The sequence below is a fragment of the Sphingomonas hankookensis genome, from assembly GCF_001619955.1.
Classification (GTDB): Bacteria; Pseudomonadota; Alphaproteobacteria; order Sphingomonadales; family Sphingomonadaceae; genus Sphingomonas; species Sphingomonas hankookensis_A.
This window is the reverse complement of the sequence record NZ_LQQO01000010.1, coordinates 1-57,671: the sequence shown is the minus strand read 5'-3', so window position 1 is coordinate 57,671 and position 57,671 is coordinate 1. Positions and strand designations below refer to the sequence as shown.

At 67.6% G+C, this 57,671-nt stretch carries 46 protein-coding genes (1 of these 46 running past the window's edge); 15 read left to right on the top strand and 31 right to left on the bottom strand.

Annotated elements, in window-relative coordinates; genetic code table 11:
• Positions 1-259: part of a tetratricopeptide repeat protein coding region (locus AVT10_RS07045; RefSeq protein WP_332307284.1), annotated on the bottom strand (this coding region is incomplete at its 3' end). 796 nt of the annotated region lie to the left of the window's left edge; the window shows 259 of its 1,055 annotated nt.
• Positions 256-1,110 carry a 2OG-Fe(II) oxygenase gene (locus AVT10_RS07040; protein ID WP_232307917.1) on the bottom strand — a complete coding sequence of 285 codons (855 nt, stop codon included), beginning with the start codon at positions 1,108-1,110 and terminating at the stop codon, positions 256-258. The genes AVT10_RS07045 and AVT10_RS07040, both read right to left, overlap by 4 nt.
• Here AVT10_RS07040 and AVT10_RS07035 point away from each other — a divergent pair.
• Positions 1,103-1,819, top strand: coding sequence for a 2OG-Fe(II) oxygenase (locus AVT10_RS07035; protein ID WP_066689589.1), 717 nt, complete (start codon positions 1,103-1,105; stop codon positions 1,817-1,819). The two genes, AVT10_RS07040 and AVT10_RS07035, sit on opposite strands and share 8 nt — an antisense overlap.
• 35 nt (positions 1,820-1,854) lie before the next feature.
• Here AVT10_RS07035 and AVT10_RS07030 read toward each other — a convergent pair whose 3' ends face one another.
• A complete protein-coding gene (locus AVT10_RS07030) occupies positions 1,855-4,050 on the bottom strand; it encodes a glycoside hydrolase family 3 N-terminal domain-containing protein (RefSeq protein WP_084401448.1) in 2,196 nt (731 codons plus the stop codon).
• A 200-nt stretch (positions 4,051-4,250) separates the two neighbouring features.
• Between AVT10_RS07030 and AVT10_RS07025 the strand changes: the two genes are divergently transcribed.
• A complete protein-coding gene (locus AVT10_RS07025; RefSeq protein ID WP_126013959.1) occupies positions 4,251-6,794 on the top strand; it encodes a TonB-dependent receptor domain-containing protein in 2,544 nt (847 codons plus the stop codon).
• Positions 6,795-6,966: 172 nt separating this feature from the next.
• Complete coding sequence (locus tag AVT10_RS07020; protein ID WP_066689587.1) at positions 6,967-9,030, top strand: hypothetical protein; 2,064 nt, start codon at positions 6,967-6,969, stop codon at positions 9,028-9,030.
• Here AVT10_RS07020 and AVT10_RS07015 read toward each other — a convergent pair.
• The 6 genes from AVT10_RS07015 to AVT10_RS06990 are packed head-to-tail and all read right to left on the bottom strand — an operon-like array spanning position 9,005 to position 14,369.
• A complete protein-coding gene (locus AVT10_RS07015) occupies positions 9,005-9,676 on the bottom strand; it encodes a DUF6445 family protein (protein WP_066689586.1) in 672 nt (223 codons plus the stop codon). The two genes, AVT10_RS07020 and AVT10_RS07015, sit on opposite strands and share 26 nt — an antisense overlap.
• A complete protein-coding gene (locus tag AVT10_RS07010; protein WP_066689585.1) occupies positions 9,673-11,175 on the bottom strand; it encodes a tryptophan halogenase family protein in 1,503 nt (500 codons plus the stop codon). Before AVT10_RS07010 ends, AVT10_RS07015 begins: the two co-directional genes overlap by 4 nt.
• Positions 11,176-11,233: 58 nt before the next feature.
• Entirely contained in the window at positions 11,234-12,220 is a 987-nt protein-coding gene (locus AVT10_RS07005) for a DUF2891 domain-containing protein (RefSeq protein WP_066689584.1), read from the bottom strand.
• Positions 12,217-13,182: a DUF979 domain-containing protein gene (locus tag AVT10_RS07000; RefSeq protein ID WP_066689583.1), complete on the bottom strand. Its 966-nt coding sequence runs from the start codon at positions 13,180-13,182 to the stop codon at positions 12,217-12,219. The genes AVT10_RS07005 and AVT10_RS07000 overlap by 4 nt, the downstream gene beginning before the upstream one ends.
• Positions 13,179-13,844 (bottom strand): DUF969 domain-containing protein, encoded by a 666-nt coding sequence (locus AVT10_RS06995; RefSeq protein WP_066689582.1) that lies wholly within the window; start codon positions 13,842-13,844, stop codon positions 13,179-13,181. Before AVT10_RS06995 ends, AVT10_RS07000 begins: the two co-directional genes overlap by 4 nt.
• A gap of 15 nt (positions 13,845-13,859) precedes the next feature.
• Positions 13,860-14,369, bottom strand: a complete 510-nt coding sequence (locus AVT10_RS06990) for a winged helix DNA-binding protein (RefSeq protein ID WP_066689581.1) — start codon at positions 14,367-14,369, stop codon at positions 13,860-13,862.
• Positions 14,370-14,470: 101 nt separating this feature from the next.
• On the opposite strand from AVT10_RS06990, the gene AVT10_RS06985 reads away from it, so the two are divergent.
• Positions 14,471-18,025, top strand: a complete 3,555-nt coding sequence (locus AVT10_RS06985; RefSeq protein ID WP_066689580.1) for a hydantoinase B/oxoprolinase family protein — start codon at positions 14,471-14,473, stop codon at positions 18,023-18,025.
• A gap of 23 nt (positions 18,026-18,048) precedes the next feature.
• Here the strand turns inward: AVT10_RS06985 and AVT10_RS06980 are convergent, their stop codons facing one another.
• From AVT10_RS06980 to AVT10_RS06950, 7 genes are all read right to left on the bottom strand, one after another.
• Positions 18,049-18,891 (bottom strand): hypothetical protein, encoded by an 843-nt coding sequence (locus tag AVT10_RS06980; RefSeq protein WP_066689579.1) that lies wholly within the window; start codon positions 18,889-18,891, stop codon positions 18,049-18,051.
• Positions 18,888-19,211, bottom strand: coding sequence for a thioredoxin family protein (locus AVT10_RS06975; protein ID WP_066689578.1), 324 nt, complete (start codon positions 19,209-19,211; stop codon positions 18,888-18,890). Before AVT10_RS06975 ends, AVT10_RS06980 begins: the two co-directional genes overlap by 4 nt.
• 47 nt (positions 19,212-19,258) lie before the next feature.
• Positions 19,259-21,061, bottom strand: a complete 1,803-nt coding sequence (locus AVT10_RS06970) for an ABC transporter ATP-binding protein/permease (protein ID WP_232307915.1) — start codon at positions 21,059-21,061, stop codon at positions 19,259-19,261.
• A gap of 19 nt (positions 21,062-21,080) precedes the next feature.
• Positions 21,081-21,845, bottom strand: coding sequence for a TonB-dependent receptor domain-containing protein (locus AVT10_RS06965; protein WP_066689577.1), 765 nt, complete (start codon positions 21,843-21,845; stop codon positions 21,081-21,083).
• Positions 21,799-22,635 carry a hypothetical protein gene (locus AVT10_RS06960; RefSeq protein ID WP_066689576.1) on the bottom strand — a complete coding sequence of 279 codons (837 nt, stop codon included), beginning with the start codon at positions 22,633-22,635 and terminating at the stop codon, positions 21,799-21,801. Before AVT10_RS06960 ends, AVT10_RS06965 begins: the two co-directional genes overlap by 47 nt.
• Positions 22,605-23,372 (bottom strand): Plug domain-containing protein, encoded by a 768-nt coding sequence (locus tag AVT10_RS06955; RefSeq protein ID WP_164523860.1) that lies wholly within the window; start codon positions 23,370-23,372, stop codon positions 22,605-22,607. The genes AVT10_RS06960 and AVT10_RS06955 overlap by 31 nt, the downstream gene beginning before the upstream one ends.
• Before the next feature lie 77 nt (positions 23,373-23,449).
• The gene (locus AVT10_RS06950) at positions 23,450-26,209 is read right to left on the bottom strand and encodes a M16 family metallopeptidase (protein ID WP_066689574.1); all 2,760 of its coding nucleotides are present in this window, start codon (positions 26,207-26,209) and stop codon (positions 23,450-23,452) included.
• Between the two features lie 53 nt (positions 26,210-26,262).
• On the opposite strand from AVT10_RS06950, the gene AVT10_RS06945 reads away from it, so the two are divergent.
• Positions 26,263-27,684, top strand: coding sequence for an aminotransferase-like domain-containing protein (locus tag AVT10_RS06945; protein WP_066689573.1), 1,422 nt, complete (start codon positions 26,263-26,265; stop codon positions 27,682-27,684).
• 87 nt (positions 27,685-27,771) lie between these two features.
• Positions 27,772-28,506 (top strand): alpha/beta fold hydrolase, encoded by a 735-nt coding sequence (locus AVT10_RS06940; protein ID WP_066689572.1) that lies wholly within the window; start codon positions 27,772-27,774, stop codon positions 28,504-28,506.
• On the opposite strand, the gene AVT10_RS06935 is transcribed toward AVT10_RS06940, so the two are convergent.
• Together AVT10_RS06935 and recA are read right to left on the bottom strand one after the other, a co-directional pair.
• The gene (locus AVT10_RS06935) at positions 28,497-29,141 is read right to left on the bottom strand and encodes a glutathione S-transferase family protein (protein WP_066689571.1); all 645 of its coding nucleotides are present in this window, start codon (positions 29,139-29,141) and stop codon (positions 28,497-28,499) included. The two genes, AVT10_RS06940 and AVT10_RS06935, sit on opposite strands and share 10 nt — an antisense overlap.
• 217 nt (positions 29,142-29,358) lie before the next feature.
• Positions 29,359-30,453: a recombinase RecA gene (gene recA, locus AVT10_RS06930; RefSeq protein ID WP_198158514.1), complete on the bottom strand. Its 1,095-nt coding sequence runs from the start codon at positions 30,451-30,453 to the stop codon at positions 29,359-29,361.
• A gap of 349 nt (positions 30,454-30,802) precedes the next feature.
• Here recA and AVT10_RS06925 point away from each other — a divergent pair, with 349 nt between their 5' ends.
• Positions 30,803-31,141: a hypothetical protein gene (locus tag AVT10_RS06925; RefSeq protein ID WP_066689570.1), complete on the top strand. Its 339-nt coding sequence runs from the start codon at positions 30,803-30,805 to the stop codon at positions 31,139-31,141.
• Positions 31,142-31,170: 29 nt separating this feature from the next.
• Here AVT10_RS06925 and AVT10_RS06920 read toward each other — a convergent pair whose 3' ends face one another.
• The 8 genes from AVT10_RS06920 to dapA form a co-directional block, all read right to left on the bottom strand.
• Entirely contained in the window at positions 31,171-32,358 is a 1,188-nt protein-coding gene (locus tag AVT10_RS06920; RefSeq protein ID WP_066689569.1) for a hypothetical protein, read from the bottom strand.
• 63 nt (positions 32,359-32,421) lie between these two features.
• Complete coding sequence (locus tag AVT10_RS06915; RefSeq protein WP_066689568.1) at positions 32,422-32,775, bottom strand: response regulator; 354 nt, start codon at positions 32,773-32,775, stop codon at positions 32,422-32,424.
• A gap of 57 nt (positions 32,776-32,832) precedes the next feature.
• On the bottom strand, positions 32,833-35,220 hold the full coding sequence (locus tag AVT10_RS06910; RefSeq protein ID WP_066689567.1) for an ATP-binding protein: 2,388 nt from the start codon (positions 35,218-35,220) through the stop codon (positions 32,833-32,835).
• 404 nt (positions 35,221-35,624) lie between these two features.
• The gene (locus AVT10_RS06905) at positions 35,625-37,688 is read right to left on the bottom strand and encodes a M13 family metallopeptidase (RefSeq protein WP_066689566.1); all 2,064 of its coding nucleotides are present in this window, start codon (positions 37,686-37,688) and stop codon (positions 35,625-35,627) included.
• A 227-nt stretch (positions 37,689-37,915) separates the two neighbouring features.
• On the bottom strand, positions 37,916-38,497 hold the full coding sequence (locus AVT10_RS06900; RefSeq protein WP_232307914.1) for a DUF2062 domain-containing protein: 582 nt from the start codon (positions 38,495-38,497) through the stop codon (positions 37,916-37,918).
• Positions 38,490-38,972 (bottom strand): SsrA-binding protein SmpB, encoded by a 483-nt coding sequence (gene smpB / locus AVT10_RS06895; RefSeq protein ID WP_066689565.1) that lies wholly within the window; start codon positions 38,970-38,972, stop codon positions 38,490-38,492. Before smpB ends, AVT10_RS06900 begins: the two co-directional genes overlap by 8 nt.
• A 188-nt stretch (positions 38,973-39,160) precedes the next feature.
• Positions 39,161-41,773 carry an ATP-binding protein gene (locus AVT10_RS06890; protein WP_084401443.1) on the bottom strand — a complete coding sequence of 871 codons (2,613 nt, stop codon included), beginning with the start codon at positions 41,771-41,773 and terminating at the stop codon, positions 39,161-39,163.
• Positions 41,774-41,844: 71 nt separating this feature from the next.
• Positions 41,845-42,729, bottom strand: coding sequence for a 4-hydroxy-tetrahydrodipicolinate synthase (gene dapA, locus AVT10_RS06885; RefSeq protein ID WP_066689563.1), 885 nt, complete (start codon positions 42,727-42,729; stop codon positions 41,845-41,847).
• 78 nt (positions 42,730-42,807) lie between these two features.
• On the opposite strand from dapA, the gene AVT10_RS06880 reads away from it, so the two are divergent.
• From AVT10_RS06880 to AVT10_RS06860, 5 genes are all read left to right on the top strand, one after another.
• Complete coding sequence (locus tag AVT10_RS06880; RefSeq protein WP_066689562.1) at positions 42,808-44,847, top strand: lytic transglycosylase domain-containing protein; 2,040 nt, start codon at positions 42,808-42,810, stop codon at positions 44,845-44,847.
• Positions 44,844-45,326: a transcription elongation factor GreB gene (greB, locus tag AVT10_RS06875; RefSeq protein WP_066689561.1), complete on the top strand. Its 483-nt coding sequence runs from the start codon at positions 44,844-44,846 to the stop codon at positions 45,324-45,326. Before AVT10_RS06880 ends, greB begins: the two co-directional genes overlap by 4 nt.
• Positions 45,327-45,350: 24 nt before the next feature.
• On the top strand, positions 45,351-45,692 hold the full coding sequence (locus tag AVT10_RS06870; protein ID WP_126013953.1) for a hypothetical protein: 342 nt from the start codon (positions 45,351-45,353) through the stop codon (positions 45,690-45,692).
• A 105-nt stretch (positions 45,693-45,797) separates the two neighbouring features.
• The gene (ybaL, locus tag AVT10_RS06865) at positions 45,798-47,444 is read left to right on the top strand and encodes a YbaL family putative K(+) efflux transporter (protein ID WP_066689559.1); all 1,647 of its coding nucleotides are present in this window, start codon (positions 45,798-45,800) and stop codon (positions 47,442-47,444) included.
• A 32-nt stretch (positions 47,445-47,476) separates the two neighbouring features.
• Complete coding sequence (locus tag AVT10_RS06860; protein WP_066689558.1) at positions 47,477-48,253, top strand: NYN domain-containing protein; 777 nt, start codon at positions 47,477-47,479, stop codon at positions 48,251-48,253.
• Between the two features lie 378 nt (positions 48,254-48,631).
• Here AVT10_RS06860 and AVT10_RS06855 read toward each other — a convergent pair whose 3' ends face one another.
• Together AVT10_RS06855 and ettA are read right to left on the bottom strand one after the other, a co-directional pair.
• On the bottom strand, positions 48,632-49,807 hold the full coding sequence (locus AVT10_RS06855; protein WP_232307912.1) for a sensor histidine kinase: 1,176 nt from the start codon (positions 49,805-49,807) through the stop codon (positions 48,632-48,634).
• An 11-nt stretch (positions 49,808-49,818) separates the two neighbouring features.
• Complete coding sequence (gene ettA / locus AVT10_RS06850) at positions 49,819-51,498, bottom strand: energy-dependent translational throttle protein EttA (RefSeq protein WP_066689556.1); 1,680 nt, start codon at positions 51,496-51,498, stop codon at positions 49,819-49,821.
• A gap of 336 nt (positions 51,499-51,834) precedes the next feature.
• On the opposite strand from ettA, the gene AVT10_RS06845 reads away from it, so the two are divergent.
• Positions 51,835-52,173, top strand: coding sequence for a hypothetical protein (locus AVT10_RS06845; RefSeq protein ID WP_232307911.1), 339 nt, complete (start codon positions 51,835-51,837; stop codon positions 52,171-52,173).
• 281 nt (positions 52,174-52,454) lie between these two features.
• A complete protein-coding gene (gene lldD, locus AVT10_RS06840; protein ID WP_066689555.1) occupies positions 52,455-53,591 on the top strand; it encodes an FMN-dependent L-lactate dehydrogenase LldD in 1,137 nt (378 codons plus the stop codon).
• Positions 53,592-53,602: 11 nt separating this feature from the next.
• Here the strand turns inward: lldD and AVT10_RS06835 are convergent, their stop codons facing one another.
• Positions 53,603-54,151: a GNAT family N-acetyltransferase gene (locus AVT10_RS06835; RefSeq protein ID WP_066689554.1), complete on the bottom strand. Its 549-nt coding sequence runs from the start codon at positions 54,149-54,151 to the stop codon at positions 53,603-53,605.
• Positions 54,148-55,065 carry a bifunctional helix-turn-helix transcriptional regulator/GNAT family N-acetyltransferase gene (locus tag AVT10_RS06830; protein ID WP_066689553.1) on the bottom strand — a complete coding sequence of 306 codons (918 nt, stop codon included), beginning with the start codon at positions 55,063-55,065 and terminating at the stop codon, positions 54,148-54,150. The genes AVT10_RS06835 and AVT10_RS06830 overlap by 4 nt, the downstream gene beginning before the upstream one ends.
• Positions 55,066-55,687: 622 nt before the next feature.
• On the opposite strand from AVT10_RS06830, the gene AVT10_RS06825 reads away from it, so the two are divergent.
• Complete coding sequence (locus tag AVT10_RS06825; RefSeq protein WP_066689552.1) at positions 55,688-56,779, top strand: hypothetical protein; 1,092 nt, start codon at positions 55,688-55,690, stop codon at positions 56,777-56,779.
• Positions 56,780-56,978: 199 nt separating this feature from the next.
• On the opposite strand, the gene AVT10_RS06820 is transcribed toward AVT10_RS06825, so the two are convergent.
• The coding region (locus AVT10_RS06820; RefSeq protein WP_157092708.1) for a DNA N-6-adenine-methyltransferase at positions 56,979-57,671 on the bottom strand (693 nt) is incomplete at its 5' end.

The following is a 57,671-nucleotide window of genomic DNA, read 5'->3' as shown; positions in this document are numbered from 1 at the left end:
CGCGGCCCAGCCGGGTCAGGACGATCGCGCGGTTGATCGCCGCCTCGCCAAGCGCCGGATCGATGCCGAGTGCGCGGTCGAACAGCGCCAGTGCTTCCGCCGCCCGCCCCGCCCCGGCATGGAAATTCCCGGCGCTGTTGAGCAGCGCGGCATCGCCCGGATAGGTCGCCACCGCCTGCGCAAAGCCCCTGGCCGCAGCAGCGTCGTCTCCCCGCGCCGCCGCCGCCAGCGCCGCCTGTCGAAGCGTGGCGGCGATCACCGGTCGCGGAACCAGCCGGTGATCGAATAGCGCCCCACCGGCGCGAATGGCGGCACATAGCTGACGGCATGCGGGCGCGGCACCGCAAACAGGCTCAGGGCATTGAAGCGCGGCCGATATCCCGCAACGATATCGCCATCGTCGTCGAAGAACTGCAGATAGCCGCCCCAGTCGGGCCGCCAGTCGACCGCGCAGAGCGACAGGACGTATGCGATGCGCCACCCCTCCCCGACATGGGAGTCGCTATGTTCCGCCAGGAATTGGCCCGGCGCGAACAAGGTCGCCTGCGCATCCGCCTTGCGCAGGTCGGGCATGCCGGTGACGCCGCGCACCAGGTCGAGGAACGGCGCGTCGTTGATATGTTCGAGCACGATGTCGTGCGGCCCGCCCGGCGCCCAGTGCTGGAGATAGGCATCGAGGATCGGGTAGCGCGCATAGGAAAAGCCATAGTCGCGCCCGCGCATCGCCTGCTCGATCGCCTCGCGGATGGCGGTGCGGCGTGCCGGGTCGAGCGCGGCGAACTCGGCGGCGGTCAGCCCGACCGGCTTGTCGGTGCCGACATCATAGGCGATGCCCCATGGCGTCTGTTCGGCGATGACGCGGTGGAGCGCGCGTGCCGAGACATCGGTCAGCACATCGCGGATCTGCACCCGTCCGTCCGCCGCGAATTGCGCGGCAAGTGCCGTCCGGTCGAGCGACGGGTTGAGCGCGAGCAGTTCGATCATGCGGAATACCGGGTGGTCATACGCGAAAGGTTTCGCCCAGCCGGCGCGATGGCGCAAGCCGTCGCCCGACACGGGGGCTTCATTCGCCGCGCGATCGGTGCCATGCCATCCGGCACCGATGTTCACGCTCGACCCGACCCTCGATCTCGCGATGCTCGCCGAACGCTATCGCCGCGACGGGCGCGTGGTGATCGACAATGCCCTGGCCGGCGATGCCGCGCTGCTGCTTTCGGCGCATCTGCGCCAGCGGACCGACTGGCGCAAGCTGGTGCTGAGCGGCGACCAGGTCGTCGAATTCGACCGCGCCGGATGGGGGGCGATCCCGCCGGAACGGGCCGAGGCGCTGAACCTCGCGGTCTATGCCGCCGCGCGCGCCGGCTTTCAGTTCCGCTTCGACAGCATCCGCGTGTCCGACGCCGTGCGGGACCGCGCGGGCGATACGACCCCGCTTGGCGGTTTCGCCCGCTGGATGTCGTCGCCGGCGATGCTGGACGCCTTGCGGGCGATTACCGGGGCGGGTGACGTACGGTTCGCCGATGCGCAGGCGACCGCCTATGCCCCCGGCGATTTCCTGACCGTCCATGACGATGCCGTCGCGGGCAAGCATCGCCGGGCCGCCTATGTCTTTGGCCTCACCCCGGGATGGCGGCCCGAATGGGGCGGGCTGCTGCTGTTCCACGGGCCGGACGGCGAACTGCGCGCGGTCGCGCCGGGGTTCAACCGGATGACCATCTTTGCCGTGCCGCAGGAACACAGCGTCAGCGAAGTGACCCGTGCCGCCCCGGCGCGGCGCTATTCGATCACGGGCTGGCTGCGCGCCGAACCGCAACCCTGATCCCGCCTCACCGGCGCGGCCTCCGAGCCCTCCGTTCACCGCACCTCGAACGCCCCCGCAATTTCGGCATCGTCCCCCGCATTGACCCAGCAGTCGAACGCGCCCGGTTCGATCCGCCACGTCCCGTCGCTCGCCACCAGCGCCAGCGCGTCGCCGGCGATCTCCAGCGCGACCCGCGTCTCGGCGCCCGGTGCCAGCGTCACCCGCGCGAACGCCTTCATCTGGCGCACCGGTCGGCTCCTGCTCGCCACCCGGTCGTGCAGGTCGACGCGGACCAGTGCCGTTCCGGTCCGCGCGCCGATGTTGCGCACCGCCACCGATACCGGCACCGCCGCCCCCGCCGCGACCATGGCCGGCAGGCGCAGCTCGGACAGCGCGAAGCGCGTATACCCCATGCCCGACCCGAACGGGTATAGCGCGCGGTCCGGCGCATCACGCCAATGGCTGCGGCCCGCCGCCATCGGATCGCTGTCGGGGGCCGGCCGCCCGGTGCTGCGCCGGTCATAGGACCAGGGCTGCTGTCCGCTTGCCATCGGAAAGCTGACCGGCAGCCGTCCGGTCGGCTCCACGACGCCGAACAGGATGTCGGCGATCGCCGGACCGGTCTGTTCCCCCAGGAACCACGTCGCGAGCAGCGCGGGCGCATCGCGCACCGCCCCGTCCAGCGCCAGCGCCCGGCCATGGCGCAACAGCACCACCACCGGCCGCCCGGTCGCCGCGACCACCTCCGCCAGCGCCTGCTGCACCGGCGGCACGACGATAGCGGTGCGGCTGTTGCCCTCGCCCGACATGTCGGCGCCCTCGCCGATCGCCAGCAGAACCACGTCCGCCGCGCGCGCCGCCGCCACCGCGCGCTCGATCCCGCCGGGCAGCGGATCGACGATCCCGCACCCCGCCTCGACGCTGAGCGCCTGCGGATCGGCCAGCATCGCGCGCACGCCTTGCGCGATATCGATCCCGTCCGTCGCATCGCCCGCGAACGACCATGGCCCGTTCAAATTCGCCCGGTCCGCACCGAACGGCCCGATCAGCGCGATGCGCCGCCCGGTGCGCGGCAGCGGCAGCAGGTCGCGATCGTTGCGCAACAGCACGATCGATCGCGTCGCCACCTCGCGCGCGGTCCGCCGGATCGCCACGCTCCCCGTCTCGCGCCGCTCGGCCCGCGCATCGATCGATCGGAACGGATCGTCGAACAGGCCCAGCCGCTCCTTCAGCGTCAGCACCCGCCGCACCGCCTGGTCGACCGCCGCCACCGGCACCCGGCCGCTCGTCACCAGCGCCGGCAAGTGCCGCACGAACAACCCGCTCTGCATCGACATGTCGATCCCGGCGAGGATCGCCAGCCGCGCCGCATCGGCCTCGTCCGCCGCGATACCGTGCGCGATCAGCTCGCGGTCGGCATCGTAATCCGACACGCACACCCCGTCGAAGCCCAGTTCGCCGCGCAACAGGTCGGTCAGCAGCGGCCGGTTGGCGCTGACCGGCACCCCGCCAAAATCGGTGAACGACGCCATCGTCGCGCCCGCCCCGGCGGCAAAGGCGGCGGCGAAGGGCGGCACGAACGTCTCGCGCAGCTCGGCCATGCTCATGTCGACCGCGGCATATTCCATGCCGCCGCGCACCGCGCCATAGCCGACGAAATGCTTGGGCGTCGCCAGCAGCGCGTCGGGGCGCGTCAGGTCCGGTCCCTGAAACCCTTCGACCCGCGCCGCCGCCAGCACGCGGTTGAGCAGCACATCCTCCCCCGCCCCTTCCGCCACCCGGCCCCAGCGCTGGTCGCGCGCGACATCGACCATCGGCGCGAAGGTCCAATGGATGCCGCCCGCCGTTGTCTCGCGCGCGACCGCTCGCGCCGCACGCCGCGACAGGTCGGGGTCGAACGCCGCCGCCTCGGCCAGCGGGATCGGAAAGATCGTGCGACAGCCGTGCAGCACGTCGGCGGCAAAGGCCAGCGGGATGCGCAGCCGGCTTTGCAACGCCGCTGCCTGCGCCACCCGCGCACCCGCTACGCCATAGCCGTTGAACAGCATGCCGACCCGCCCGGCGCGGATATCGGCCAGCATCGCGTCGCGCCCGCGGGGATCGACGACCGGATTGAACACCGCGCCGACCGGCCGAACCTCGTCGTTGAAACAGCTGAGTTGTCCCGCCTTCTCGGCCAGGGTCATCCGCGTGATCAGCGCCTCGACCCGCGACGATGCCGCCCGCACCGGTCGCACGACCGCCGCCATGCCCGCGCCCAGCAACGCGGTTCGCAAGACTTTACGGCGACTTGGCCGCACCCGTTCCAGCCAATGTTGCGCAATCGCCACAGAACGACTTTCTGATACGGTTCCCGGTATACCATGATTGCCGGCCTTTCCGCCGGGGTCTAGATGTAACCGGTCCCAGCAATGCCGGGACCAACGGAATATCTGGGTGGAGAGGGAACATGCTGACATTCAATCGCGCAGCCGCGCGTGCAGCATTGCTGGCTGGCGCCGCTATGCTGCCGACGATCGCCTGGGCGCAGACCGCGCCGGCCGATCCGGCCGCGACGCAGGCGACCGACGGCACCACGACCGCCGATGACGAACAGGACGTGATCGTCGTCACCGGCACGACCTCGCGCGATCGTCCGCTCATCACCGCATCGGCCGATATCACGCTCGCCGACCGCGCCGATATCGACCGGCGCGCGCCGCGTTCGACCGCCGACATGCTCGAACTGGTGCCCGGCATCTTCGTCGAAGCGACGGCGGGTCAGGTATCGAACAACTATTCGGTACGCGGCCTGCAGGGCGGCGGCCAGCGCTTCGTCCAGCTGCAGGAGGACGGCATGCCGATCCTCTATGGCGGCGGCGGCGCCGACTTCTTCTTCGACCAGGACCTGACCATCGATCGCCTCGAAGCAGTCAAGGGCGGGTCGTCGGGCGTACTGACCGTCAACGGCGCGGGCGCGACGATCAACTTCATCTCGAAGCGCCCGAACTTCAGGGAAGCCGAAGGAGCCGCACGCGTCACCGCCTATAATTACGGCATGAAGCGCGGCGACTTCTATTATTCGCAGCCGCTGGCCGAAAACCTCGCCTTCAATGTCGGCGGCTATATCCAGTCGAGCCCCGGCGTGCGCGAAAACCCGTTCGACTATGCCGGCTGGCGGTTGAAGGGGATGCTCGAATATCGCTTCGACGATGGCGGCTATGCGCGCCTGTCGGCCAAGGGCGGCGATGTCGAAAACGCCTATTATGCGACGATGCCCTACCGCCTCGACGGGGGCAAGATCCGCGGCATTCCGGGGCTGGATACGCAGGACGGCAATGTCGGCGGCGATGCCTTCGCCAATATCGCGGTGCCGGTGTCGACCTTCGCCCATCCCAGCGGCTTCCGCGAATTCCGCTATCGCGACGGGATCAAGGCGAAGACCGCGCAGGTCCGCTTCGACATCGAAAAGCCGGTGGGCGAGACCATCGACCTGTTCGCCCATGCCCGCTACCTGAAATATTCCTACGACTTCAACGGCCTGTTCCCAGGATCGGGCACCGGCAATGCCGGCCTGACCAGCGCGCAGAACTATCTGACGCCCGGCGCCTCCTCGCCGATCAACGACCTGCTGACGCTCGGCCGCGCGGCCTATCCGGCGGCGACGCGCTTCGGGATCAAGAATTTGCGGACCGGCGTGGTGCTGGGGTCGAACCAGACCGCACAGCTCGCCGCGCTGGCCGGCAACGGCTTCCTCCAGCGGACCACGCTCAACCACGACTATATCGACGGCCGCGATTTCGGCGCGAATGTCGGCGGTCGCTGGGAATATGAAAACGACCGGTTCAAGAACTCGCTGACCGCCGGCGTCATGTATTACAACGTGATCCGCAAGCAGGATCAGTCGGCCACCGCCAGCATGGTCAACGACGTGAAGACCAACAGCGACGTGTACGACATCGTCGCGCTGGACGGTAACAACCAGGTCATCGGCACGCTGTCGGACAACGGCCTCGTCTCCTATGGCGACTGGGGTGCCGGCATCCGCGAGCGGCGGGACTCGGCGGTCTCGCTCTACGTCAACGACGAAGTCGCGTTCGGCGACCTGCGCGTCGACGGCGGCGTGCGCTGGGAAAGCGACGACGCGACCGCGCTCGACGGCAACCAGCTGGCGGTGAACCAGCCGGTGCAGCCCGGCGTCGGCGGCGTCATCCGCAATGTCGGCGCCAGCTTCGACGGCACCTTCACCACACGGCAGCGCACGCAGCGCAAGGCGTCGTGGACGGTCGGCGCCAACTATCTGATCACGCCGAACTTCTCGGTCTATGCCCGCTATGCCAACGGGTTCCAGACCAACAATGTCGATCCGATCACCACGATCGAGCTGTACGAAGCCGGCGTGCGCTACCAATATGGTCGCCTCTTCTCCGGCTCGGCGACGGTGTTCCGCACCAATTTCGACAATCAGAACTACAACTTCGCCAACCCGACCAACCCGTCGCAGCAGCAGAATCTGAACGCCGACCTGCGCACCAAGGGGGTCGAGATCGACCTGGTGGTGCGGCCGACCAACTGGTTCTCGGTCGATTTCCAGGGTGTGTTCCAGGACCCGCAGCTGCTCAACCTGCAGCTGGACGGCGTCGATCAGGGCGCGGCGTTCGAGGGCAATCGCCCCGAACGGACGCCGGCGCAGCTGTTCACGATCCTGCCGACGCTCACGCTGCCCGACGGGCTGGGCGACGTCTATGCCCGCTACAAGTTCGTCGGCAAGATCTTTGCCGACAACGGCAACGGCATCGCCCTGCCCAGCTACGGCGTGACCGGGATCGGCGTGAACCTGAACCTCAGCGAACGGGTGCAGCTGAACCTGAACGCCGACAACGTGTTCGACGTGGTCGGCCTGACCGAGGGCAATCCGCGTCAGGGTCAGACCCAGGCGATTACCGACGGCTATTTCTATGCCCGCGGCATCGTCGGTCCGACCTATGGGGGCACGCTGACCTTCCGGTTCTGACGGGCCCTGTCGTCGCCTTTCCGTACCCCCGCGCAGGCGGGGGTCCAGGGTCACGAATGCAGGCCGTTGTTTTGCTTGGCTCTGGACCCCCGCCGGTGCGGGGGTACGATGACGTCACGAAAGAGCGCGGGGCCTTTTCGGGGTCGCGCGCTTCGCAAAAGAGGTTCGACACATGAAGACCGTGGCGCGATGGATGCTGGCCGGCGTGATGCTGGCGGGAACGGGACTGGCGGTGGCACAGCGACCGGCCAGGGCGCCCGAACTCGCCTATCAGCTGACCGAGGGGCAGAATCTCAACGCCTTTGTCCGCGAAGGGCCGGTCGCCGCGCACCTGCTGCTGCGCAACGGCACCGATCCGCGCATCCTCGTCGCCTTTCCCGCCGGGAACAGCGGGGTCGGGCTGTGGTTCGAACCTGTCGGGCGCGCGGCGACCTGGCGTCTGGAACAGGCGCCGCGCCCGACCACCGCGCCGGGCATCGCCGGTCCGCAACCGGCCGTGCAGACCATCGCCAGCATCGACGCGCCCGAACTGCGGGTGAAACAGGCGGTCCTGTCGTCGATCCGCTTCCTGCGCGACTATCAGTCGGTGGGTCGCTTTCCGGCCGACGTCGCGGTCGATCCGGTCGTGTCGGGCAACACGATCCGCTGGAGCCGCCCGCGCCTCGATGGCAGGCCCGGCTATCTGCTGCAGATAAGGTTGCTCTCCGGCTCGATCCGGGGCGGCGTGCTGGTCGCCGCAGCCGGCCGGCCGCTGCGCATGGAAATCCTGGCGTCGAGCGGGGAGACGCCGTTGCACGGCCTTGCCGCGAACGAATTGCTCAACGCACGTGCCGCCAACGATCCCGGCGCGCGTAACGCGTTGCGTTTCCTCAGCTATCGCGAAAAATTCCTCGCCGGGTCGTGGCGGTTCCAGACCTATTTCGGTCGCGACACGCTGATGTCGCTGCGCCTGTTGATGCCGGTGTTGCAGCCGCAGGCGATCGAGGCGGGGCTGGGTTCGGTGCTCGCCCGGCTCGATGCGCGCGGCGATGTCGCGCATGAAGAGGGCATTGGCGAGTTCGCCGTGGTCGACCGGCGTAAACTTAATCAGCGCAGTGACGCGGCCGTGCTCGATTACGCGATGGTCGACGACGACTATATGCTCGCCCCCGTCGCCGCCGCCTATCTCCTCGACCACGGCAACACCGCCACCGCCCGCGCCTTCCTCGACCGCCCGATCGCCAGCGAAGCCATCCCCGGCACCACCGCCCCCGCCGGAAAGGCGTTAGTGCGTAACCTTCGCCACGTTATCGACAGCGCACGCCCCTTCGCCGACCGCCCCGAACCCTCGCGCCTGATCGCGATTCCCAAGGGCCGCCTGACCGGCCAGTGGCGCGACAGCGAAGAGGGGCTGGGCCGCGGCCGCTATGCCTATGACGTCAACGCGGTGTTCGTGCCCGCCGCGCTCGAATCGGCGGCGCGGCTGCTGCGCGCCGGACTGCTCGACCGCTACCTGACGGCGCAGGACCGCGCTGCGCTGTCGCGGGCCGATGCGATGGCCGCTGTCTGGCGCGACCGCGCCCCGCCCCTCTTCCGCGTCTCGATACCCGCGACCCAGGCCCGGCCGCGCATCGACGACTATGCCCGCACGCTGGGCATCCCGGCCGCGCCCGCGCTCACCGCCCTCGGCACTGCGCCGCTGGTCTTCCATGCGATCGCCCTCGACGACGCCGGCCGGCCGATCCCGATCGTCCATTCCGACGAAGGCTTCACGCTGATGTTCGCGGAACCGTCCCCCGCCGATCTGGAAACCTATGTCACCGCGGCAATGCGACCGTTTCCCGCCGGGCTGATGACCGATATCGGCATGCTCGTCGCCAATCCGGCGCAGACCGACGCGAGCGTACAGGGGCGCTTCACCCCGGCCGCCTATCACGGCGCGGTCGTGTGGTCGTGGCAGCAGGCGTTGTTCGCCGCCGGCCTCGAGCGGCAGCTCGCCCGCCGCGACCTGCCGCCCGCGACCCGCGCGGTCCTGACCCGTGCGCAGGCGACATTGTGGCGCGCGATCGCCGCCACCCGCGCGACGCAGAGCTCCGAACTCTGGTCGTGGGACTATAGCGGCGGGCGATACCGGGTCATGGCGTTCGGCGCCGGCAAGCAGGACGTGGATGAATCGAACGCCGCACAATTGTGGAGCACCGTCTATCTGGCGGTGCAGCCACCGCGCGCGCTCAGCCCAGCGACAGGAAGGCGGTAACCGTCAGCCGCCCTTCACGCGGATCGGCACTCAGCACCGCGCCGGGCGGGATCGATCCGCTGTGCAGCAACGCGCTGCGATAGATCACCGCCCGGTTGCAGCGCGCATCGATCGCCGACACCTGTTCGAACATCGGGGTGGATCCGGCGATAAAGCCGTGCGGCGGCACCCGCCGCACCTCGCGGGTCACCGCGTCGAGATAGGCGGGTGCACGCGTCGCGTCGATCGTCTCGAACCCGGTCGTGCGATGGCGGTAGAATGCGGTGCCGCCGCTATCGCCCGCGCCCAGATAATGGACCAGTGCGATCCGGTCCGGCTCGACCGCGTCGAAATGCGGCAATCGCTGCTCGACGGACAGCCGTTCGGGCGGCACGGTCACGATCGAGAAACTGGCATCGAGCAGCGCGACGCCGCCACGATGACCGAAGACATGTGCCAGCACCTGCGACAGCGCCGGCCGCACCGCCTGGAAATAATCGCCCGGCAATGCCGCGCGGATGCCCGGATATTGCCGTCGCGCCGGTTCGAACCGGGCGGCGGCGGCAATATCCCGCAACGCTGCCGGGTCGGGATGGAAATGGTCGACGATCGCGATCGGTTGCCGCTCCGTCCCGACCCGCCGAGCGACGATATCGGGCGCGGTCATGCCGTGCCGATGATCGCGGCCAGCGCGGCATCGTGCAGCGGCAGCGTCGGCGCGGCCCGCGCGACCACGTCGGCGATCTGGCGGACCTGCGCCTTATTCGTCGCGCTGTCGATCGCATCGGCCAGAGGGTTATAGCCCTGCGCCACGATCCCCTGACCGTTCAGCACCGCCAGCCAGCTCGCGTCGCGGAACAATTCGTCGGCATCGAGGATGATCCGCCCCGATCGCCGATACTGTTCCTCGCGCGCGATCAGTGTCTCGGGCAGCGTCATCGTCCGGCAGTGCTGCCACAGGGGGGCGGGGTTGGTGTTGGCGTGATAGTGCAGGATCAGGAAATCCTTTACCCCGTCCATGTCGCGGGCGAACACGGTGTTGAACCGGTCGGCCAGCGCCGGGTCATGGTCGCGGTTCGGGAACAAGGTCAGCAGCTTGGCGATGCCGCTCTGGATCAGGTGGATGCTGGTCGATTCCAGCGGTTCGAGGAATCCCGACGACAGCCCGATCGCGACCACATTGCCCCGCCACGGCCGCCGCCGCGTGCCGGCGGTGAAGCGCAGGAAGCGCGGTTCGGCCAGCGCCTCGCCATCGAGGTTCGCCATCAGCGTCGCCGCCGCCTCGTCATCCGACACGTAGCGGCTGGCATAGACATAGCCGTTGCCGGTGCGATGCTGGAGCGGGATGCGCCATTGCCACCCTGCCGCGCGTGCGGTCGATCGCGTGAACGGCGTGGTCGCCGCGACCCGGGCGCACGGCACCGCGACCGCGCGGTCGCAGGGCAGCCAGTGCGACCAGTCCTCATAGCCCTCCCCCATCTCCCCCGCGATCAGCAGCGCGCGAAAGCCCGAGCAGTCGATGAACAGGTCGCCCGCGATGCGTTCGCCGCGCTCGGTGACCAGCGCGGTAAGCAGGCCGGTGTCGCTATCGCGCTCGACGTTGCGCAACTGTCCCTCGACCCGGACCACGCCCGCGCCCTCGCTGCGCCGTCGAAGGAAGGCGGCGTAAAGCCCGGCATCGAAATGATAGGCATAGCCGAGCGTCGACAGGATCGACCGCGGATCGCCCACCGGCTTGGCGAACCGTCCTTCTGCCGCCAATTGCGTCGCGAGCGAAAGTGCGGACAGCGGCACGTCCATGCCCTCCGCCTGCGCCTTCAGCCAGCGATGGTGGAAAGCGACGCCGGGCAGCGTCGCCCCGAACTGTCCGAAGGGATGGAAATAGCGATGTCCCGGCGCGGCCCAGTCGACGAACTCGATGCCGAGCTTGAACGTCGCCTTCGTCGCGCGCAAGAATTCTGCCTCGTCGATCCCGATCAGCTCGTTGAACCAGTGGATCGTCGGGATCGTCGCCTCGCCCACGCCGACGGTGCCGATCGCATCGGATTCGAGCAGGGTGATCGCGACCGTATCGCCGAAACTGCGCGACAGCGCGGCCGCCGTCATCCAGCCGGCGGTCCCGCCCCCCAGGATGACGACACGACGAACGCGATCCGGTGCTTGCATGGTCGCCGTGGTATACCGCCGCTTCCGTGGTGAGAAGCGGGCATCGCCGGGCCCGCGATCAATCGACCCCGGTCAGCGCCAGCAAGGCAAAGGTCGCGAGCCAGTGTTCGCCCATATAGTCGCCCGCAATCTCGCCCAGCGCGGCGGACAGATGCGCATCGGCGGCAGCCTCCAGCACGCCGCCCGCAGTACCGCCGATCGCGGGTGCCAGCGCGCGCATCGCCCAGGCGCGGCTGAGGTTCAGGCCGTCGAGATGGGCGATGCGCCCGTCGCTGCGGTCGCTGATCCGCGCCGGGGTGAGCAGCGTCGCCGGCTCACCTGCCCCCAGCGCGGGCAGGAAGTCGGCGAACCACGCGACAAAGGCGTCGGCGGGCAGCACGCGCTGCATCGCCATCGCCTCCATCAGCACCGGCGACAGAAAATCCTCGCCACTCGGCTCCCACGCCTGCGCCGCGCGGTCGGTGTCGAACCAGTGCCGCACCCGCTCCGCCATCAATTCGCGCAGCGCCGTATCGCCCGTCACCCGCGCATAGCGATCGGCCAGCACCACCGCGAAACCGGTATTGGCATGGATGCCAACCCGCACCGGATAGGTCATCAGCGGCAGATGCGCGCGCCAGCGCTCGGCAAAGGCATCGGCCAGCGGACGCAGCGTCGCGGCATGCGGGCTGCCGGCGACGATCAGTTCGCTGTGCAGCATCAGCAACCACGCCCAGCCATAGGGTCGTTCGAACCCGCGCGACATCGGTTGGTCGAGATAGGCGCGCTCCGCCGCCACCTTCTCCGCGGTGAAGGCATCGGCGAACAGCGCGTCGATCGCGGCGGCTTCGGCCAGATCGGGGAACAGGCGGCGGATGCGCGTCAGCAGCCAATAGCCATGGACGCAGCTATGCCAGTCGAAGCTGCCGAAGAAGATCGGATGCACCCGGCGCGGCAGATAGGCGTCGGCATCGCCGGTCATCACATGGTCCGCCTTGTGCGGATATTCGCGCGTCACATGGCCCAGCGCGATGCGGGCGAACGCCGCTGCCTGATCGGGAGTCATCGAACCAGTCCTCCGGGAAAGGCGCACAGCGCCAGCACTGCGATATTGAAGACGAGCAGGACGATCGCCGTCGGCCATTGCACGCGGATGACGCCGAAACGGTCGCGCAATTCGAGGATCGCGGCCGGCACGATGTTGAAATTGGCCGCCATCGGCGTCATCAGCGTGCCGCAAAAGCCCGACAACATGCCCAATGCCGCGACGATCGCGGGATCGCCGCCGAACTGGCGGATGACGATCGGCAGCCCGATGCCGGCGGTCATGATCGGAAAGGCGGCAAAGGCATTGCCCATCACCATCGTGAACAGCGCCATGCCGACGCAATAGGCGATGGTGGCGAGCAGCGGCGTATCGAGCGCGACGACATTCACGACCCCGTCCGCCACAACCTTCCCCACACCGGCCAGCGCGAAGACGCCGCCCAACGCCGCCAGCATTTGCGGCAGGACGATCGCCCAGCCGATCGCATCGACCAGCCGCCGCGCCTCCGCCACCGGCGCGGACCGCGGCAGGCGGGTAAGCCGCATCGCCAGCACCAGCGCGACGACCGCGCCGATGGTCAACGCGACCAAAGTCACCTGTTTCGGATCGATCACTGGGGCGCCTGCAATGCGACCGTCGCCGACCGACAGCGTCCCTGCGAGCGTCACCAGCGGTATCGCAAGCGCCGGCACGAACAGCCAGTTGCCCAGCCGCGCCGCCTGCACGCCCTGCGCCTCCGCCGAACTGGGTGCGGGCGGCACCGGGTGCAGTCCCCAGGTGGCAAGACCGACCATGACGAGGACGAGGCAGCCATTCGCCAAGTCGGGCAGCCACGGCCCCACCCCCAGCAGCAGAGCGAACACGCCCCAGAAGCCCGCATTGCGCCACCGCGTCGGCTCCGCCCGGTCGAGCGCATGATGGATCGCGACCGCCGCCGGCAGGGTCGCCGCCGCGATGCCGAGCGCGTCCAGCCCGATCATGCGCGACGCTTCAGGCGACGGTCGAGCAGCAGCAGCCGCGCGCCATGGACGAGGAATGCGGCGATCGCGGTCGGGATCGCCCACACCGCCACTTCGAGCGGCGCGACGGTCACGCCATCCTGTTCGAGGATCGCACGGATCAGCAGGATCGATCCGACCGCGATGAACACATCCTCGCCGAAGAACACGCCGATATTGTCGACGGCGGCGGCATGGGCGCGGATGTGATCGCGGGTCTGCGGATCAAGCGGCCGGTGTTCGTCGCGCTCCTCCGCACCCTCGGCCATCGGCGCCACGATCGGCCGCACCATCTGCGGATGCCCGCCAAGCGAGATCAGGCCGAGCGCCGCCGTGATCTGGCGCAGCGCGAGATAGCCGATCAGCACCCGGCCCGCCGTCGCGCGGCGCAGCCCCTGCACGATGGCGCGCGCCCGGACCCGCAGCCCGGCGCGCTCCAGCAGGCCGATCGTCGGCAGCACGAGGAACGGGATCGCCAGGAACCGGGCATCGACAAACGCCTTGCCGATCATCGCCACGACCTCGACCGGGCCATGGCCGGCGGCGGCCGCGCTGGCCAGCGCCGCGACGGTGACGACCAGCAATGGGTTCACCCGCAGCGCGAAGCCGATGATGATGATCGCGATCCCCGACAGGACCAGCATGGCGCCCCTCCCCCCTTACAAGGTCGCGGCGGCGCGGGCCGCCTGGTTATACTGCCCCGACAGGCGGCGCAGCAGGTCGGCCGCGTCGGACAGTTGCGCGCTGTCGGGCCCGTCGGCGACGATCGCGCTGGCCAGGACCCGCTCGCGGATTTCGCGATATTGCGCGCAGAAATCGCGGCCGGCATCGGTCGCCGCGACCAGCTTTTCCTTCCCCGCACGGTGCGTCGCGATCAGCCCGGCGCGCTCCAGCTTGCGGATGGCGTAGGTGACGAGGTGCGTGTCCTCGATATCGAGGACAAGGGTGATGTCGGCGATCCGCTTCGCCCGGTCGCGGTGGCGGACGGTATGGAGAATCAGCACCTCCAGCGGCGACAGCGCCAGACCGGCGGCCGCCGCGCAACGCGCGATCCAGCGTTGATAGGATGCCGCCGCCAGCGTCAGGCTGAACTCCAACTCGGACAAAGCGGGCGCGGCGCCATCGGCAAGATGCGCCGACGATACGATAGCCCGCCTGTCCTGTGCCATGCCCCGATCCCCTTTCTCCGGCGGAGGGTTGCGCCGGCGCGCAAATCTGTCAATCCAGCTTGATCATTTGTCGACGATTTATCGACGATTCGTCACGGAGGATGGACATGGCGGGCTGGTCTTTCTGGATCGATCGGGGCGGCACCTTCACCGACATCGTCGCCCGCGCGCCCGATGGATCGTTGCAGACCGCCAAGCTGCTGAGCGAAAACCCGGAACGCTATGCCGATGCGGCGGTCGCCGGCATCCGCACCATCCTGAAGCTGGCGGACGACGCCCCGCTGCCGGCCGAGGCCATCGCCGCGGTCAAGATGGGTACGACCGTCGCGACCAACGCGCTGCTGGAACGCAAGGGCGCACGGACTTTGCTGGTGGTCGATCGCGGCTTTGCCGACCTGCTGGCGATCGGCGACCAGACCCGGCCGCGCCTGTTCGACCTGGCGATCCGCCGCCCCGCGCCGCTGTACGACGATGTGATCGAAATCGGCGGGCGGATCGATCGCGACGGCGTGGAGGTCCTACCGCTCGACGATGCCGGGACGCTCGCCCTGCTGACCGCCCGCCGGGTGGAGGGGTATGACGCCGTCGCGATCGCGCTCACCCATGGCTGGGCGCATGCCGCGACCGAGGCGCGGGTCGCCGCACTCGCCCGGCAGGCCGGGTTCGCGCAGGTCTCGGCCAGCCATGCGGTCAGCCCGCTGATCGGGCTCGTCGCGCGCGGGCGGACGACGGTGGTCGATGCCTATCTGTCGCCAGTGCTGCGCCGCTATGTCGACCGGGTGGCAGGCGCGCTCGGCCCCGTTCCGCTGCACTTCATGCAGTCGAGCGGCGGGCTGGCCGATGCGCGGGCGTTCCAGGGCAAGGACGCGATCCTGTCCGGACCGGCAGGCGGCGTCGTCGCGGCGGCGCGGACAGCGGAAGCCGCCGGGTTCGACCGGGTAATCGGGTTCGACATGGGCGGCACCTCGACCGACGTCGCGCTCTATGCCGGCCGGTTCGAGCGGGTGCTGGACGCCGAGATCGCCGGTGTCGCGATGCGCGTGCCGATGATGTCGATCGAGACGGTGGCGGCGGGCGGCGGTTCGATCCTGCACTATGACGGGTCGCGGTTCCGCGTCGGGCCCGACAGCGCGGGAGCCGATCCGGGGCCGGCCTGCTACCGGCGGGGCGGGCCGCTGACCGTGACCGATGCGAACGTGCTGGTCGGCAAGATTCAGCCGGCCTATTTCCCGGCGGTGTTCGGCCCGAACGGCGACGAACCGCTCGACCTCGCCGCGACGCGGGGCGGCTTTTTCGATCTCGCCGTACGGACGGGCATGGACGATCCGCGTCGGGTTGCCGAAGGTTTCCTCGACGTCGCGGTCGCGCAGATGGCCGCCGCGATCAAGCGCGTCGCACTCGAACAGGGGGAGGATGTCGCGACTTTCGCGCTGCAATGTTTCGGTGGCGCGGGCGGGCAGCATGCCTGCCGCGTGGCGGAGGTGCTGGGGATGCGCACGGTCCTGATCCATCCGTTCGCCGGGGTGCTGTCCGCCTATGGCATGGGGCTGGCCGACAAGGTCGCGATCCGGCAGCGTTCGGTCGAACAGCCGCTGGGCGCGGCGCTGGACGCGCTGGTCGCGACGCTTGGCGACGACGCCGCGCGGGAGGTCGGTGCGGACGCTCGCCGGGTGGTGACGGTCAATCTGCGCTATGCCGGCACCGATACCGCGCTGCCGGTCGACTGGGCCGATGAGGATGCGATGCGCGCGGCGTTCGAACAGGCGCATCGCGCCCGGTTCGGCTTCGTCAGTCCCGAGCGCGCCATCGTCATCGACAGTGTGGTGGTGGAGGCGATTGTCGCCGGCGAACCGGTTGCGCCCGTGCCGCTGCCGCCGCGCGATGGTGGCCTGCCCGCGCCGCTGGACCATGTGACCGTGTGGACCGGCGGCGCGGACCATCGCACGCCGGTCCATGACCGTGCCGGCCTGCGCCCCGGCGACCGGATCGCCGGCCCCGCGCTGATCCGCGAAGCGATCGCGACGACGATGGTCGAACCGGGCTGGACCGTCGAGGTCGGCGCTGGCGGCGAACTGGTCCTGCGCCACGACGGGGCCGCCGCGCGCGGCGCGCTCGATCCGGCGGTCGTCGATCCGATCCAGCTCGAACTGTTCAATACCCGCTTCATGGGCATTGCCGAGCGGATGGGCGTCGTGCTGCGCAACACCGCCAGCAGCGTCAACATGAAGGAACGGCTCGACTTTTCGTGCGCGCTGTTCGATGCGCAGGGGCGGCTGGTCGCCAACGCGCCGCATGTCCCGGTGCATCTGGGGGCGATGGGGGAGAGCGTGCGCACCATCCTCGCCAGCCGGGGGAAGACGCTGAAGCCGGGCGACGTCGTCGCGCTCAACAATCCGTTCAACGGCGGCACCCATCTGCCCGACGTGACGGTGATCGCGCCGGTGTTCGACGATGCGGGGCGCGACATCCGCTTCTTCGTCGCCAATCGCGGCCATCACGCCGATATCGGCGGGCTGACCCCTGGCTCGACGCCCCCCGCTTCGCGCACGCTAGAGGAGGAAGGCGTGGTGATCGACGACTTCCTGCTGGTCGATGGCGGGCAGCTGCGCGAGGACGCGTTCCGTGCGCTGCTGTCCGACGCGCGCTATCCGGCCCGCAGCCCCGATACCAATGTGGCCGACATCAAGGCGCAGCTTGCCGCCAACGCGACCGGCATCGCCGAACTGTCCGCGCTGGTCGCCGCCAGCGGCTGGCACGTCGTCGAAGCCTATATGAGGCATGTCATGGCCCATGCCGAGGAAAGCATCCGCCGCGTGCTGACCCGTCTGGCGGACGGAGCGTTCGACTATGCAATGGACGACGGCACGCCGCTCAAGGTCCGCGTCACCATCGACCATGCGGCGCGTGCGGCGACGATCGACTTCACCGGCACCGGTCCGGCCAGCACCGGCAATATCAACGCACCCCCCGCGGTCACGCGCGCGGTCCTCCTCTACGCCTTTCGCTGCCTGGTCGGTGAAGACCTGCCGCTCAACGAAGGCTGTCTCGCGCCGCTCACCATCGTCATCCCCGACGACACGTTCCTGTCGCCGCCGCCGGGCCGCGCCGTGGTCGCGGGCAATACCGAGGTCAGTCAGGCTGTCTGCAACGCGCTGCTCGGCGCGCTGGGCGCCTGCGCGGCGGCGCAGGGGACGATGAACAACTTCCTGTTCGGCAACGACCGCTATCAATATTACGAAACGATCTGCGGCGGGACCGGCGCGGGGCCGGACTTTGCCGGCACGTCCGCGGTGCACAGCCACATGACCAACACGCGGATCACCGACCCGGAAATCCTCGAGCATCGCTACCCGGTCCGGCTCGACCGGTTCGCGATCCGCCGGGGATCGGGCGGCAAGGGAGCACGGTCGGGCGGCGACGGCGTGGTCCGTGCGATCACCGCGCTGGAGCCGATGACCGCCACCATCGTCGCCTCCCGCCGGACGGTCGCGCCCTTCGGCCTCGCCGGCGGCGGCGACGGCGCGGTCGGCACGCAGCGGGTCGAACGGCACGACGGCAGCATCCGGCCCTTGGGCGGCGTCGATCAGGTCGACCTGCGGCCAGGCGACCGCTTCGTTATCGAAACCCCGGGGGGCGGCGGCTACGGCGCCGCCTGAGCCGCCCTACCCGTTCGCCGGGATCAGCCGACGGCGGCGAGATGCGCGAGCACCATGTCCGGCACCGACCGCGCACGATCGATGTAGCGCGCATTGGCGCGCGCAAGCTGCGCCTCATACGCGGCGGCAAGCGCGGGCGCACGGGCGCGGAACCGCGCGGGAATGTCCACCGCCTCGCCCGCGTCGCGCAACGGCTGGGTTTCGCGATAGATCTGGTCGAGCATGCCATGCGCCCGTTCACGCACCGCTTCGCCGAATTCGGGGTCCGGCACGCGACTGGCGTCCTTCAGCCAGACGGCGATCAGCGTCGGCAGGACCGAGCTGCTGGTCGTCAGTGGCCAGCAGGCGGTGGCACAGGCGGTCAGCGCGACCCGCGCATCGCTCGACGGCGGCTCCTCCTCCGCCGCCCGCTCGATCCGCCGGCGCAGTTCCGCCCAGTCGCGTCGCGCCGGCGGCGTCCCGGATGCCTCGGCATGGTATAGCTGGCCGAGTTCGGCACGACAGGATACGGCCAGCCGGTCGGCCGCCATCTCACCCAGCAGATGATCGACGATTCGTTCGGGCACCGGGGACAGGTCGGCACCGGCCGGCACGCGCTCCACCCAGGCCAGCGCCGCATCGACCGCCCGATCGGGACCGGCATAGGCGGTCATCGGATCGAGCAATCCCGCCAGGGCCAGCGGATAGCCGAAGCGATCGGCATAATCGGCGCTGTCGCCGCCCCGGGTCGATACGCCCAGCGGCGTGCCCCCCCGCCCGTCCCATGCCGTCGCCCCGAACCGCAGCGTATCGTCCGCCGCATGCGCCCGCAGCCGGTCGAGCAGCGCCGCCTTGACCGCCGGATCGCCCCCGAACGCGCCGCTCACAAAAGGCTCTCGATCCACGCGGTCAGCTGCGCCCGCGACCGGAAACCGATGACGCGGTCGACCTCCGCGCCGTCACGATACAGCGAAAGCGTCGGCAGCGAACGGACGGAAAAATGCTCGCCCAGCGTCGTGTCGGCGGCGACATTCGCCTTGCAGATGCGCAGATCGTCCGCAAAGTCCCGCGCCAGATCGTCGAGGATCGGAGACAGCGCGGCGCAGGGCGCGCAAGCGGGCGACCACAGGTCGAACAGGGTCGCCCCCTCCTGCGCGGTGACGTCGACGAAATCCATACCGGTGACATCGGTAACCTTGCGAACCATGGCTGTCGTGATCCTTTGCGGCATGGCCGCGCCGTCCGGGCGCGGCGTCAGCCGTGCCCGGTGGGTTGCTCGATGGCGGCGGCCTGCGCCTGTCCGTCGACGATGGTGAGACTGTGGGTGTGGTGCTTCAGCAGCGTTTCGTCATGGATGACGCTGATGATCGTCGCGCCCGGGATTTCACCGGCCACGCTGTCGTAGAAATTGCGGGTATTGTCGGCGTCGAGCGCGCTGGTCGCTTCGTCGAGCACCAGCACGTCGGGGCGATGCAGCAGGATGCGGGCCAGCGCGATCCGCTGCTGCTCGCCCGGCGACAGCTCCTCCTGCCACAGCCGCACGGCATGGATCTGATCGGTCAGATTGCCCAGCCGCACGCGGCGCAGCAGCGCCTGGACCACGCCGTCGTCATGCTCCTCCGGCCGGTCGGGAAAGCAGACCGCGGCCTTCAGCGTCCCGAGCGGCAAGTAGAGCCGCTGCGGCACGAACATCACCCGGCGATCGTTCGCCAGCGCGACGCTGCCATGGCCATCGGGCCACAGGCCGGCAAGGGCACGCACCAGCGTCGACTTGCCCGCGCCCGACGGACCGCGCAGCGCCCAGCGTTCGCCGGTGCGGACCGACCAGTCGCCGATCGTCACCATCGGTTCGCCGTGCGGGCGGCGCAGCGCAAGGCCTTGCGTCGTCAGGACGATGCCCGGCGCCGTTCCCGCACCGACCGCGATCCCGACCGGACCGGCTTCGTCCAGCGCGTCGTCCAGCCCCTTGATACGGTTGAAATAGCTGACCTGCTGACCGATCAGCTGATAGCTTTTGACGAAATAGCCGAGCTGCATGCCCAGCTGCGCGAAGGCATCGCGCCCGGCCATCAGCTGCCCGAAACTCATGCCGCCGGCGAAATAGGTCGGCACCATGATGAACAGCGGCAGCACCGTGCCCATCCGGTCATAGATGCTGCTGGCGCCGGTCAGTCCGAGCGAACTGTAGATCACCGATCGAAAGTTCAGGCGCGCCGCGTCGAACGACCGTTCCATCGCCTGCCGTTCGGTCGCGACCGCGCCGGCCAGCCCGATCTGCGCGGCATTGCGCCGGACATGGATCAGGCCGGAGCGGAAATCGGCTTCGCGGTGCTGCTGGCGCATCATCGCCCGGACGAAGGGTTGGCCGATCTTGGCCGTCAGATACGATCCGATCAGCGCATAGGCGACGGCGTACCACACCGTGCTGCCGGGAATCGAAAAGGCGTTGCCGCCCAGCGAAAACTCGATCGGCGGCGCGGTTTCGAGCAGGATCATTGCAAAGGTGACGCCGCTGACGATCGATCCGAGCAGGCGCAGCGCGATGTGCAGCACGCCGACCGACATGCCGACCGCCGCGGTGATGTTGTTCAGGTCGTCGGCGATACGCTGGTCGGGATTGTCGATGATCCGCAGCCGTTCGATCTCCGCATAGCGATTGCGGCGCATCCAGCGATCGAGATAGTCGCGCGTCAGATAGGTCCGCCAGCGGATCGACAGCAGCCCGTCGATCAGGTTCTCGGTCAGGATCATCGCGACCTGCATCGCCATGATGGCGAGGAACACGATCATCAGCGGGACCAGCTGTGCCTGGTCGCGCTGTTCGATCGCGTCGAAGAACTGCCGCTGCCACTGGTTGGTGCGCAGCAGGATGAAGGCGGTGCCGAACTGGAAGAACAGCAGCGTGATCAGGGCGAACCACGCGAATTTCCAGTCCGGCGACCGACAATAGCCGCTGACCAGCCGCCACGCATCGCGCCACCGTGCGGTAGCGTCCTGGGGTGGGGCAAGGCCCGTCTCGCGACGGACCTCCCCGCTCTGCGTGGGTTGCGGCATCATGCGTCAGGGGCCCTGTCGATCAGAAAAAACGGTAACCGACCGTCAGGCGCCAGGTCCGCGTCTCCCCCAGCGGAAGATAATTGGTGAAGCGCGTCGGCTGGTACGTGCCGCGATCGAACAGGTTTCGCACGCCGATGTTGATGTCAAGATCGCCGACCGACAGGAAGCCGTTGAGATGCGCAAGGACCGCACCCGGCGTGCGATAGCGGTCGAACATGTCGATCGCCGAACTCGACTGTCCGGCGACCTGCACGCCGATACCGGCCTTCGCCCGCTCGCCGATCTTGTGCTCATACGATCCGTACAGGCTGTACACGTCGCGCGGCTGGCCGTTGACGGTGTCGCCCAGCACCGCCGACGGCACGAGGAAGCGGTATTTGGTCCGGGTGAAGGCAGCGGACAGCGACAGCCCCGGGATGGGATTGCCGGTCAGGTTCACGTCGATCCCCTGCCCCAGCTGACCGGGGATCGCGACCTGGAACCGGCGATTGACCGGATCGGGGACCAGCAAATTGGTCTGTCGGATGCTGAACCACGATGCGTTGAGCAGGACGCGTTCGTCGAACAGGTCCCATTTGATGCCGGTTTCCGCGTTGCGCGTCTGATTGTCGGGCAGGCGGTTGCGGAAACGGTCGGTCAGGAAATTCTGGATATAGCCATAGGCCAGCGTGCCGAAGACCGAGAAATGGTCGGTGATATCGACGACCGCGCCATAGTTCGGAACCGTCTTGCCGCCTTCATAGGGCCGGGCCGGAACCCCATTGAAGATCGAGCGCGACTTCATCTCTGCGGCGCAGCCCGGCTGTCAGGTGGATCGGCCCGATCCCCACCAGATACTGGCCGTAATAGCCGCGCTGCTTCATGATCGACGTGGCGGTCGCGTTGAAGTTCACCGCCAGCGGCGGCAGCGGTTCCGGCATCAGGAAATTGTACGGGAACATGTTGCCGTCGCTGGCATAGATCGAATCGACCGTCGCATCGACCTGGGTCATGCCTCCGACCAGCTTGTGCGACAGCGGGCCGGTATCGAACGTGATCCGCGCGAACGTGTCGAAGGCATCGTTCTTCGACGTCTGACGCGTACCGCCGGTCGAAATCAGCAACACGCCCGAATTGTCGAGAACGACGAACGGCGAATATTGCGCCAGCGCGAAATTGATCTTCTGATGCTGGGCACGGCCGACGACGGTCAGCCAATCGGTCAGCTTCTGGGTGATCTCCGCATTGAACTGCGTCGTTTCGATCTGGACGCCCTGATCCTTGCCGCCGACGAGCGGGCGGTCGAACGCGACGTCGAACGGCTTGCCGGTGGCGGTGTTCAGCACGGTGTAGGGCGGCATGCCAAAGATCTGGTTGCCCAGCGTCGCCGACACGATGATGTCGGTGCTGCCGTTCTTGTACCGCAGGCCGGGCGCGAACAGATAATCCTCCGTCCCGCGATAGCCGCCGAAATTGCGGTCGGCGGTCGCCGCCGTCGCGACGATGCGTGCGCTGAAGCGATTGTCGCCGGAGATCGCGCGATTGGCGTCGAGCGTCCCGCGGATCAGCCCGAACGATCCGACATCGCTCGACACATACAGCCGTTCCTCGGCATTGGGCTTCTTGGTGACGATATTGATCGTTCCGCCCAGATTGTCGCCGCCCAGCAGGATCGCGTCGGGCCTTTCAGCACCTCGATCCGCTCGACATTCGCCAGCGGCAGCGTCGAACCCGCCGCGAACATCGCGCTGGACGACGACGGCAGGCCGTTGACCGCCCCGTTGGAATCGAACCCGCGCACGGTGAAGCTGACACCGCCCTGCACGGTCGCGCTGTTCACGACGACGCCGCCGGCATTGCTCAGCGCTTCGGACAGGGTCTGTGCCTGTTGCCGCTCCAGCAGCTTGGCGGAGATGACCTGCGTGTTGCGCGGCTGATCGCGCAGCGACTGGCCGAGGCGCGAGGAGCTGGTCGACCCGCGCACCAGCACGCTGGTTTCCGCCTCGTTCGGCCGGGCGATGACGACGACGTCGTTCAGGACGGTGATGACGCCCGCGTCATTGACGTCGATCGCCACCGGCAGCCCGCGCGTCGCCTGCGCGACCGCATCGCGCTCCGACTGCGCATTCTGCACCGGGCGTGCGGTCAGCCCGCGGATCGCGTCCGGATCGATGTTCAGCGGTGAGCCCCATTCCGCTGCGATCCGTTGCAAGGCGTCGCCCAGCGGCATCGCCGGCTGCGATTGCGTCTTTGCCTGCGCCAATGCCGTTCCCGGCACGGCGGCGGTGGCGAGTGCCAGCAGGCTTGCGGCAGCGATATGATGTTTCCCCATGTTCCCCATCCCCCTTTTTGATGAAGGTTTGCCTTGTCCGGCATCGCCGCCCCGCGACCCACCGGGCAATTTCGACGCTATGGCCCCAACGGGACGACGACCGGCGTCCCGAGCTTCATGCGGGCGAACTGGTCGCGGATGCGCTGCCAGTCGCCGACCAGAACCCAATGAACCTTGTCCGGGTCCGCCAGCAGGGCGGAGGCCGCGCGCAGCTGCTCGAGCGTCAGTGCGCGCAGCCGCGCCGGCTGCCGCACGACATCGTCATGGGGCAGCCCGTCCGACTGCGCATCGGCCATCGCCGCCAACAGGTCGCTGTCCCCCTCCAGCCTGGCGGCGTTCTGGTTCGCGGCGGCCGATGCGATACGGTCGAGCTCCGCCTGCTCCGGCGGACGGTCGCCGGTCAGGCCGCGCATCTCCTTGATGAGTTCGGCCACCGCATCGCCGCTGTGATCGCGCTCGACCGTGCCGGCCAAAATCCAATGCCGCTCGCCACGGGTGGCGTACAGCCCGGACCCAATCCCGTAGGTCCAGCCCTTGTCGACCCGCAGGTTGCTGCCGATCCGGGCGGTCGGATTGCCGCCATAGACTTCGTTCGCGGCCCACGCCGCCGTCGCATCGATCCCGTCCGGCCGTTCTGCACGCGGCAGGAGGCGGCCCGCCATGATATAGGTCTGCGACGCTTCGGGCTGGTCGATGACGGTCAGCGACGGCGTCGGAGCGCCTCGTGCGGGTGGCATTTCCGGGGTCGGCGCGGCAGGCCCGATCGCGGTCCAGCCGGTCAGCGCCGCCTCCAGCAGCGGTCGCAGCGTCGCCATGGTCGTGTCTGCCGCGACATACAGCGTCGCACGATCGGGCCGGACATGCCCGCGAACCCATTCGCGCACCTGCCCCGCATCGATCCCCCCGACCGGTTGACCACCCGCAAGAGGATGCCCCTCGCCATACAACGCCGCATTGAGGGCGCGTTCGGCAAGGGCGTTGCCGTTCGACTGTGCTTCCCGCAATTTCGCCGTTCGCGCCTGCTTGGCGGCAGCGACCGCTTCCGGCGTCAGGTCGGGCTTCGTCAGCAGATCGCCGAGCAAGGCGATGCCGTGCGTCCGTTCCGCCGCGCTCCAGTTCATCGTCAGATCGGCATGATCGGGCTCGACCATCGCGCCGAACCGGCTGTTCAGCCGCTCCGCCCGTTCGGCGCGGGCGCGCTGGTCCGGGGTTGTCTGCGTCCCGGCCAGCAGGTCGAACGCCAGCGAGGCGATCTGTCGCGACGGCCCCGCGAAACCGGCATCGTCGAAGCGCAGGCGCACGACATCGGTCATCGATCCCGGACGCGGCACCAGCAAGACCTGCAATCCGTTGAACAGCTGCACCCGCTCCACCGCCGGAAAGACGATCGGCGCCATCGGCCCCATCGGTGGCGCCCCCCGGGTCAGGTCGTAGCCGCCGCTCACCGCCCGCAATTGCGGCTTCGGCCGTGCGATCAGCCGATAGCCAGGGCCGCCATAGACCGGCGCGACAGCCTTGCGCACCCTATCGGGCGTAGCCTCTCGCAGCTGGCGGAAATAGGTTTCGGCATAGTTGGGATCGGCCGTCTGCCCCGCCGCCCGCGCCAGCAGGAATGCCTTGCCCGACGTGCTGCCCTGCAACCCGACCATATATTGGATGCGCGCCGCCTGGGCCGCCGCCAGTTCCGCCGGCGTCGGACCGTTCGCCGCGTACTCCGCGATGACCGCGTCGATCTCCGCCTCCGCCCGCACCATCTGCTCCGCGGGAATGCCGTCGACCACGAACCCCATGCGGCTCGACAATTGCCCTTCCTCGAACGTCGGAAAGACGCCGTTGGCGATGCCCAGCTGCTCGACCAGCCGCCGGTTGAGGCGCGAGCGGGCACCCGCCGCCATGATATGGGCCGTGAGGTCGAACGACGCGATGTCCGGCGATCCTTGCGGCGGGGCGATGTAGGTCGCGTCGATGCGCCCCCTCGGCACGACGCGATGGATTTCGCGCCGCACCGCGCCGGCCAGCGGCACGCTTCGCGTCAGCAGCCGGTCGAGCGGCAGCCGGGGCGCCAAACCGCCGAAATACTTCTCGACCAGCCGCCGCGCGTCGTCGCCGGTCACGTCGCCGGCCAGGATCAGCGTGGCGTTCGAGGGACCGTAGAAGCGGTCGAACCATTGCCGCGCCGCCTCCACGGTGACGGCGTTCAGATCCGCTTCCTCCCCGATCGTGCTGTGACGATAGGGATGGTCGGCGGGATAGAGGTCGGCAAAGCTGATCGCGTCGGTGGTGCCGTCGGGCCGGGCAGCGCGCTGGCGCTTTTCGTTCAGGACTACGCCGACCTCGCGCCGGACGCGATCGGCGGTCAGCGCCCCCCCGATATGGCCCATGCGGTCGGCTTCGAGGAACAGCACCCGTTCCAGCGCCGCGCTCGGAAACGTCTCGTAGAAGCGGGTTTCGTCCTGGTTGGTGACCGCGTTATAGTCGGAGGCGCCGAGATCGCGCAGCGAGTCGAAGGAATGCCGGTTCCAATGCTCGCTGCCGTCGAGCATCAGATGTTCGAACAGATGGGCATAGCCGTGCTGTCCCGGCTTCTCGTCCTTCGACCCGACATTGTAGACCAGCGTCGCGGTGATCAGCGGGACGCGACGATTGGTCTGCACCACGACCGTCAGGCCGTTCGCCAGCGTGAACCGGGTGATCGGATCGGTAATCGCCCGTTGCGGGACAGCAGGCGCCTTTACCGGTGGCCTTGCCACCCCTGCGCGCGGTTGCGGCGCCGGTGCCGCGACCCATCCGCCCATCGAAGCGGCGATCAGCGCAATAAACGGAAAGGAAGCTGCCATCCCCCGACATTACCGATTGCGGGCCGGTTTGCTTCAGGCCAAAGTCGGAAAAGATGACCAGCCTGTCCTACCCGAACGACAAGGACAATTTCGACGCGGCATCCGTACCGGAGACGGGCCAGGTGGAGCGCATCGTCCGCGCCATCGCAGCGAGCATCGGCGACGGCAGGCTAATCCCCGATCAGCGGCTTCCCTCGATCCGCGCGATGGCAGCCGAATATGGGGTCAGTCGCGACACGGTACAACGCGGCTATGACAAGCTGGTTGCCGGCGGACATCTCCATGCCCGCCGGGGCGCGGGATTCTACGTCGCGGCCCCGGCCCCGCGGCCGGTCGGGGACAGCGCGGCGCGGCCGACGGTCGACTTGGAGCCGTTCCAGCTCATTCATTCCAGCCTGCCACCCGATCGCTGCCCCGGCAGCGGCGTGTTGTCGCACGACGACGGGTCGCTCGACGAGCTGCATCGGGTCGTGCGGGGTGTCGCGTCGGGCGGCTATCGCCTGGGCAGCTATGGCGATCCGGCCGGCTATCTGCCGCTGCGCGAGCAGGTGCAGAACAAGCTGCGGATCGACGGGATCGATGCTGCGCTGTCGTCGATCATGACCGTTCCGGGGTGCGTGGCGGGACTGACCCTCGTCATCCGCGCCTTCATCCGGCCGCGTGCGTTCGCGCTGGTCGAGGACCCCGCATCGTTCATCCATACATCGGTCCTGCTGGCCCAGGGTGCCGAGATCATGCGCGTACCGCGCGAGGCGGACGGGCCGGACCTCGACGTGCTGCGCCTGCTGTGCGAGCGCTATCGACCGGCGATGTTCCTGCTGACGTCGGTGCTGCACAATCCGACGAGCAGTTCGATCTCGCTGCACAAGGCGCGCAAGCTGATCGAGATCGCCGCCGAGTTCGACATGATGCTGGTCGACGATGCGAGCTATGCCGACCTGTCGCCCTCATCGGGCGGGCGGCCGGTGGTGCCGTTGGCGGTCCTCGACCAGTTGGACCATGTGATCCATGTCGGTGGGTCGTCGCACGTGCTGGCGCCCGAGGTCGGCGCCGGCTTCATCGTCGCGAACGAGGCGCGGATGAAGCTGTTGCGACTGTTCCGACCGGTCCAGGGGCTTGGCAACATGCTGACCCAGGAGCGCGTCCTGTACCGGTTCCTGAGCGACGGCCTGTATCGCCGGCGCTGCGAGCGCATCCGCACCGCGCTCGCCCAGCGCGCCACCACCCTCCGGCACGCGTTGGCGGCGGCATCCTGCACTGTCGCGCCGGCGGGCGGGGGAATGTTCCTGTGGGCCGAGCTGGGGCCGGAGCGAAGCGGGATCGAGGTCGCGCGGACGATGCTGAAGCACGGTTTCCTGACCGCGCCGGGATCGCATTTCTCGCTGGGGAAGAGCGACAATGCCTATATGCGCTTCAACGTCACGACGACGACGCCCCTTGCGATCGAAACGCTGGCGGCCTGCCTGCAGGCGTAGCCGGTCGCGGTTGCGGGGCGCCCGTGACGGAACCGCCGGCGCGATAGCGGTTTGAGGTCGGGTCCGATCCCTCTGCCGCGAGTTGCCATGTCCCGCCCCACCCTGATCTTCCTGCATGCGCTGGGCATGCGCGCGCGATCGTGGCGATTGGTGCGGGAGCGGCTGGGGGATGTTCCATCGATCGCGCTCGACCTGCCGGGTTTCGGATCGGCGGCGGATCGCGGCGGCGGGGACGTGGCGGGCATGGTCGCGGCGGTGCGGCCGGTGGTGGCCGATGCCGGACGGTGTGTGCTGGTGGGGCACAGCATGGGCGGCAAGATCGCGACGATCGTCGCGGCGCAGGAGGGGCCGGCGGTGGCCGGGGTCGTGCTGGTCGCCGCTTCGCCGCCGGCGCCCGAACCGATCGACGAGGCGCGGCGGGCGCGGATGATCGAGTGGTTCGCGGACGGCAGCATATCGCAGGAGGATGCGGCGGCGTTCGTCGATGCCAACTGCGCCGCGCCGCTACCGCCGGTGCTGCGGGAACAGGCGGTTGCGGACGTGCGGCATGCCCGGGCGGCGGCATGGACCGGGTGGCTGGAGCATGGCAGCCGCGAGGACTGGCGCGAACGGGTCGGTCGCATCGGGGTGCCGGCGCTGATCGTCGCGGGGGCGGAGGACGGCGATCTGGGCGAGGCGGCGCAGCGGCGGCTGAACCTGCCGCATTATCCCGATGGCCGGGTCGAGGTGGTGGCGGACGCCGCGCACCTCATCCCCTACGAACAGCCGGACCGGCTGGCGGCGCTGATCGCGGATCATGTCCGCCGAGCCGATCAGGCATAGGCATAGGCCCCGCCGGCGGCGAGCGCGGCGCGATAGGCCGGGCGAGCATGGATGCGGTCGAGCCAGGCGATGATGTGCGGGCGCGAACCGTCGAGCCCGGCGCGATTGCGGGCGGCCTCCAGCGGGAAGCTCATCATCACGTCGGCGGCGGTCATCGCGTCGCCGGCGAACCAGTCATGGCTGGCGAGGTGCTGTTCGACATAGTCGAGATGGACGTCGATCATCGGCTGCACCTTCTTCTGCGCGGCCTTGCCCAGCAACGGCACGCGGCCGAGCACCAGCTTGACCAGCAGCGGCGGCATCAGCGAGCCTTCGGCATAGTGCAGGAAATGGCGGTAGTGCAGCGCGTTGCGGCGATGCACGGGCATGCCCAGCCGGCCATCGGCCTTTTCGACCAGATATTCGACGATCGCCCCGGTTTCGGCGACGACCAGCGATCCCCCGGCGCTGCCGGCGTCGCTGTCTTCGATCACCGGCGACTTGCCCAGCGGATGGACGCGGCGCAGTTCCGGCGGTGCGAGCATCGTCGCCTTGTTCCGCTCATAGCGCTTCACCGCATAGGGAAGGCCCAGTTCCTCCAGCAGCCAGAGCACCCGCTGCGACCGGGAATTTTCGAGGTGGTGGACGACGATCATCGCTGAATTCCCAAGGCGTTGCGGAACATGAGGCAGGCAATGCGACAGGCCGCGATCGGTTGCAGCGGATCGGACGAACGGCGGCGCGGAAGTTGGCGAAGGTTACGGATTTCGTATGTTTGCGGCGTCCCCGCCCCTGCGCAAATAAAGCTATTTTACAACTACTTAGCCTGCCACAAACAGCCATCGGGCGGCACCTTGGCCGCCCGATGTTGGTTCACATGTCGTCGTCGCCATCCTCGGCATCGGGACCGGTCATCATTTCCTCGGCCACCTTTTCGGTCCGCTGCCGGATCGAGGCCTCCAGCTTGTCGCGCAGTTCCGGATGTTCGGTCAGGAAGGTCTTGGCGTTCTCACGCCCCTGCCCGATCCGCACGCTGTCATAGCTGAACCACGCGCCCGATTTCTCGACGAGGCCGGCCTTCACGCCCAGGTCGAGGATCTCGCCGATCTTCGAGATACCCTGCCCGTACATGATGTCGAATTCGACCTGCTTGAACGGAGGCGCGACCTTGTTCTTCACCACCTTCACGCGGGTCGCGTTGCCGATGATCTCGTCACGGTCCTTGATCTGGCCGGTGCGACGGATGTCGAGCCGGACCGAGGCGTAGAATTTCAGCGCGTTGCCGCCGGTCGTGGTTTCCGGGTTGCCGTACATCACGCCGATCTTCATGCGCAGCTGGTTGATGAAGATCACCATGCAGCGCGAACGGCTGATCGATCCGGTCAGCTTGCGCAAGCTCTGCGACATCAGGCGCGCCTGCAGGCCGACATGGCTGTCGCCCATCTCGCCCTCGATTTCCGCGCGCGGCACGAGCGCTGCGACCGAATCAACCACCAGCACGTCGATCGCGTTCGAACGGACCAGCGTATCGGTGATTTCGAGCGCCTGTTCGCCGGTATCGGGCTGCGACACGATCAGTTCGTCGATGTTGACGCCCAGCTTCTTCGCATAGACCGGGTCGAGCGCGTGTTCGGCGTCGACGAACGCGGCGGTGCCGCCATTCTTCTGCGCCTCGGCGATCACATGCAGCGCGAGCGTCGTCTTGCCCGAGCTTTCCGGCCCGTACACTTCGATCACGCGCCCGCGCGGAAGGCCGCCGACGCCGAGTGCGATGTCGAGGCCGAGCGACCCGGTCGAGATCGCCTCGACCTGCATCGCTTCCTTCTGGCCCAGCTTCATCGCCGAACCCTTGCCGAATGCCCGGTCGATCTGCGCCAGCGCGGCGTCGAGCGCCTTTTGCCGTTCGCCCGCCGCCTTGTCGTTCGCTGCCGCCATCTTGCTATCGACCGCCTTCAGATTTGCCGCCATGTCCAGCCTTTCGAGTAGAGCAACCGCGTCGAGGGTTCAACGCGCCTTTGTTGGATTTGCATGTATTCGTTTTGTTCCCATTCCGCAAGAGTTGTTCGCTTCGGCGATAAACGCGATCGTGGTGCTGGTAGACCGTGCCGCCATCAAGAAAGACGATGGGCCACCAAGGAGGGAGAGCGACATGACGACACGGACATGGCTGGCGCTGGCGACTGGGATCGGCGGACTGCTGTCCACTGCGGCGACCGGGCCATTACCGGCATCGTGAACACCGCTTGACGACAGCGACGCTTCGCTTTGCACGCCAGCGGAAACGCCGCTGGCCGTCTGCACGATCGGCCGCAAGCGCGTGTCGATTTGTTCGCAGGGCAAGACATCGGTCTATCGCTATGGCCAACCCGGGCGGATCGAACTGGTCGCGTCCGACCTGTACTGGGCGAGCACCGGCTATTCGGGCGGGGGCGAGTTGCAGGTTACCGCGCGCAACAAGGGTCATTCCTACACGCTGTTCGATCGGATCGTGCGGACCGGGTTCGGGGCGGACGGGCTGAACCATCCGAAGGCGGACTCGGGCTTGGTCGTACGGCGGGGCGCGAAGATCGTGTCGGCGCGACAATGCAACCTGGTGCAGCCGATCGCGGCAGAAGTGCGCGAGCGGCTGCCAGAGGGCGGGATGGTGGAGCATTGAGTGGCTCTTCTTCCCCCGTGCCGTGGCGCCTATTGCATCGGCGAGCCGACCGGGGCGATCTGGTCTGCTGCCGGTGCCGTGGCTGCCTCCGCGACCCGGCGCTTCTGCGCGGCGCTCATCGCTTCGGTCTCCGTCAGGTCGACGATGTGCGTGGTTGCCGGCCCCGACCGTTGCGCGATGCGCGTACCGGTTACGAAGTTGAAGGTCGATCGGATCGTGAAACGGTCAATCCGGTAAATGCCGGGATGCCCCGAGGGTACATCCAACGGAATATACCGCCGTTCGCGGACCTGTTGCAGCACGGCACGTTCCCATCGACCCAGTCCGGACGGGGTCAATATCTCCGCATCCGCGGTTCGTCCGTCCGGCCGAATCCAGTATCCCACATCCGCCAATGCGATATCGCCATTCGCCGCCCCGTTGGAAATCATACCATCGGGGGCGTTGACGTCCTCCACCGGTCGCGAAGACAATAGCATCGGACGGGCGACAGCCGACTGGCGGAGCCGTGCGGCGAGCGCATCGATCGCACCGGCATCCCCCTTGCGCAGGGCGATGCGCGCCACGAATATCGCGCGCAGATCGGCCATGGCGCGGTTGGCCGGGCCGGCGATCGCAACGGCTTCGTCCATCAGTTGAATCGCGCGCTTCTCGTTGCCCGACCCCATTTCCAGCCACGCCCGGCGGAACGTGGCTCCTGCTGCGAGATCCTTCTTTCCGGTATTCAGCGCCAGGCGCTGAACCTTGGTCAGGATACCGGATGCGGTGGAGACATTTCCGTTTTCCACCAGATCACGGGCGAAGCCCATCTCCTCGACCAATGTCGAAGGGTTGTCCTCGCCCATATATTTGCGAAGAACCTGTACGTTGCTGCGCGACGCGGAAACCCATTCCCGCTGATACCCCTCATGTTCCGCGACAGTAGCGAGCGTTGCATACAGACTGGAAACCGGTCCGGGCAGTTGAGCGGCATGACGGCGGTTACGCGCGATGGACCGCAGCAGCGTATGCCGGGCCTTGGCATATTGTCCGCCGGAGAACATCTCAACCGACGCTTGCAGTGAAGCCTCTACATCCTCGGCCGGCGGGCATTGGCGCGACAGGCAGGCTGCCAGTGCATCCGTCGCGCGGTGACCGACGACGACGATCTCTTCGGTCGGAACGACTGTAGGCGGGACGGTCGTCTGTGCGGCCACCAGCAGGATCGAGGACAGCATGGTATCATGCTCGCTGTCCCACCAGGATGTGTCAATGGGTCGTCGCCAACTCGACGCCCCAGATCACCCCAGGTCGTTCAGCGCCTGCTCGACCGCGTCCATCGTGAACGGCTTCGACAGGACCGGGCGGTCGCGGTGCGCCGGTTCGATCGTGTCGCCCGACCCGCCGGTCGCCAGCACGAACGGGATGCCCGCCGCCGCCAGCTTGTCCGCCACCGGCCAGCTCTTTTCCCCGCCGCGCAGATGCACGTCGAGGATCGCGCCGTCGATGCCACCCTGGTCGATCGCCGACACGGCGGACGCCACGCTGTCGGCGGTCCCGGCGACGGTGCGGCCGAGCATGTCGAGGAAATCCTCGAGCATCATGGCGATCAGGGGTTCGTCCTCAACCAGGAGGATACGCGCAGGCGACGTCATACGCGCCGACCCTTAGCGGTCAAAGCGGGAACGCCGCAACCGATTTCGTCGCGCCGGTCAGGACTTTGCCAACGCATCGCGCGCCGCCGTCGCCAGTTGCTGTACCGAAAAGGGTTTCGGGAGGAAAGAAACCTGATCCAGATCAATCGACCGTCGCAACTGTTCCTCGGCATAGCCCGACATGAACAGGATCGGCAGCGTCGGATAGACCTTGCGGACATGGCGGACCATCGTCGGGCCGTCCATCGTCGGCATGACGACGTCGGAGATCAGCAGGTCGATATGCGGCCGGTCGGCGAGTAGTTCGAGCGCGGCCTCGCCATGTTCGGCGGTCATGACGGTATAGCCCTGCCGCGCCAGCGCGCGTTCGGCGATGGCGCGGACCATGTCCTCGTCCTCGACCAGCAGGATCGTGCCCGATCCCCAGGCCGGCTCGGTCGGCTCGCTCTTGAGCTTGGGATTGGTGCCAAGGCGCGGCGGTTCGGCGGCGGCGGCGTGGACCGGCAGGTGGATGGTGAAGGTCGACCCCTGTCCCGGACGCGATTCGGCAAAGATATAGCCGCCCGACTGCTTGATGATGCCATAGACGGTCGACAGGCCGAGGCCGGTGCCCTTCCCCACTTCCTTGGTCGTGAAGAAGGGTTCGAAGATCTTGGGCAGCACGTCGGCGGGGATACCGGTGCCGGTGTCGGATACCTTCAGCGTCACATAATCGCCGACCGGCAGCACGTCGTCGTCCATCGCGCGGACTTCCTGCGCGCTGGTCGCCAGCGTCTCGATGGTCAGCACGTTGCGGTTGCCGCCCTGCGAGAGCATCGCGTCGCGGGCATTGACCGCGAGGTTGACGACGACCTGTTCGAGCTGGCCCGGATCGGCGCGGACCGAGCCCAGCCCGCGACCATGGTTGACGACCAGCTGGACGGTCTCGCCGAGCAGGCGCTTCAGGAGGTTCGACACCTCCGAAATCACGTCGGGCAGCTGCAGCACCTGCGGGCGCAGCGTCTGCTGGCGCGAGAAGGCGAGCAGCTGGCGGGTCAGGCTGGCGGCGCGGTTCGAATTGGCGCGGATCTGCTGGATGTCGTCATAGTCGCTGTCGCCGGGCGAATGGCGCATAAGCATCAGGTCGCAATGGCCGATGATCGCGGTCAGGATGTTGTTGAAATCATGCGCGACGCCGCCGGCGAGCTGGCCGACCGCCTGCATCTTGGTCGCCTGCGCCACCTGCCGCTTGAGTTTGCCCTCCTCGCCGGTATCGCGCAGCGAGAGGACGACGGCGGCTTCGCCCAGCCCGCGCGCACCGGCGATCGACAGCGCGATCGGCTCCTCCGACCGGTCGTTGAGGCGGACCGCCATGTCGGCACTGTGCTGCGCCCCGCCGGCGAAGCGGCGGACGGCATCGGCGAGCGCGGCCTTGTCCTCGCGCACCACCAGGTCGCCGGGATAGAGCGGCGGCGCGACCGGATTGACGCCGGTCGCGCGGACGAAGGCGTCGTTCATGTGCAGGAAGCGGCCGTCGCGATCGACTAGCGCCATGCCGACCGGCAGCAGCGAGACGAGCGCGCGGACCTGCGCCGCCGATCCCGGCGCGGCGATCGGCATCAGCCCGACGGGCGCCTCTTCCTCGTCCAGCATCGCGACCAGCATCGGGCCGTCGGGATCGTCGACGAACGGCACCTGCACGATGCGAAGCGGGTCGCCGCCCAGCCCTTCGCGTTCGAAACGGACGCGGCCGCGGCTGTCGGTGACGAGGAAACGGGCGAAATCGCGGCCCTCGATCGTGGCGTCCTCGTTGCCGACGGCGCGGGCGCGGAAGACGCGGTTGGCGGCGCGGATACGGCCATCGGCGCTCAGGAGCGCGACCATCACCCCCGCCCCGCCCAGCCGTTCGCCGACATCGCCCGCGATCATCGCGCGCATCGTCACCGCCTCGGCGATCGCCTGTCCGCCTTCGAAACGCCAGACGAGCATCGCTTCCCCGGCGCGGGCGAGCGTCGCGACCAGCGGGGCGTCGCCCTGTCGCACGGTGACCCTGGCATCGCCGTCGCGCCACGCCGACCGGGCGGCGCCGGCCAGCGCGCTGGCATCGACGCCATCGCCCAGCACGCCGGGCGGAGTCGGATAGCCGCCGAACAGCGCGGCATAGCGGTCGTTGGCGCAGACGAGGCGGCCGGCGCGGTCGGTGACGGCGAGCGCGTGCGGGCTGACCGAGGCGAGCGTCTGCGCCAGCGACCAGTCGACCACCGGCTCCGTGGCTTCAGCCGATCCGGTCCAGTGGCGGACGCCCAGCGCAACGCCGGCCAACACGACCGCCGCCGCGACGAAGCCGATCGCCACGGGCAGGCTGCCGATCGTCCACAGGATGATCCCGGCCGCGATGGCCCCGGCGACCAGCGCGATGGCGAGCGGCAGGACCGGCGAAGAGGCGGACGGGGATTTCGACAGCATGTCGAAGCTGTTGCGGCGCTTGGGGGGGCGGCGTCAAGCGGCGGTTCGGGTGATCGGACGTAGGGGCGCGATCGGGTAGGGTTTGGTGGGTCGTGTGGGCGTGCGCTTCGCTATCCGTACCCCCGGGCAGGCGGAACGAGGTTTGAGGAAGACAGGATCGCCGCACTATCTCGTCACCCCGGACTTGATCCGGGGTCCCGCTTTCTTTCGACGGTCGAGAATAAGAAGCGGGACCCCGGGTCAAGCCCGGGGTGACGGAGGGAGGTGAGGTATCGCCCCGCCCCATTCCCGTACTCCGGCGGAGGCCGGGGTTCAGTTGGGTTACGGTCGTGAGGAACAAACGCATGTTCCGTAACTGGCCCCCGGCCTTCGCCGGGGTACGGTCATGGAACGTGCCAGTCCGCTTACCAGATGCGGACGCGCTGTTCGGGGGCGAGGAAGAGATATTCGCCCGCCGCCGGCTTGTAGCCCTGATACCAGGGGTCGAGGTTGCGCACGACCCAGGCGCGCTGTTCGGAGGGGCTGTGCGGGTCGGTCAGCAGCCGCTGGCGCAGATTCGCCTCGCGGTAGCTGCGCCGCCACACCTGCGCCCAGCCGAGGTAGAAACGCTGTTCGGGGCCGAAGCCGTCGATCACCTTCTGATCGTTCGGATAGGCATGGGTATAGGCGTCCCACGCGGCGGTCAGGCCGGCGAGGTCGGCGATGTTTTCGCCGAGCGTCAGTTCGCCCTTCACATGCAGGCCGGGCAGCGGTTCATAGGCGTCATACTGCTTGACCAGTGCCGCCGTGCGTTCCTCGAAGCGCTTCACGTCCTGCGGCGTCCACCAGTCGGTGAGGCTGCCATTGACGTCGTATTTGCGGCCCTGATCGTCGAAATGGTGGCTGATCTCGTGGCCGATCACCGCGCCGATCGCGCCGTAATTGACCGCCGGATCGGCGTTCGGATCGAAGAAGGGCGGCTGCAGGATCGCGGCGGGGAATACGATCTCGTTCATCACCGGGTTCGCGTACGCGTTCACGGTCATGGGGGTCATGAACCATTCCCACTTCTGGATCGGCTTGCCCAGATGCTGCACGTTGTAGCGCTGCTGCCACTGGTTCGCGCGCAACATGTTGCCGAAGGCGTCTCCCGGCGTGATCGTCAGGTCGCTCATGTCGCGCCACCGGTCGGGATAGCCGATCTTGGGCGTGAAGGCGGCGAGCTTCGCCCGCGCCTTCGCCTTGGTCTCCGGCGCCATCCAGTCGAGATTGTCGATCCGGCGCCCCATGGCCTCCGTCACGTTGCGGACCAGTTCGTCGGCCGCCGCCTTGGTCGCGGGCGGGAAGAATTTGGCGACATAGGCCTTGCTGACATCGTCGGCGACCGCTTCCGAAGTGAAGTCGACCGCGCGCTTCCAGCGCTCCTCCTGCTGCGGCGTGCCCGACAGGACGGTGCCGTAGAAGGTGAAGCTTTCCTGGTCGAACGCCTGCGGCAGGACGCCGGCGAACCCGTCGAGCGAGCGGACGAGCAGCTGGTCCTTGAGCACGGCGAGCGGCGCCGCGCCGATCACCTTCGCCATGCCGGTGAAGGCGGTCGGCTGGGCGACGATCACGTCGGGGGTGTTCGCACCGAGCGTGCGGAAATAGGTCGCGAAGTCGAAGCCCGGCGCGCGACGCTGCAGGTCGGCGACGGTCATCTTGTTATAGGTCTTGTTCGCGTCGCGGCTTTCGATCCGCGTCCAGTGCGCGCGGGCGATCTGCGTCTCGAACGCGACGATCGCGGCAGCGCGGGCGGCGGCATTGGGTTCGCCGGCCAGCGTCAGCATCTTGGCGAGATGCGCCTGATACGCCTTGCGCTGTTCGACCAGCTTCGCATCGGTCGACAGGTAATAATCGCGGTCGGGCATGCCGAGCCCGCCCTGCGACGTCTGCAGCGCATAGACGGTCGGGGTCTTGTCGTCCGGGCCGACATAGGCGCTGAAGGGCGCACCGACGCCGGCCTGCGACGCCTTGGCCGCCAGCGCGGCATAGCCGGCCTTCGACGAAAGCCCCTTGATCTCGGTCAGCCACGGCTGGATCGGGGCCAGCCCCTTCGCCTCGATCGCGGCCTGGTCGAGATAGGTGGCATAGGCGACGCCGATCTTCGAATTGGGATCACCCTTCGCCGCGTCGAGCAGTTCGCGGGTGCGCGACTTCGACAGGTCGTCCAATGCGGTGAACATGCCGTAGTTCGACTTGTCGGCCGGGATCGGCGTGATCTTTTCCCAGGTGCCGTTGGCATATTTGTAGAAATTGTCGCCGGGCTTCACGCTGCGGTCCATGCCGGCGACGTCGAAGCCGAAATCGCCGATCTCGGGCTTGGGCGCGGGGGCGGCGGTTTCGGTTACCGCGATCGGATCGGCATTGCCGGTTTGCGGTGGCGGCGTGGTCGCGCAGGCCGACAGGGCCGACGCCGCAAGCAGGGTGGTGAGGACGAAACTACGCCGCATCGAATAAGCCTCTTCGTATCGGGTGATACGTTATGCTGCACCCGGGCTTATCGATCGTCAATATCTAGCTTGGGTTGGGTGCGATCCCTTGCTCCTTCCCAATCCGTTTGCTTCGAGCGCAGGTTCGAGCCTGTCGAGAACCGAAGTCGAGAAGGGGTTGCCGCAAACAAGCAGTTCTCGACGGACGCTTCTCGACAAGCTCGAAGCTGCTCGAACCGAACGGAGGGTTAGATGGCGGATCGCCCATGCCCGCGCCGCTTCCACTTCGCCGCGATCCACCACCGCCAGCCGAGCGCGGCGATCGCGTACCCCAGCACCGCGCCGATGACCGAGCATACGACCATGCCGAGCGCGGTCGCCGGACCGACCTCTGCCACCAGCCATTCGAGCCAGCCGGGCGGTGCGGCGACCGCGTCGCCGATCGGGTCGCCCGGCACCACGCGGTCGATGTGGAGCAGCCAGGCGCCCACCTTGTAGTAGAGGATGAACAGCAGCGGCGTGGTGATGGGGTTGGTGAAGAAGGTGGTCAGCGCCGCCGCCGGAACGTTTGCGCGCAGCGGAAGCGCAAGGACGGCGGATGCGGGAATCTGTCCCAGCGGGATCAGGATGCCGGTGAACATGCCGAGTGCCACGCCACGGGGAACCGAACGGCGGGTGAAGCGCCAGAGTTCGGGGGCGAGGACGCGGTGCGCGACGGGGCGCAGGAAGCGGATCGATTCGATCGATTCGCGGGTCGGCAGGTTCGCACGGACCCAGCGCAGCGCACGGCTGCCCAGCCGCCGGTCGTCGTCGCCGCCTGCATCAGCCACGGTCGCGGAGCAACCTTCCCTGTTCACGCTTCCAGTCCCGCTCCTTGATATGTTCGCGCTTGTCGTGGTTCTTGCGACCCTTGGCCAGTGCCAGTTCGACCTTCGCCCGCCCTTTTCCGTTGAAATACACCGATAGCGCGATCAGCGTCATGCCGTCGCGCGCCACCGCCCCGTGCATCTTGTTTATCTCGCGTTCGTGAAGCAGCAGTTTACGCGGGCGGCGCGGTTCGTGGTTGAAGCGGTTGCCGTGGCTGAATTCGGGAATGTTCGAATTGATCAGCCACACCTGTCCGTCGCGGACATCGGCATAGCTTTCGGTGATCGACCCTTCGCCGAAGCGCAGCGACTTCACCTCGGTCCCGGTCAGCGCGATGCCGGCTTCGTAGACCGTGTCGATTTCGTAATCGAACCGCGCGCGGCGGTTTTCGGCGACGGTCTTCTTCTTGTCGAACAACTGGGGACGCGGACGGCTCATGGGCGGGACATAGGGTGTCGGGGGCGTGGAGGGAAGCGTCCGTCGTGCTCCTCGTCGCTCGCGGGGAGGGACCGCGGCGAAGCGGGGGTGGAGGGGGTTGGCCGCGAACGCTGCCGTTGTGTGTGCGGCGGCCCCCCTCCACCAGCCTGCGGCTGGTTCCCCTCCCCGCATAGCGGGGAGGATCTTGATTACGCGTCGAGGGCTTCGCGTACCTTTCTTGCCAGTTCGTCCACGCCGAACGGCTTGGGGAGCAGCCGCGTGCCGGGGTCGAGCACGCCGTTATGGACGACCGCGTTGCGGGTATAGCCGGTGGTATAGAGCACGCGCAGGTCGGGCCGCATCGCCAGCGCCCGGTCGGCCAGTTCGCGGCCGGTCATGCCCGGCATCACGACGTCGGTGAACAGCAGCCTGACGCGCACCCCCTGTGCCAGCAGTTCGAGCGCCTCCGGTCCGTTGGAGGCATGGAGGACGCCATAGCCCAGGTCGCGCAGCACCTCGACCGAGAAGCTGCGGACGCGCGATTCGTCCTCGACCACCAGCACCGTTTCGTCCGGGCTGCCGCGGCGGATCGGCTGGAGCGCGGCGCGCGGCGTGGGTGTCGGCGTCTCGCCATAAAAGCGCGGCAGGTACAGGCGGACGGTCGTGCCGACATCGGGTTCGGAATAGATGCGGACATGGCCGCGGGACTGGCGGACGAAGCCGAACACCTGACTGAGGCCAAGGCCCGTGCCGCGCCCGACCGGCTTGGTGGTGAAGAACGGCTCGAACGCCTTGGCCAGCACGTCGGGCGCCATGCCGGTGCCGGTATCGGTGACGGCGATCATGACATATTGCCCGGCGGCCATGTCGGCCTCGCGCGCATAATCGTCGCCGACATGGGCATTGGCGGTCTCGATCGTCAGCTTGCCGCCATCGGGCATCGCATCACGGGCATTCACCGCGAGGTTGACGATGGCATTTTCGAGCTGGCCGCGATCGGCCTCCGCCCGCCACAGCCCGGCGCTGAGCACCGTCTCCACCGCGATCCGTTCGCCGAGCGTCCGGGTCAGCAGCTCGGTCAGGTCGGCGATCAGGCGGTTGCCCTCGACCGGTTCGGGCGCCAGCGGCGACTGGCGGGAGAAGGCGAGCAGGCGCTGGGTGAGCGCGGCGGCGCGGGTAGCGCCGTCCTTCGCCGCCTCGACATAACGCTCGACATCGCCGCGCCCGCTGGCGATGCGGCGCTCGATCATGTCCAGCCCGCCGATCACGACCGCGAGCATGTTGTTGAAATCGTGCGCGATGCCGCCGGTCAGCTGGCCGACCGCCTCCATCTTCTGCAACTGGCGCACCTGCGTCTCGGCGGCGGCGCGGGCGCTGGCGGCATTGTGCAGTTCGGTGGCGACGCGTTCGAGCTGTGCATCCTGCCGCCCGACCTTCGCCTGCAACCGAAGCAGCGCGTCGGCGCGCTGGACGGTGACCCAGCTGATCTCCGCCACTTCCTGCAACAGCGCGATTTCGCCCGGCAGCCAGTGACGCGGTGCGCCATGACCGACGATCAGCAGCCCTTCCAGCCGCCCGTCCTGCCGCAGCGGCACGCAGAAGCCAGAGACGGCTGAATAGGATGATGCCTCGCTACCGACGAAATCGGGGTCGATCGCGAATTCGTCCGATACGATCGTCCGCCCGGCGCGCAGCAGCGCGGTATTGCCCTGCCCGAAGCGGTCGAGCGAATGTTCGCCGGTCAGCGGCGGCAGGACCCCGTCGTTCCACCCGCCCATATAGCGCACGCGGTTGGCCGCGACGCGGGCGAAAGCGACCCGGTCGACGCGGAGCCATTCGCCAAGCGCGCGGGCGGTGAAGCGCATGATCGCGTCCGGATCGGTCGCGGCGCGTTGCCGGGCGCTGAGCGACAGGACGAATTCGCGCTCCGCCTTGGCCGCCAGCGCCGCCAGTTCGGCCTGTTTCCGGTCGTCGATGTCGTAGCTGACGCCGGGAAAGCGCAGCGGGCGCCCGCTATCGTCGAAGGTGCAGCGGCCCTGCGCCGACACCCAGCGGCAATTGCCGCCCTGGTCGACGACGCGATATTCCGAAATGAAGGTGCCGTCGCCGGTCGGGTCCATCGCGCGTTCGATCGCGCGCTGGGCCATCGGCAGGTCGTCGGGATGGATTCCTTCGAAGAAGCGGGCGATCGGCGCGCCCTGCTCCGCCATCTTCGGATCGACGCCGTAGAGCAGCGCGAACCGGCTGTCGGCGCGGATCATGTCGGCCTGCACGTCCCAGTCCCACGCACCGATATTGCGCCCGGCGGACAGGGCCAGTTGCCGCCGTTCGTCGGCGGCCGCCCGTTCCCGCTCGGCCACGATGCGCGACGTCGTCTCCCCCGTCACACAGAACAGGCCGGCGACCTGCCCTGCATCGTCAAAGGCCGGGGAATAGGTGAAGGTCCACCAGCTCTCCTCCGGCTCGCCGGTGCGGGCGAGGTCGAGCTTCATGTCGGTGGCGACGATGCTGCCGCCGGCAAGAGTCTGGTCGACCAGCGGGACCAGTTCGTCCCAGATGCTGGCCCAGACGATATCGAAGCGTTCGCCCAGCGCGCCGTCGAGCCGTAGCCCCAGGATCGGGCGATAGGCATCGTTGTAGAAGCAGCGCAGCTCCGGCCCCCAGGCGAGGAACATCGGCGTCGGGCAGGACAGCATCATCGCCAGCAGCGAGCGCAGCGACACCGGCCACCCCTCGATCGGGCCCAGCGGGGTCGTCGACCAGTCGCGGGCGGCGATTTCCGCACCGGTCACCGTCTGGGTTGAGAGAGGTCCGTTTGGCATAGGCCCTGCGTGTTACGCCGCAGCCCCCGCTACGGCAATGGATGCATCCCCCCGCTTCGACCTTCCCATCCTCAGCGCACCAGCCCGGCATGGGCGAGCGCGGCATCGACCGCCGCGCGCGAGGCTTCGGACGCGGGCGTCATCGGCAGGCGCAGGTCGGTCGGAAAGCCCGGGCGGACGCGGCCCATCGCATATTTGACCGGACCGGGCGACGCATCGCTGAACAATGCGGCGTGCAGCGGGAACAGCCGGTCCTGAATGGTCAGCGCCCGGGCAAAGTCGCCGGCGGCGCAGGCGTCCTGAAACTCGGCGCACATGGCGGGCGCGACATTGGCGGTGACCGAGATCGCGCCGACCCCGCCCATCGCCATGAAGGCGAGCGTCATGTCGTCATTGCCCGACAGCTGGGCGAAACCGGTGCCGCAGCGCGCACGGTGTTCGGCGACGCGCGCCATCTGTCCGGTCGCGTCCTTGATGCCGACCACTACGTCGGGGAACGCCTTCACGATCCGCTCGACCGTCTCGACCGCGATGTCGGTGATGGTGCGGCCGGGCACGTTGTAGAGCACGATCGGCAGGCCGCCCTGCGACGCCAGCACCTCGAAATGGCGGAACACCCCTTCCTGATTCGGGCGGTTGTAATAGGGCGGGACGAGCAGCGCGGCGGTGGCGCCCGCGGCCTTCGCGGCATGGATGTGGTGCAGCGCGACGGCGGTGTCGTTCGACCCGCAGCCCGCGATCACCGGTACGCGGCCACGTGCCTGATCGACGCAGACGCGCACGACATGGTCATGCTCCTCGATCGTCATCGTCGCCGCTTCGCCGGTGGTGCCGCAGGGAACCAGCGCGCTCGACCCGCTCTCGATCTGCCAGTCGACCAGGGCGCGGAACGATGCTTCGTCGAACCGACCGTCGGCGAACGGGGTGACGAGCGCGGGAATCGAACCGGAAAACATGGAAAACGCGCTCCGCAGACAGGGTTTCGAGCCGAAAAGGTGGCGACAGATAGGGCGGGCTTCCATATCATGTCCAGTATGCTGACCACCGTGTTCAAGAGCGCGTTCCTGCTCACCGGCGTCGCGAGCGCCGCCATGGCCGCCGGGATGTTCCATCCCGCCGCGCAGATCTCCGTCCAACCGCTGCCGCCGTCGATGGTGCAGCCAGCGCCGATCACCGTGCGACCGATGGTCCAGCCGGTGGCATCGGCCCCGGCCTATGACCCGATCCAGCCGGTGCTGGCCGATTGGAAACGGTTGCAGCAATCCGACAATTATCCCTTTACCGACTATGCCCGGTTCCTGCTGGCGCATCCCGGTTTTCCCGGGGAAACCAGCCGGCGCGCGGCGGCGGAGACGGTGCTGGCGGACGGCGCGCAGGACCCGGCGACGGTGCTGCGCTTCTTCGACCGCTATCCGCCGCTGACCGCCGCCGGGCGGCTGCGCATGGCGGAGGCGTTGGCGGCGAGCGGGCGGATGGCCGAGGCGCATGAAGCGGCGCGCACGGCATGGCGCCGGGGGGCGCTGCGCACCAATGACGAGGCGAAGCTGCTCGGCCGGTTCGCCTCGGCGCTGACCCCGCAGGATCATGACGCGCGGATGGACCGGCTGTTGTGGCAGGGCGCGACGACCGCCGCCGGGCGGCAGATCGGCTATGTCTCGGCGGCGATGCGGCCGACCTTCGATGCGCGCATGGCGTTCCGCACCAATGCGGCGGATGCCAGCGTCCGGGGCGAACAGCCGGGCGTCGACCGGACCGATCCGGGCTATATCGGCGACCGCGCCAGCTGGCTGCGCGCTACGGGTCAGTCGGTGGCGGCCCGCTCCTACCTCGCGCAGCCGCGCCGTCTGTCGCGCAGTCCGGGGGATGTCGAGGAATGGCTGGAGGTCCTGCTGACCAATGCCAAGGCGGCGCAGGCGGACAGCCAGTTCGACCTCGCCTATCGCATCGCGTCGCAGATCGACGATGCGTTCCCGGCGGGGACGGTGATCGCCGACGCGGCCTATGGCGAGCGCGACGACTATACCAGCCTCGCGTGGCTGGCGGGGACGGTCGCGCTGCAGAAGCTGAACCGGCCGGCGGATGCGACCGGCATGTTCGCCCGCTATGCCAGCGGATCGCGCACGCCGACCGTCCGGACCAAGGGCTATTACTGGGCGGGGCGCGCGGCGGAGGCAGCGGGCGACCGCGCCACCGCCGACCGCTGGTACGCGCAGGCCGCCGATCTGGGCGACCTATATTACGGACAGCTGGCCAGCGAGCGGATCGGCCGCCCCCTGCGTGCACCGGGCAATACCGCCGATCCCGCAGCGGTCCCGGCGGCCGTGCGCGCGGCGTACATGAACAGCGATGTGGTCAAGGCGACGCGCTATCTGGGCCGCACCGGGCAATATGGCGATCAAGGGCTGTTCGTCCGCAAGATCGCCGAGGACGCACGCAGCGACACCGATCATGCGCTGGCGGTCGAGCTGGCGCAGGCGATCGACCGCCCGGACCTGAGCGTCATGGTCGGGCGCAGCGCGCTGCTGAACGGGCATAGCGACTATACGCTGGCGGGCTATCCGTCGGTGCAGGTCAGCGGGGCGCAGCGCGATCAGTTCACGTTGATCCACGCGATCGCGCGGCAGGAAAGCCAGTTCGACCGCACCGCCGTCAGCCGCACCGGCGCGCGCGGGCTGATGCAGTTGATGCCGGGCACCGCGCGCGAGACGGCAGGGAAGCTGGGGCTTTCCTACAATCCGTCCTCGCTCAATGATCCGGCGTATAACATGGCGCTGGGGTCGAGCTTCATTCAGCGGATGCTCGATTATTATGGCGGCTATTATCCGCTCGCCATTGCCGCCTACAATGCCGGGCCGGGCAATGTGAACAAATGGCTGCGCGCCAATGGCGACCCGCGCACGCCGGGAGTCGACATCGTCGATTGGGTGGAGAAGATTCCGTACACCGAAACGCGCGGCTATGTGCAGCGCGTGCTGGAAAATGCGGTCGTCTATGACCTGATCCATGCCGACAAGGCACGGTCGAAGGGGCCGAACAATCTGAGCTGGTATCTGGGGAAGAACCGACCGGGATGAGCGAACCGCGTCCGAATTACATCACCCCGGCGGGTTATGCCGTGTTGAAGGCCGAATATGACCAGTTGCTGGGCGAGGAGCGGCCGAAGCTGGTCGACGTCATCGCCTGGGCCGCGGGCAATGGCGACCGGTCGGAGAATGGCGACTATATCTATGGCCGCAAACGGCTGCGCGAGATCGACCGGCGGCTAGGCTTTCTCGCCAAGCGCATGAAGGCGGCGCGGGTGGTCGATCCGGCGACGCAGACCGAGCGCGGCCGGGCATGGTTCGGTGCGACGGTGACCATCGCCGACGAGGACGACAACCACCGCACGCTCGAACTGGTCGGCGACGACGAGGCCGATGCCGGCAAGGGGCGGATCGGGTGGAACTCCCCCATGGCGCGGGCCTTGCGCGGCAGCGCGGTCGGCGACGTGCGGACGGTCGCCCTGCCGGCGGGGGCGAAGGAAGTTGAGGTGATGGCGATCGTCTATCCGTGATTCGACGCTTGGCGGGGGAATGATGTGCGGTTGCTCATGGCGACGATCGGGTTGTTGCTGTCGGGTTGCGGAGGCGCCCCATCGGACGCACCCGTCATCCATGTCGAGACCCACAGAACCGACGCGTCGACCGGCAATGTCCCCGCCCTCCCCGCCGATGTCGTCGCCTTTCGCCTGAAACGCGATGAATGCGACCATCTGCGCGGCGAGGAAGCGACCGGCCCGGCGCGTGCGGTGTTCCTGAAATACGGGATGGAGCGGACCTGTACCGGCACCGACGCCGCCCTGCGCTCGCTTCGCCAGCGCCATGCCGACGACCCGGCCGCCATCGCCGCACTGGCAGGATATGCCGACGATATCGAGTAACGACGCGGCGTTACCGACTGCCATCGGGCGGTAAATTTGGTACGTTGACGAACCCAGCCGCCCTGCCGTCCGTTCGCTTGGGAGGAACCCGACCGAGGAGACGCAATGCCCCATTACACGCCGCTGATCGGAACCATCGTCACCGCACTGGTCGCGGCGTTCGCGCTGGGGGCGGTCGCGCTCAAGCTGCGCGTTTCGCCGATCGCCGGATATCTGCTGGCGGGTGTGCTGATCGGGCCGTTCACGCCCGGCTTCGTCGCGCATTCGGGGATCGCCACCGAACTGGCGGAGATCGGCGTCATCCTGCTGATGTTCGGGGTCGGGCTGCATTTTTCGCTGAAGGACCTGTTGTCGGTGTGGCGCATCGCCGTCCCGGGCGCGGTGGTGCAGATTGCCGTCGCGACGACGATGGGTTGGGGCCTGTCGCAGTTTCTCGGATGGTCGTTGATGGCCGGCATCGTGTTCGGCCTCGCCCTGTCGGTCGCGAGTACCGTCGTGCTGCTGCGCGCGCTGGAGGCCCGCGCGCTGGTCCAGACCGAGCGCGGGCGGATCGCGGTCGGGTGGCTGATCGTCGAAGATCTGGCGATGGTGCTGGCGCTCGTCCTGCTGCCGGTCGTCGCCGCCGCGGTCGACCCGGCCAAGGCCGCCGCGCCCGGTGCGATCGTGACCGCGATCGTGATGACGCTGCTGAAGGTCACCGGCTTCGTCACGCTGATGCTGGTCGTCGGGCGGCGGGTAATCCCCTGGGCGCTGCACTGGGTGGTGCATACCGGATCGCGTGAGCTGTTCCGGCTGGCGGTGCTGGCCATCGCATTGGGTGTGGCGTTCGGGGCGGCGCTGGCGTTCGACGTGTCGTTTGCGCTGGGCGCATTCTTCGCCGGCATGATCCTGGGCGAAACGCCGCTCAGCCGGCGTGCGGCGCAGGAAACGCTCCCCTTGCGCGATGCGTTCGCGGTGCTGTTCTTCGTGTCGGTCGGCATGTTGTTCAATCCGCAGGTGCTGGTCGAACAGCCCGGCCCCCTGATCGCGACCATCGCCATCATCGTCATCGGCAAGTCGGCGGCGGCATTCGCCATCGTCCGCCTGTTCGGCCACCCCAACCGCACCGCCGCGCCCATCGCCGCCAGCCTTGCGCAGATCGGCGAATTCTCGTTCATACTCGCCGGCATCGGCACCAGCCTGAACATCCTGCCGAGCGAGGGGCGCGACCTGATCCTGGCGGGCGCGATCCTGTCGATCATGGTCAACCCGTTCCTGTTCGGCGCGGTCGCCGGACGCGGCGAGGAGCCGAGCCCCGCGCAGGAACGCGAGGCGGCGCGCGAGGAAGCGCGCGAGGATCATGTCGTGCTGATCGGCGCGGGGCGGGTCGGGCGGTTGATCGCCGAAGGGCTGCGCGATGCCGGCCGCGCCTTCGTCGTGATCGAGGACCAGGCCGATACCGCGCGCACGGCGCAGGCGCATGGGTGGAGCGTGGTGCTGGGCAATGCGCTCGACCCCAATGTGCTGCGCGACGCGGGGGTAGCGGAGGCGACCAAGCTGCTGATCGCCATCCCCGGCGGGTTCGAGGCGGGCGCGATCGTCCAGCATGCCCGGGGCATGAACGCCGGCCTCTACATCCTGTCGCGGGCGCATTCGGCAGAGGAGGTGCAGTATCTCACGCGCCACGGCGTCGATCAGGTCGTGCTGGGCGAGGAGGAGCTGGCGCGCACCATGTTGCGCCGGGCCGAGGAACAGCGGTTGCAGGAGGCATAGCCGCCGCCGCCGGGACAGGATAGACGAACGCCATGGCCACCCATCACGCCCCCACCGGCAACGTCGCGTTGCTGATCGATGCCGACAATGCCGGCGCCGCCTATCTCGATTCCGTGCTGACAGTGCTGGCCGAGTTCGGCACGGTCAATGTCCGCCGCGCCTATGGCAATTGGGAGAAGCCGGGGCTGAAAAGCTGGAAGGCGCTGCTGATGCGCCACGGGATCGAGCCGTTCCAGCAGTTCGACATCACCAAGGGCAAGAACGCGACCGACATGCGCATGACCATCGACGCGATGGACCTGCTTTTGCGCGGCCGCATTACGGGTTTCGGGATCATGTCGTCGGACAGCGACTTCATGCCGCTGGCCCAGCGCATCCGGCAGGAAGGGGTGCCGGTCTATGGTTTCGGCACCGACCGGACGCCCGAAGGGTTTCGCGAGAGTTGCACCCGCTTTATCGACGTCGCGTCGCTGGATGTCGAGGACGTGGCGAACATGCCGCTGCCACCGGCGATCGGCGGCGTCGCCGCGCCGGCTGCGGCGCCTGCCGCCAAGCCCGCCCCTGCCCCGGCGCGGCGCCAGCAGAAGGTCGATGCCGCGCTCGTGAAGCTGCTGTCCGATGCCTATGACGCGTCGAAGGTCGACAAGAAGGGCTTTGCCAGCCTGTCCGAAGTCGGCCAGCGCGCGGCCAACCGGTCGAGCTTCGACACGCGGAACTACGGGTTCAAGCGGCTGTCGGACCTGATCGAGAAGGTGAAGGAGTTCGAGGTGGAGCGGCGCGATACGGGGGTGTTCGTCAAGCGGGTTTGAGGGGGACGCCTGCCCTTTCCTCACGCACTCCGTTTGCTTCGAGCAGGTTCGAGCCTGTCGAGAACCGTCCGTCGAGAAGGCGGGGCCACAATCGGGCCGTTCTCGACAGACGCTTCTCGACGAGCTCGAAGCTGCTCGAACCGAACGGGTAACAGGCGGGATTTCGCCCGCATCCGTTCGTGCTGAGTAGGGGCTGAGCGAAGTCGAAAACCCGTATCGAAGCACCGGTGGCGGTCCTTCGATACGCCACTTCGACAGGCTCAGTGGCTACTCAGGACGAACGGTGGGGAACGCGGAAAGGTCTTCTCGACGGTCGGTTCTCGACTTCGCTCGAACCTGCTCGAAGTGAACGGATTGGAGGAGGGGATAGCAAATGCCCTACACCGACTCCGGCAAAGGCATCACGAACGTCACCTGCGTCCCCGGCGCTGCATTCTCGAAACTGAGCGTCCCGCCCAGCTGCCGTGCCAGACTGCCGACCATGCGCATGCCCAGACTCGTCGGTCGCGCCGCGGTCGGATCGAAGCCGGCCGGCAGCCCCTGCCCGCGATCGACGACTTCCAGCCATAATTGCCCGTCGTCGCAACGCGTCGCGATCCGCACCGCCCCGCCACCCTCGCCATAGGCATATTTGATCGCGTTGGTGACCAGTTCGGTCAGCAACAGCCCGAGCGGGATCGCGGTGTCGCCGCTGACCACCAATGGCGCGATGTCGCAGTCGATCGCGTGGTCGGGCGCCTGTTCCTTCAACTGGTCGACGATGCCGCATAGCAGCCGCTCCAGCGCAACGACGCCGACCCGGTCGCCCTGCCACAACTGGTCATGCGCCTGGCCGATGGCGACGATCCGCGCCTGCGCGTCGCCCAGCATCCGCTGCACCCGCGGGTCGTCATCCTCGCGCATCTGCAGGTTGAGCATGGCCGACACCATGGCGAGGCTGTTCTTGACCCGGTGCGACGCCTCGCGCGTCAGCAGTTCCTGATGCTCGATCGCGGCGCGCAGCGAGGCTTCGGCCTCCAGCCGTTCGATCGCGACCCCGATCAGGTTGGCGAAGCCCTGCATGAAGGCGAGGTCGTCTTCCTCGAACCGGCCATCCTTGCGGCTGTCGACCTCCAGCACGCCGAAGCGCTTGCCGTTCGCTTCGACCAGCACGTTGATCGCCCGCTTGACGCCATGGTCGGCCATGAAGTCCGGCGTGCGGAAGCGCTTTTCGTCGCTCAGGTGATTGGAGATCACCGCCTCGCCGGTGCGGAAGGCGAAGCCGGCGGGCGAGGCGAGATCGTCGCCCATCTCCGCCTGCCCGACCACGCCCTCGTTCCAGCCTATGCCGGCACGGACGATCAGCGCGCCGCCCTGGTCGTCGTGATGCAGGAACTTGGCGAGCCGCGTCCGCATGCCGCGCGCGGCCAGTTCGACCGCCGCCCGCACGATCTCGTCGATGTCGCGGCTGCGCAGCGCGATGCCGCCGAACTCGGCCAGAATACGCTGCTGGTCGAGGCGATAGCGGATCGCATCGGCGGGATCGTCCGACCCCGCCCCATTTTCCTCGACCACCGGCATGACGATCAGCGCGTCAGCTTCTTGTACGCCAGCCGCGTCGGACGATCGGCCGCATCGCCCATGCGGCGGCGCTTGTCTTCCTCATAGGCTTCGAAATTGCCCTCGAACCATTCGACATGGCTGTCGCCTTCGAACGCGAGGATGTGGGTGCACAGGCGATCGAGGAAGAAGCGATCGTGGCTGATGACCACGGCGCAGCCCGCGAACGATTCCAGCGCCTCTTCGAGCGCGCGCAGCGTCTCGACGTCGAGGTCGTTGGTCGGTTCGTCGAGCAGCAGGACGTTGCCGCCCTCCTTCAGCATCTTGGCGATGTGGACGCGGTTGCGTTCACCGCCCGACAGCTGGCCGACCTTCTTCTGCTGGTCCTGCCCCTTGAAGTTGAACGCGCCGACATAGGCGCGCGTGCCCAGTTCCTGCTTGCCGAAGCGGAACACGTCGAGGCCGTCCGAGACCTCTTCCCAGACATTCTTGTTGGGGTCGAGGTCGTCGCGCGACTGGTCGACATAGCCGAGCTTCACCGTCTGCCCGACCTCGATCGAGCCGCCATCGGGCTGCTCCTGGCCGGTGATCAGCTTGAACAGCGTCGACTTGCCCGCGCCGTTCGGCCCGATCACGCCGACGATGCCGCCGGGCGGCAGGTTGAAGTCGAGACCTTCGAACAGCAGCTTGTCGCCATAGGCCTTGGTCAGGTTCTTCGCCTCGATCACCTTGCCGCCGAGGCGTTCGGGGATCTGGATGAGAATCTGCGCCTTGCCGACCGCGCGGTTTTCCTGCTTTTCGACCAGTTCGTCGAACGCACGGATACGCGCCTTGGATTTGGTCTGGCGCGCCTTGGGCGTCTGCCGCATCCAGTCCAGCTCGTCGCGGATCGCCTTTTGCCGGCCGGCTTCCTCGCGCTCTTCCTGTTCGAGGCGCTTGGCCTTCTTTTCCAGATAGCCCGAATAATTGGCTTCGTAGGTGTAGTAGCGGCCGCGATCCAGCTCGAGCACCCAGTTCACGACGTTGTCGAGGAAGTACCGGTCGTGGGTCACGAGGATGACGTTGCCGGTATATTCCTTGAGGTAGTTTTCCAGCCACGCGACGCTTTCGGCGTCGAGGTGGTTGGTCGGTTCGTCGAGCAGCAGGATCTGCGGCTTTTCGAGCAGCAGCTTACACAGCGCAACGCGGCGCTTTTCACCGCCCGACAGATTTTCGACCGAAGCATCACCCGGCGGGCAGCGCAGCGCTTCCATCGCGATTTCGAGCTGGTTGTCGAGGCTCCAGCCGTCGACCGCGTCGATCTTCGCCTGAAGCTCGCCCATCTCCTCCATCAGCGCGTCGAAATCGGTATCGTCCTGCGGATCGCCCATTTCGGCCGAGATGGCGTTGAAGCGATCGACGAGGTCGGCGACCGGACGCACGCCGTCCTTGACGTTCTCCATCACCGTCTTGGTCGGATCGAGCTTCGGCTCCTGCGGCAGATAGCCGACCTTGATCCCCTCGGCGGCCCAGGCCTCGCCGGTGAATTCGGTGTCGATGCCGGCCATGACCTTCATCAGAGTCGACTTGCCCGCGCCGTTCGGGCCGATGATCGCGATCTTCGCGTCGGGCAGGAACTGCAGGTGGATATTGTTGAGCACCGGCTTGTTGGCGCCGGGGAAGGTCTTGGTCAGACCCTTCATCACATAGCTGTACTGCACGGCCATTGCCGACGGCTCCGTTTCGAATATCGGGTGATATAAAAGGTTCTGGCGCGATGTAGCGATGGGCCGGCGAATTGGCAACGCGGGCGCCATGGACCGGGCGCGCGGGCGGTCGGCCCGATTCGACCGTCGCCGTCGTCCATTCGGCAGCGACTCGATCCGGTGGCGGCGTCGTTCCGGCGGCCCGGGCCGATCGACGGCGGCACCCTTTCGCGATTGCAGCATGACATCGCGTTTTCCGCCATTTTCGGCTCTGTTTCCTGCCAAAATGTCACTTCGTCGTAACGCTGGCGCGGTCCACCATTGGTCGCAAAGCCGCAATCTTGCCACAATTGGAGATTGACGGCGGCGTACAAGGCGCTATTGCGGCTATCTCGCGACGGCGGTGACGCCGGGATATTCGCGAAATGGAATTTTCTGGGAGTAACCCGAATGAAGAAGATCATGCTCGTCGCCGCCGCCGCCGGCCTCCTGTCGGTTGCCGCTTGCAAGAACACCCCGACCGACAACGCTGCCGACGCCGCGTCGGACAACCTGGAAATGCTGGCGGACAACCTCGAAGCGCAGGCCGAGAACACCTCGAACGAAGCCGTCGCTGCCGACCTGATGAACGCTTCGGAAAACGCCGAAGACGCGTCGGACGCGATCGAGAACGCCGCCGAGCACAACGGCATGTAATTCCCGTTCCCGCGTCCTCACCGACGCGGGAAGCCGGAATGAAGAAGGGGCGCCCCGGCAACGGTGGCGCCCCTTTTTCGTGGCCGATAACGGTCGTTACGCGGACAGCATCACGGTGGCGCGATTGCGGCACCTTTGCGACCTGTCGGTGAGCGAATATTGCACGCTGCGGCGCGGTAGCGTTCCGGCAGATTGCCGACAGCGCGATTGACGAGAATGTCCGGTCACGCGAACGTGCGGCGGCCACCCCTCCCGTCCGACGCCCCCTGTAAGGCCCCGCCATGATCGTGTCCGCGCCCACCGATTTTCGCGCCATCGCACGCCGGCGGCTGCCACCGTTCCTGTTCCACTATATCGACGGCGGTGCCTATGCCGAACACACGCTGCGGCGGAACGTGGACGACCTGTCCGATATCGCGCTGCGCCAGCGGGTGCTGCGCGACGTCGCCGACCTGCGGCTCGACATCGATCTGTTCGGCACGCGCATGGCGATGCCGGTGGTGCTGGCCCCGGTCGGCCTGACCGGCATGTATGCCCGCCGGGGGGAGGTGCAGGCGGCACGCGCCGCGGCGGCGAAGGGCGTGCCCTTCACCCTGTCGACGGTGTCGGTCTGCGCGATCCGCGAGGTACAGGCCGCGTCCAGCGCGCCGATCTGGTTCCAGCTCTATGTGCTGAAGGATCGCGGCTTCATGCGCGACGCGCTGGAACGGGCGCAGGCGGCGGGCGTCACGACGCTGGTCTTTACCGTCGACATGCCGGTGCCGGGCGCGCGCTACCGCGATGCGCATAGCGGCATGTCGGGCCCCCACGCCCCGCTGCGCCGGATGGTCCAGGCGCTCACCCATCCGCGCTGGGCATGGGACGTCGGGCTGTTCGGGCGGCCGCACGACCTGGGCAATATCTCCACCTATCGCGGCACGCCGACCGCGCTTGCCGACTATATCGGCTGGCTGGGTGCGAATTTCGATCCGGCGATATCGTGGCGCGATCTCGAATGGATCCGCGATGTCTGGCGGGGCCCGATGATCATCAAGGGGATATTGGACCCCGACGACGCGCGCGACGCGGTACGCTTCGGGGCGGATGGCATCGTCGTGTCGAACCATGGCGGACGACAGCTCGACGGCGTCCTTTCCACCGCGCGCGCCCTGCCCGCCATCGCCGATGCGGTGAAGGGACAGATCGGGATTCTGGCCGATTCCGGTATCCGCTCGGGGCTGGACGTGGTGCGGATGCTGGCGCTCGGCGCCGATGCGACGATGATCGGGCGCGCCTTCATCTATGCGCTTGCCGCCGCCGGAGAAGCCGGCGTTACCCGCCTGCTGAACCTGTTCGAGAGTGAAATACGCGTCGCCATGGCGCTGACCGGTGCCCGTTCGATCGCCGAGATCGACCGGGCCAGCCTCGTCACCGCCTGACCGGCCGCGCGCTATGCCGACGCGGTCAGCGTCTTGCGCATGCGGGTGAGCGGAACGGTCACCCCATCGACCTGCGCATCGGCGCGCTCGACCGGGTGGTAGCCGCAGGCGGCATAGAGCGGCACGCCGCCGGCCGTTCCCATCAGTTCGGCCGCGGCAAACCCCTCCGCCCGCGCCGCCTGTTCGCAGCGGTCGAGGATCATCCGGCCGATCCCCCGGCGGACCTGGTCGGGGTGGGTATACATTGCGCGGTTGCGGGCAGCATCTTTCGCCGGATCGAGCAGCGCTGGATCGCGCAGGTCGGTGCTGTGATCGCCGCCATAGAGCGTCGCGCGCCGGCTCCACCCGCCGCAGCCGACCGGCACCCCGCCCTCTTCGACGACGAAATAGGTGCCGTCGCGGATCAGCTGCGTATCGAGGCCCATCACCGCGCGGCTGGCGACGACCTGTCCGGGGGTCAGCACCGCGGCCTGTCCGCGATCGATCGCCAGCGCCATCAACGCCCGAAGCGGTTCGAGATCGGCCTCGGTCGCGATGCGGATGGTCAGCGCTTCGTTCATGCGGCCAGCTTCCGCTGCCAGGTTTCGCCCTGTAGCGGCATGCCGAACCGTTCGTGCATCGCCGTCTCGACACAGTCGAACCCGTGCGCCGCATAGATCCGGCGTGCCGCCTCCAGCACGGTCTGCGTCCACAGCACCAGTGCGCGGTAGCCCTTCGTCCGGGCGAAATCGACACAGTGCCCAACCAGCGCATCGCCGATGCCGCGCCGGCGGGCAAAGGGTTCGACGTGCAGCAGGCGCAGTCGCGCGATATCGTCTCCCTCGTCGGTCACGAACACCGCGCCGGCCATCACGCCGTCGATCTCCGCGACCCAGCATTGTTCGCGCTCGGGGTTGAAGTTGCGCAGGAACGCCGCGGTCACCTCGCTTTCGATCACCTCGACGTCGCGACCCCAGCCATGGCTGTCGCGATAGAGGACCGATTGCCGCGCGGCGATCAGCGCCGGTTCACCCGCACGGAACGGCCGGACGACGAACGCCCCGCCCGACGCCGGATCGAGCAGCAGCCGCGCGCGCGTCAATGCCTCGACCAGATCGCGCCGCGCCTGTCCCTCGACCATGCCCAGCAGGTCGCCGACCGCATCGCTCTGCCGCCGGTCGATCGTGGCGAAGGCGTCGCGTCCCGCCTCGGTCAACCGCAAATCGCGCGCGCGGGCGTCATCGTCGCGGCGGACCCGGACGATCCAACCGCGCTTTTCGAACCGGGCGACGAGACGGCTGAGATAGCCCGCATCCATACCGAGCGCGTCCTGCAGGACGCTGGCGGTTACCGGTTCGCGTGTCGCGATCTCGAACAACAGGCGCGCTTCGGGGAGGCTCGCTTCGGTCCCCAGAAAGCGCGCGTCGAGGGCGCCGATCGTCTGGGTATAGAAGCGGTTGAACTGCCGGACTGCGGTGACGTCTGCATCTTCCATGCAGTCCTAGTTGGCGCAGGATAGTTGACTGAGTCAAGTACTGACGGAAAGCGACGTGCCAAACCGGTCGGCGCCTATTCGGCCCGATCGAGCAAAAGATGTGTGGTGGATTTCGTGGTCGGGGAGACAGGATTCGAACCCGAAATACCGTCACCACAAACCCACGGATTTCCGCGGTTCTTGCAGGATCGCGGCATCCTTGTGCATCGGTTGTGTATATCGGTCCAGAGGCCTTGCGATGAGTTGAGTCGGATCAACTCCAAGCCGTTGGCAGGGCGTCGACGAGACGTTGCTGAAGTGGTCCATATCGCATTTCGTTCGCGGTCCACGCGGCCTTGTTGTCTCCTACTGCCCGGCACGGCCACGTCGGTTAGCATGCCGGCTGTTGGATCATACGGCTTAGACGTCCTTTCGCCCTGCGATGAACTGTGGGGCACCGCGCAAGCCTCGGTTCAACGTGATTGAGGCAGCTCTCCACCTCGTGTTCGATCCAAGCTGACGCGAATTGTCTCCTCAGACATCGTCCAGGCAGCTGGCGCCGAACAACGCCCTGAAGGTCCCTCGCATTAAGCGAATGTAGGTAAGTTCCGCAGAAAGAGTGGAAAAGCCGCACCTCCGGAGAATGGACGAAGTCATGAACCAAGCCGTCGACCAATGCCTTCTCACCGAAGATGGACCAGATGTGACCGACGTATCGAGCGAACTGACTGCGTTAGAAATCCGCGATCTTCAGATGCGCCTGCGCCAACGCATCGCCGCCTGCGAAGCCATGGCCGCTTCGGCACCGGTCGTACAACTCGTGCGGCGCGTGGCGGCCGGCGCCCAGTTCAGGGAAACAGGGGTCGTCATAGAAGTTGGTATCGGGGCCGTAGTCCTCTGCCTGTTCGCCCCTGACAGGCTTACGAGCGAGATGGGTGGGCCGGGTCTGCCGGACTTGCCAGAGCTCGTTTTTCAACGGGTTCATGAGGTTCACCGCGCCCGGCAACGGCACACAGACCGGTTTGCCCAGGCTCGTCGGATGATCGATGCGGCGATCGAGCGATCGGCAGCCGGCATGACGCTTGTGTCGCTCAAAACGGCCCCCCAGCGGGTAGATGTCAAGTTGGCTGGCCGTCATCTCCAGCTTGAGGCGAATGTGTCGATGCTGAACGATGCGCTGAGGCCATATACCCAGCGGATTGTCGATTGGACACCACGTGAGTTGATGAGCAGCATCAGCTGCCACGCATCGGAACAGCGCAAGCGTCAGCGTGCGTTGGCAAGGATGACGGCGAGCGCTGCTGTGTTCGAGATTGATATACTCGCGGAACGCGCAATTGCGCTCGCTGGCGCGGATTTGGCGGTGTGTGCAACAAGTCTGTTAGGAGGCTGCGATCCGCGTGAGGGGGGCGGCCAAGAAATAATTCTTGGTGAGAACGCTGGGAGCCGGACGTCGATCTATCTGCGATCGGGGCGTATCATGGCCAGTGTGCGGATCGTTGATGTTGGCCTGGTTGCCGGGCACACGTTTATTATTAATCGCCCGTTTCCCGAAACCGTGACGGATGCGCTTCCCGGACAAAGCGCTACCACGGTCGTCGATCACCCCGTGCTGCAAAACATAAGGATTACGTCCGCGCAGCGCGATGGCATGCAAACGTTCGTCCGGCTCAAAATACCCAAGCGTTTCATCCGCCCTGCCGAGCTTGACGAGGCGGCCCAATCAACTGTCTGAGGCATCTCCTGTCGAGAACGTCCCCAACATGTTCGCCGCCCCCACTGCATGGGCTGAGGATATAGACAGCGAACCGTCAAACCGCGGTTTGGTAGACGCATTGCATCGATCATACGCCGTTGCACCGGAAGGTCGGTATCGCGCGCGGAGGCGTTCTTGGCATTCGAAAGCGAACTGTTCGGTTGGCAGTCGTGACACGTCAAATGCGCGCCAACCAATGGCCGGACGCAAGTTCAGCGTACCGTCGCCGTTGCTCGGCCGTCGTTCCCAATGTCACGATCATGAGCGAGAATGGTGTATGTTGTGACTTGCCTTGCGGGCTGAGGAACTTAACCCGCCCTTGCAAAAGAAAGATATCAGCTTCGGCTATCAGCGTATCATGAAAGAAGGCCGAGTCGGTTCGGACCGGGACAAGGCAGACCACGGTCCGAACATTGCCGACACGCCATTGTTCGTAGGCGCGTCGTAACCACGCCAGCATGTTCGAAAAGGGCGGATTGACGTAAGCCAGTCCACCGGACCAGTCTTCTACGAGTCCGTCACCGCCCTCGCTCACCAATATCCTGCGATTTGCGATGACAGGGCTACGCACGTCAGCGCACGGGTCGAGATCGACGGCACCGAAGGCAGTGTAGATATCATCCATGAAATCGGGCGGTGTGAAACGACTGTCCCGATCTGCCTTGTCCCCTTGCCCCCAGTACGAGCGCTCAGGCGCTTGCCGACGAGCATTGGGTGCGAGGACCACCAGCACTTTCATGAGACTGGCAACCGATCCTCCGCCGCGCTCCAGGCTAGCGACGGTGGTCCTCGACAAGCCAGTCTTGGCCGCCACCTGTTCCAACGACCATGCGCGCTTGCTTGTGGATCGGCGTGGAAAAGGGACCCCGGT

Coding starts and splice junctions, on each gene's coding strand:
- AVT10_RS07035 (WP_066689589.1), top strand. CDS start 1,103: ATGTTCACGCTCGACCCGACCCTCGATCTCGCGATGCTCGCCGAACGC.
- AVT10_RS07030 (WP_084401448.1), bottom strand. CDS start 4,050: ATGGCGGCGGTCGTGCGACCGGTGCGGGCGGCATCGTCGCGGGTCGAG.
- AVT10_RS07025 (WP_126013959.1), top strand. CDS start 4,251: ATGCTGACATTCAATCGCGCAGCCGCGCGTGCAGCATTGCTGGCTGGC.
- AVT10_RS07020 (WP_066689587.1), top strand. CDS start 6,967: ATGAAGACCGTGGCGCGATGGATGCTGGCCGGCGTGATGCTGGCGGGA.
- AVT10_RS07015 (WP_066689586.1), bottom strand. CDS start 9,676: ATGACCGCGCCCGATATCGTCGCTCGGCGGGTCGGGACGGAGCGGCAA.
- AVT10_RS07010 (WP_066689585.1), bottom strand. CDS start 11,175: ATGCAAGCACCGGATCGCGTTCGTCGTGTCGTCATCCTGGGGGGCGGG.
- AVT10_RS07005 (WP_066689584.1), bottom strand. CDS start 12,220: ATGACTCCCGATCAGGCAGCGGCGTTCGCCCGCATCGCGCTGGGCCAT.
- AVT10_RS07000 (WP_066689583.1), bottom strand. CDS start 13,182: ATGATCGGGCTGGACGCGCTCGGCATCGCGGCGGCGACCCTGCCGGCG.
- AVT10_RS06995 (WP_066689582.1), bottom strand. CDS start 13,844: ATGCTGGTCCTGTCGGGGATCGCGATCATCATCATCGGCTTCGCGCTG.
- AVT10_RS06990 (WP_066689581.1), bottom strand. CDS start 14,369: ATGGCACAGGACAGGCGGGCTATCGTATCGTCGGCGCATCTTGCCGAT.
- AVT10_RS06985 (WP_066689580.1), top strand. CDS start 14,471: ATGGACATGGCGGGCTGGTCTTTCTGGATCGATCGGGGCGGCACCTTC.
- AVT10_RS06975 (WP_066689578.1), bottom strand. CDS start 19,211: ATGGTTCGCAAGGTTACCGATGTCACCGGTATGGATTTCGTCGACGTC.
- AVT10_RS06970 (WP_232307915.1), bottom strand. CDS start 21,061: ATGATGCCGCAACCCACGCAGAGCGGGGAGGTCCGTCGCGAGACGGGC.
- AVT10_RS06965 (WP_066689577.1), bottom strand. CDS start 21,845: ATGAAGTCGCGCTCGATCTTCAATGGGGTTCCGGCCCGGCCCTATGAA.
- AVT10_RS06955 (WP_164523860.1), bottom strand. CDS start 23,372: ATGGGGAAACATCATATCGCTGCCGCAAGCCTGCTGGCACTCGCCACC.
- AVT10_RS06950 (WP_066689574.1), bottom strand. CDS start 26,209: ATGGCAGCTTCCTTTCCGTTTATTGCGCTGATCGCCGCTTCGATGGGC.
- AVT10_RS06945 (WP_066689573.1), top strand. CDS start 26,263: ATGACCAGCCTGTCCTACCCGAACGACAAGGACAATTTCGACGCGGCA.
- AVT10_RS06940 (WP_066689572.1), top strand. CDS start 27,772: ATGTCCCGCCCCACCCTGATCTTCCTGCATGCGCTGGGCATGCGCGCG.
- AVT10_RS06935 (WP_066689571.1), bottom strand. CDS start 29,141: ATGATCGTCGTCCACCACCTCGAAAATTCCCGGTCGCAGCGGGTGCTC.
- recA (WP_198158514.1), bottom strand. CDS start 30,453: ATGGCGGCAAATCTGAAGGCGGTCGATAGCAAGATGGCGGCAGCGAAC.
- AVT10_RS06920 (WP_066689569.1), bottom strand. CDS start 32,358: ATGCTGTCCTCGATCCTGCTGGTGGCCGCACAGACGACCGTCCCGCCT.
- AVT10_RS06915 (WP_066689568.1), bottom strand. CDS start 32,775: ATGACGTCGCCTGCGCGTATCCTCCTGGTTGAGGACGAACCCCTGATC.
- AVT10_RS06910 (WP_066689567.1), bottom strand. CDS start 35,220: ATGCTGTCGAAATCCCCGTCCGCCTCTTCGCCGGTCCTGCCGCTCGCC.
- AVT10_RS06905 (WP_066689566.1), bottom strand. CDS start 37,688: ATGCGGCGTAGTTTCGTCCTCACCACCCTGCTTGCGGCGTCGGCCCTG.
- smpB (WP_066689565.1), bottom strand. CDS start 38,972: ATGAGCCGTCCGCGTCCCCAGTTGTTCGACAAGAAGAAGACCGTCGCC.
- AVT10_RS06890 (WP_084401443.1), bottom strand. CDS start 41,773: ATGCCAAACGGACCTCTCTCAACCCAGACGGTGACCGGTGCGGAAATC.
- dapA (WP_066689563.1), bottom strand. CDS start 42,729: ATGTTTTCCGGTTCGATTCCCGCGCTCGTCACCCCGTTCGCCGACGGT.
- AVT10_RS06880 (WP_066689562.1), top strand. CDS start 42,808: ATGCTGACCACCGTGTTCAAGAGCGCGTTCCTGCTCACCGGCGTCGCG.
- greB (WP_066689561.1), top strand. CDS start 44,844: ATGAGCGAACCGCGTCCGAATTACATCACCCCGGCGGGTTATGCCGTG.
- ybaL (WP_066689559.1), top strand. CDS start 45,798: ATGCCCCATTACACGCCGCTGATCGGAACCATCGTCACCGCACTGGTC.
- AVT10_RS06860 (WP_066689558.1), top strand. CDS start 47,477: ATGGCCACCCATCACGCCCCCACCGGCAACGTCGCGTTGCTGATCGAT.
- ettA (WP_066689556.1), bottom strand. CDS start 51,498: ATGGCCGTGCAGTACAGCTATGTGATGAAGGGTCTGACCAAGACCTTC.
- lldD (WP_066689555.1), top strand. CDS start 52,455: ATGATCGTGTCCGCGCCCACCGATTTTCGCGCCATCGCACGCCGGCGG.
- AVT10_RS06835 (WP_066689554.1), bottom strand. CDS start 54,151: ATGAACGAAGCGCTGACCATCCGCATCGCGACCGAGGCCGATCTCGAA.
- AVT10_RS06830 (WP_066689553.1), bottom strand. CDS start 55,065: ATGGAAGATGCAGACGTCACCGCAGTCCGGCAGTTCAACCGCTTCTAT.
- AVT10_RS06825 (WP_066689552.1), top strand. CDS start 55,688: ATGGACGAAGTCATGAACCAAGCCGTCGACCAATGCCTTCTCACCGAA.